At 42.3% G+C, this 57,671-nt stretch carries 43 protein-coding genes, 1 tRNA gene and 4 pseudogenes (1 of these 48 only partly in view); 28 read left to right on the forward strand and 20 right to left on the reverse strand.

All coding sequences use genetic code 11. The features are described 5' to 3' along the window. Window positions 1-129: 129 nt before the first annotated feature. From tnpB to dnaK, 10 genes and pseudogenes are all read right to left on the reverse strand, one after another. Window positions 130-348, reverse strand: a complete 219-nt coding sequence (gene tnpB, locus CZ367_RS10370; RefSeq protein WP_237581685.1) for an IS66 family insertion sequence element accessory protein TnpB — start codon at window positions 346-348, stop codon at window positions 130-132. A 274-nt stretch (window positions 349-622) separates the two neighbouring features. Beyond that, window positions 623-1,642 carry an IS3 family transposase gene (locus CZ367_RS10375; RefSeq protein ID WP_144005979.1) on the reverse strand — a complete coding sequence of 340 codons (1,020 nt, stop codon included), beginning with the start codon at window positions 1,640-1,642 and terminating at the stop codon, window positions 623-625. A gap of 5 nt (window positions 1,643-1,647) precedes the next feature. Then, window positions 1,648-2,025, reverse strand: a complete 378-nt coding sequence (locus tag CZ367_RS10380; RefSeq protein WP_077196803.1) for a transposase — start codon at window positions 2,023-2,025, stop codon at window positions 1,648-1,650. Window positions 2,026-2,046: 21 nt separating this feature from the next. Then, window positions 2,047-3,177, reverse strand: a pseudogene (locus CZ367_RS10385) (VapE domain-containing protein); the annotation flags it as partial. Between the two features lie 11 nt (window positions 3,178-3,188). After that, window positions 3,189-3,544 (reverse strand): annotated as a pseudogene (locus tag CZ367_RS10390) (helix-turn-helix domain-containing protein). Window positions 3,545-3,643: 99 nt separating this feature from the next. Beyond that, the gene (locus CZ367_RS10395; protein WP_077196804.1) at window positions 3,644-4,390 is read right to left on the reverse strand and encodes a mobilization protein; all 747 of its coding nucleotides are present in this window, start codon (window positions 4,388-4,390) and stop codon (window positions 3,644-3,646) included. 14 nt (window positions 4,391-4,404) lie between these two features. After that, window positions 4,405-4,893, reverse strand: a complete 489-nt coding sequence (locus CZ367_RS10400; RefSeq protein ID WP_084793509.1) for a site-specific integrase — start codon at window positions 4,891-4,893, stop codon at window positions 4,405-4,407. A gap of 167 nt (window positions 4,894-5,060) precedes the next feature. Further along, window positions 5,061-5,903: pseudogene (locus CZ367_RS10405) on the reverse strand (site-specific integrase); the annotation flags it as partial. A gap of 13 nt (window positions 5,904-5,916) precedes the next feature. After that, on the reverse strand, window positions 5,917-6,474 hold the full coding sequence (locus CZ367_RS10410; RefSeq protein ID WP_036855272.1) for a helix-turn-helix domain-containing protein: 558 nt from the start codon (window positions 6,472-6,474) through the stop codon (window positions 5,917-5,919). A gap of 207 nt (window positions 6,475-6,681) precedes the next feature. Next, a complete protein-coding gene (gene dnaK / locus CZ367_RS10415; protein ID WP_077196805.1) occupies window positions 6,682-8,595 on the reverse strand; it encodes a molecular chaperone DnaK in 1,914 nt (637 codons plus the stop codon). A gap of 394 nt (window positions 8,596-8,989) precedes the next feature. On the opposite strand from dnaK, the gene CZ367_RS10420 reads away from it, so the two are divergent. Beyond that, window positions 8,990-9,415 (forward strand): HU family DNA-binding protein, encoded by a 426-nt coding sequence (locus CZ367_RS10420; protein WP_077196806.1) that lies wholly within the window; start codon window positions 8,990-8,992, stop codon window positions 9,413-9,415. Between the two features lie 386 nt (window positions 9,416-9,801). On the opposite strand, the gene CZ367_RS10425 is transcribed toward CZ367_RS10420, so the two are convergent. The 3 genes from CZ367_RS10425 to rsfS form a co-directional block, all read right to left on the reverse strand. Then, the gene (locus tag CZ367_RS10425; protein ID WP_077196807.1) at window positions 9,802-10,665 is read right to left on the reverse strand and encodes a phosphatidate cytidylyltransferase; all 864 of its coding nucleotides are present in this window, start codon (window positions 10,663-10,665) and stop codon (window positions 9,802-9,804) included. Window positions 10,666-10,678: 13 nt separating this feature from the next. After that, a complete protein-coding gene (gene ftsH, locus CZ367_RS10430; RefSeq protein WP_077196808.1) occupies window positions 10,679-12,760 on the reverse strand; it encodes an ATP-dependent zinc metalloprotease FtsH in 2,082 nt (693 codons plus the stop codon). A gap of 71 nt (window positions 12,761-12,831) precedes the next feature. Further along, entirely contained in the window at window positions 12,832-13,191 is a 360-nt protein-coding gene (gene rsfS / locus CZ367_RS10435; RefSeq protein ID WP_077196809.1) for a ribosome silencing factor, read from the reverse strand. 195 nt (window positions 13,192-13,386) lie between these two features. Between rsfS and CZ367_RS10440 the strand changes: the two genes are divergently transcribed. The 5 genes from CZ367_RS10440 (at window position 13,387) to CZ367_RS10460 (ending at window position 18,809) form a co-directional block, all read left to right on the forward strand. Beyond that, window positions 13,387-13,457: transfer RNA gene (locus tag CZ367_RS10440), tRNA-Gln, on the forward strand. Between the two features lie 570 nt (window positions 13,458-14,027). After that, a complete protein-coding gene (locus tag CZ367_RS10445) occupies window positions 14,028-15,053 on the forward strand; it encodes an IS110 family RNA-guided transposase (RefSeq protein ID WP_077196551.1) in 1,026 nt (341 codons plus the stop codon). A gap of 138 nt (window positions 15,054-15,191) precedes the next feature. Beyond that, window positions 15,192-16,013: a GLPGLI family protein gene (locus CZ367_RS10450; protein ID WP_077196810.1), complete on the forward strand. Its 822-nt coding sequence runs from the start codon at window positions 15,192-15,194 to the stop codon at window positions 16,011-16,013. Next, entirely contained in the window at window positions 16,010-18,550 is a 2,541-nt protein-coding gene (locus CZ367_RS10455) for a hypothetical protein (RefSeq protein ID WP_077196811.1), read from the forward strand. The genes CZ367_RS10450 and CZ367_RS10455 overlap by 4 nt, the downstream gene beginning before the upstream one ends. Window positions 18,551-18,617: 67 nt before the next feature. Next, window positions 18,618-18,809, forward strand: coding sequence for a hypothetical protein (locus CZ367_RS10460; RefSeq protein ID WP_077196812.1), 192 nt, complete (start codon window positions 18,618-18,620; stop codon window positions 18,807-18,809). Between the two features lie 1,022 nt (window positions 18,810-19,831). Here CZ367_RS10460 and cysS read toward each other — a convergent pair. The 6 genes and pseudogenes from cysS to efp form a co-directional block, all read right to left on the reverse strand. Next, entirely contained in the window at window positions 19,832-21,319 is a 1,488-nt protein-coding gene (gene cysS, locus CZ367_RS10465) for a cysteine--tRNA ligase (RefSeq protein WP_077196813.1), read from the reverse strand. A 375-nt stretch (window positions 21,320-21,694) separates the two neighbouring features. Then, a pseudogene (locus CZ367_RS10470) lies at window positions 21,695-24,115 on the reverse strand (TonB-dependent receptor). Window positions 24,116-24,875: 760 nt separating this feature from the next. Then, window positions 24,876-25,013 (reverse strand): hypothetical protein, encoded by a 138-nt coding sequence (locus CZ367_RS15945; RefSeq protein ID WP_202613125.1) that lies wholly within the window; start codon window positions 25,011-25,013, stop codon window positions 24,876-24,878. Beyond that, the gene (radC, locus tag CZ367_RS10475; RefSeq protein ID WP_077196814.1) at window positions 25,006-25,719 is read right to left on the reverse strand and encodes a RadC family protein; all 714 of its coding nucleotides are present in this window, start codon (window positions 25,717-25,719) and stop codon (window positions 25,006-25,008) included. Before radC ends, CZ367_RS15945 begins: the two co-directional genes overlap by 8 nt. A 5-nt stretch (window positions 25,720-25,724) precedes the next feature. Next, entirely contained in the window at window positions 25,725-26,777 is a 1,053-nt protein-coding gene (locus tag CZ367_RS10480) for a glycosyltransferase family 2 protein (protein ID WP_077196815.1), read from the reverse strand. Window positions 26,778-26,886: 109 nt separating this feature from the next. Beyond that, complete coding sequence (gene efp / locus CZ367_RS10485) at window positions 26,887-27,453, reverse strand: elongation factor P (RefSeq protein WP_077196816.1); 567 nt, start codon at window positions 27,451-27,453, stop codon at window positions 26,887-26,889. Window positions 27,454-27,672: 219 nt separating this feature from the next. On the opposite strand from efp, the gene rpmH reads away from it, so the two are divergent. The 4 genes from rpmH (at window position 27,673) to CZ367_RS10505 (ending at window position 30,905) form a co-directional block, all read left to right on the forward strand. Then, a complete protein-coding gene (gene rpmH, locus CZ367_RS10490) occupies window positions 27,673-27,828 on the forward strand; it encodes a 50S ribosomal protein L34 (RefSeq protein WP_004354441.1) in 156 nt (51 codons plus the stop codon). A gap of 126 nt (window positions 27,829-27,954) precedes the next feature. Continuing rightward, the gene (locus tag CZ367_RS10495; protein ID WP_077196817.1) at window positions 27,955-28,731 is read left to right on the forward strand and encodes a PASTA domain-containing protein; all 777 of its coding nucleotides are present in this window, start codon (window positions 27,955-27,957) and stop codon (window positions 28,729-28,731) included. Window positions 28,732-28,734: 3 nt separating this feature from the next. Continuing rightward, the gene (locus CZ367_RS10500) at window positions 28,735-29,823 is read left to right on the forward strand and encodes an RluA family pseudouridine synthase (protein WP_077196818.1); all 1,089 of its coding nucleotides are present in this window, start codon (window positions 28,735-28,737) and stop codon (window positions 29,821-29,823) included. 86 nt (window positions 29,824-29,909) lie between these two features. After that, entirely contained in the window at window positions 29,910-30,905 is a 996-nt protein-coding gene (locus tag CZ367_RS10505; protein ID WP_077196819.1) for a D-alanine--D-alanine ligase, read from the forward strand. A 294-nt stretch (window positions 30,906-31,199) separates the two neighbouring features. Here CZ367_RS10505 and CZ367_RS10510 read toward each other — a convergent pair whose 3' ends face one another. Next, window positions 31,200-32,153 carry an NAD-dependent epimerase/dehydratase family protein gene (locus CZ367_RS10510; RefSeq protein ID WP_077196820.1) on the reverse strand — a complete coding sequence of 318 codons (954 nt, stop codon included), beginning with the start codon at window positions 32,151-32,153 and terminating at the stop codon, window positions 31,200-31,202. Window positions 32,154-32,337: 184 nt separating this feature from the next. On the opposite strand from CZ367_RS10510, the gene kbl reads away from it, so the two are divergent. The 18 genes from kbl to CZ367_RS10605 form a co-directional block, all read left to right on the forward strand. Beyond that, window positions 32,338-33,525, forward strand: a complete 1,188-nt coding sequence (gene kbl / locus CZ367_RS10515) for a glycine C-acetyltransferase (protein ID WP_077196821.1) — start codon at window positions 32,338-32,340, stop codon at window positions 33,523-33,525. Window positions 33,526-33,866: 341 nt separating this feature from the next. Continuing rightward, on the forward strand, window positions 33,867-34,202 hold the full coding sequence (rbfA, locus tag CZ367_RS10525; RefSeq protein ID WP_077196823.1) for a 30S ribosome-binding factor RbfA: 336 nt from the start codon (window positions 33,867-33,869) through the stop codon (window positions 34,200-34,202). A 127-nt stretch (window positions 34,203-34,329) separates the two neighbouring features. Continuing rightward, window positions 34,330-35,559: an FtsX-like permease family protein gene (locus CZ367_RS10530; RefSeq protein ID WP_077197431.1), complete on the forward strand. Its 1,230-nt coding sequence runs from the start codon at window positions 34,330-34,332 to the stop codon at window positions 35,557-35,559. Between the two features lie 1,009 nt (window positions 35,560-36,568). Continuing rightward, window positions 36,569-37,348 carry a DeoR/GlpR family DNA-binding transcription regulator gene (locus CZ367_RS10535; protein WP_077196824.1) on the forward strand — a complete coding sequence of 260 codons (780 nt, stop codon included), beginning with the start codon at window positions 36,569-36,571 and terminating at the stop codon, window positions 37,346-37,348. A 54-nt stretch (window positions 37,349-37,402) separates the two neighbouring features. Next, window positions 37,403-38,557 carry an acyltransferase gene (locus CZ367_RS10540; RefSeq protein ID WP_077196825.1) on the forward strand — a complete coding sequence of 385 codons (1,155 nt, stop codon included), beginning with the start codon at window positions 37,403-37,405 and terminating at the stop codon, window positions 38,555-38,557. Continuing rightward, the gene (locus CZ367_RS10545; protein ID WP_077196826.1) at window positions 38,550-39,221 is read left to right on the forward strand and encodes a NigD1/NigD2 family lipoprotein; all 672 of its coding nucleotides are present in this window, start codon (window positions 38,550-38,552) and stop codon (window positions 39,219-39,221) included. The genes CZ367_RS10540 and CZ367_RS10545 overlap by 8 nt, the downstream gene beginning before the upstream one ends. Window positions 39,222-39,786: 565 nt before the next feature. Next, the gene (locus tag CZ367_RS10550) at window positions 39,787-40,896 is read left to right on the forward strand and encodes a leucine-rich repeat domain-containing protein (RefSeq protein ID WP_077196827.1); all 1,110 of its coding nucleotides are present in this window, start codon (window positions 39,787-39,789) and stop codon (window positions 40,894-40,896) included. 246 nt (window positions 40,897-41,142) lie between these two features. Beyond that, window positions 41,143-43,851: a TonB-dependent receptor gene (locus tag CZ367_RS10555; RefSeq protein WP_077196828.1), complete on the forward strand. Its 2,709-nt coding sequence runs from the start codon at window positions 41,143-41,145 to the stop codon at window positions 43,849-43,851. 40 nt (window positions 43,852-43,891) lie between these two features. Then, window positions 43,892-44,269, forward strand: coding sequence for a hypothetical protein (locus CZ367_RS10560; RefSeq protein ID WP_077196829.1), 378 nt, complete (start codon window positions 43,892-43,894; stop codon window positions 44,267-44,269). Between the two features lies 1 nt (window position 44,270). Beyond that, window positions 44,271-45,845 (forward strand): DUF6850 family outer membrane beta-barrel protein, encoded by a 1,575-nt coding sequence (locus CZ367_RS10565; protein WP_237581687.1) that lies wholly within the window; start codon window positions 44,271-44,273, stop codon window positions 45,843-45,845. A 126-nt stretch (window positions 45,846-45,971) separates the two neighbouring features. Next, window positions 45,972-47,237, forward strand: a complete 1,266-nt coding sequence (locus CZ367_RS10570; protein ID WP_077196830.1) for a DUF4876 domain-containing protein — start codon at window positions 45,972-45,974, stop codon at window positions 47,235-47,237. A 59-nt stretch (window positions 47,238-47,296) separates the two neighbouring features. Then, window positions 47,297-50,110 (forward strand): M16 family metallopeptidase, encoded by a 2,814-nt coding sequence (locus CZ367_RS10575; protein ID WP_077196831.1) that lies wholly within the window; start codon window positions 47,297-47,299, stop codon window positions 50,108-50,110. 226 nt (window positions 50,111-50,336) lie between these two features. After that, on the forward strand, window positions 50,337-50,786 hold the full coding sequence (locus CZ367_RS10580) for an HU family DNA-binding protein (protein ID WP_060941300.1): 450 nt from the start codon (window positions 50,337-50,339) through the stop codon (window positions 50,784-50,786). A gap of 326 nt (window positions 50,787-51,112) precedes the next feature. Next, on the forward strand, window positions 51,113-51,658 hold the full coding sequence (locus CZ367_RS10585; RefSeq protein ID WP_077196832.1) for a T9SS type A sorting domain-containing protein: 546 nt from the start codon (window positions 51,113-51,115) through the stop codon (window positions 51,656-51,658). Window positions 51,659-51,814: 156 nt separating this feature from the next. Next, on the forward strand, window positions 51,815-53,059 hold the full coding sequence (locus CZ367_RS10590) for a leucine-rich repeat domain-containing protein (protein ID WP_077196833.1): 1,245 nt from the start codon (window positions 51,815-51,817) through the stop codon (window positions 53,057-53,059). 84 nt (window positions 53,060-53,143) lie between these two features. After that, entirely contained in the window at window positions 53,144-54,052 is a 909-nt protein-coding gene (locus CZ367_RS10595; protein ID WP_144005980.1) for a leucine-rich repeat domain-containing protein, read from the forward strand. A gap of 84 nt (window positions 54,053-54,136) precedes the next feature. Next, window positions 54,137-55,744 carry a hypothetical protein gene (locus CZ367_RS10600; protein WP_077196835.1) on the forward strand — a complete coding sequence of 536 codons (1,608 nt, stop codon included), beginning with the start codon at window positions 54,137-54,139 and terminating at the stop codon, window positions 55,742-55,744. A 72-nt stretch (window positions 55,745-55,816) separates the two neighbouring features. After that, window positions 55,817-57,671 carry the 5' portion of a hypothetical protein gene (locus CZ367_RS10605; protein WP_144005981.1) on the forward strand. It continues 932 nt past the right edge of the window, so only the first 1,855 of its 2,787 coding nucleotides appear in the window; its start codon is at window positions 55,817-55,819; its stop codon lies off the right edge, out of view.

Genomic DNA, 57,671 nt, shown 5'->3' on the forward strand with positions numbered 1-57,671 from the left:
GATTATAGTTGACTATTGATCCTTATCACTGATATTTGTTGACAGAGTCATTCTTATAACTGCCCAGGGTTGACTGGAGGGCGTAGCCCGGAAGTCAACCCTGGGCATGGCTGCAAAGGTAAACCATTCTCAGGGATTATACAAAAACTTTGATTCTCTTTTNCCACAGCGTTCCCAGTGCAGCAATTTAATTCGGTTACGGGCTCGATTGTAGAAAACGTAGACAACACCATCAGAAGGATTGAAGTCATTGCGGCGTACCAATTGGGACAGGCGAAGAATACCCTGACGCATATCCACAGGAGTGCAACAAACCCGAAAAACATTTGTTTCGTTGAGTACAAACATAAGTTTTTCGGGCAAAGGTAGTAAAGTAAGAATGTTACACAAAGGCGGCTAATATTGGATGCTTACAAAGGATTGGGAACAATCTTGCGTATATGATAGACATACATTGGATTGCCGCCTATCCTTTTGGATTTCCGCAAGAAACTGTAGTTTCCTGATTTTGGTTGACTACTTGCTTGTCTTAAGTCTTGATAAAGTTGACTCAGTTAAACATTAAAACTGATTATAGTTGACTATTGATCCTTATCACTGATATTTGTTGACAGAGTCATTCTTATAACTGCCCAGGGTTGACTGGAGGGCGTAGCCCGGAAGTCAACCCTGGGCATGGCTGCAAAGGTAAACCATTCTCAGGGATTATACAAAAACTTTGATTCTCTTTTATATGAATCTCCCTAAAACTTGTCCATCTCTTAGTAATTTCACCCACACATAAAGCAGCTTCTTTGGGTGTCATCATATCGATACTCATGTGTGGACGTTCTTCGTTGTAGAACCGTACCGCAGATGAGACAGCCTGGGTAACTTCATCGATATTACGGAATGTCATTCCCCTGAGTAGTTCATTCTTCATCGTGTTGTTGATTCTCTCTGCCTGAGCATTGTCCTTGGGGTCTCCGCCCTCGGTCATGCTTATCCGGATCCCGTGCTCCTTCAGGATTGCCACGTACTTGGCGCTAGCATACTGGCATCCTCTGTCGGAGTGATGGATGAGGTTTACGTCTTCTTTGGAAACATCTGCAATCCTGCAAAGTGCCATCTCAAGAGCCTTGATGGGATATACCGCATCAAGCGTCTCACCGACACACCAGCCGACTATCTCCTCGCTATAGGCATCAAGGATTAATGACAGATAGCAGAAGCTGTAATGCTCTGCGTCTGTCCATATTGTCATATACGTGATGTCACTTACCCAGAGACGATCAGGTGCCAGAGGTATATATTCCTTTATTAGATTGGGGAACACGGAGAGACCATGGGTAGAGTCTGTCGTGCGTGGTTTACGCATCTTTAGGCGGACCTTCAAGCCATACTTGTCGACAATGTCAGCAAACCGGTCACGTCCGAGCGGATGATTGCCTTCAAAGCTTTTGCGATACATATACCACAGCTTGCTTCCGCCTATACCCGGATCCTTCTTACGGATTTCTTTGATGTAGGACACGGCAAACTCCTCACTTGCAATCCTCTCAAGAAGACGGTTCTCGTCATACTTGTAATAAGCCTGCTTCGTGAAGCCAAACAGCTTGCAGAGACTCTCTATCTGATAACAGCGAGAGTCTTCTGCATGCAGGTTCTTTACTGTTTGGCGCCAGCTTTTTTTCGGATGGAAATGTTGAACTGCTTCTCTGCAACGTTAATCAACTCGTTGAAAGTATCAGCACGAAGTGATTCGTGAGTCAGTTCCTTCTTCAAACGTGCAATCTCTGCCTGCAAGTCTTTGATCTCTGTATTCTCGGCATCTGCAATAGGAGTTCCAGAATGGATGAATGTTCGACGTTTCATAATGACTTTGACTTGGTTTTCACTTGCAAAGTTACGAATCCATCTTGAAATTGTTGTCTCTCCAACAGGAATGATTCGAGAAATTTTTGTGCGCCCCAAACCCTCTTGGGTATAAAGACGAATTACTTCATCGTAATACTTGTTACGTTTCTCACAATTGTACTTCCACATAATTGTTGATTTTGCGAGTCAACTTTTTCTAGGGAAAGACAAACCAGCCTTTTTCAAGGCTTCTCCCATTCTCCTTTCACTTAGGTTAAGCGTCGTATATCCACGCAAATAGTTTAAGATTTCAGAAGTGGTCATATAACTCTCTTCAGTTGCTGCTGGCTTTTCCATGCCTTTAAGAAGCATTTCATACTCAACAGTCTGCACTTGAAACCCTTCGCTCTCTTGATGTAGTTCGGCTATTTCCTCTTCATTGAACCAATAATGATAATCAACTCTCCACAATTCAACTGCTTCGGAGTACACCTTGTTGATATTAACCTCTTTAGCAGCATCAATATCAATGTGCTCAACCTCAAAAGGTAGAAAGCGACGACTGCCTGTCGGATCCGTCAGAAAATCATTACCATTAACAGATGCCATAAAGCTTGCTAAGTGAGGATACTCTTCTATGTAAGTGTCGTATGGTCTACGATATTTTACTCTTGGTGTCGTTATCAGATTCTTCAATTCATTTTCATCTCTCTTATTGAGTGCCTTTAGCTGGTCGTCAATATTGATAAAAAGATATTCTGCGATCAGTGTTTGTACATCTTTTCCTTGTGGGTCAATCTTTCCTGTGAAAAGATAACTCTTCAGTTCTTCTGGACAGAGTAAATCAAGGAAAGTTGTTTTGAATTTTCCTTGTTCACCTGTAAGAACTAAACATGTATGATTACGACACTGTAAATCATCCATAGCATTGGCTACGACAGCAACAAGCCATTTTACAAAATAATGCTGCCATTTATCAGGATTTCTCACCACAACACAATTTGCCAACCTTATGATTTCAGATTCATCTTCACCTTTAGGCTTTGGAAGATTCAACAAATACTCACGAATCGGGTTAACTTTATTGCAAAAATCGCTCTCCAATATTGCTCGAATATTATCTGCTGGAGTATATATTCCCAAAGTCCCATCTACCAGCCGACGCATAGAATTAATATCATACTTAGTAAGAGGACGAAATGAAGTATTAGAATCTTGTTCTCGAAACTCTGTTCTACTTTTAACTGTATTAAAACGAAAAGCATAATGCTCTTTCAAGAATTGCTCTATGCGTTCATTCTTAGATTGCTTGGCTCTCCCTTCAGCTCTTTCCTTTTCCATAATACATATATTTATAAAAGGGAAGAATCAGAATGTTTCTCAGAGATAAAAGTTTTTGCCTCCTCGTTGATTTCGGCAACAGTCTTTTTCTTACCTCCTTCAATCCATGCCAATAACTCATCTTCAAAAAATAGAGATGCTTACCATTCTTATAACAAGGTAGTAAGCGTTTTCGTACTAAGGTGTAAACTGTTGGCTTGGCTTTCCCTATTAGTTTACACGCATCATCTATTCCAATAGGAATACGTTTGGGAGGGACAATAGGTTTTTGTCCTTTATATACTAAATTCTTGATTTCAGCAACTTCGCTGACTAAGTGAGCAACTGCCTTTGGCAAGTTCTCAAAAGTGATTTCATTTTGTACCATAATACTTGTTATTGATTTTTACGGTGCAAATGAAAAAAGTGTTTCCTCTGTGTCCTAAGACACTGAAGAAACACTATAAAAACACAATAGGTTTGTGTGTTATTCTGTTATTTGTCGGTCTGAAAGGCTTTGTACAATAGGTATAGTGCCTTTCTTCTCATCATCACGGAGATGGCTTTTTATGCTTCCAACTTCCACATCTTTGAATGTAATGGCAAAAACCTGTTTGAGGAACTGCGATATTTCATCTTGTTTGCCAACTCTAAAATGGTTCCATATATTCCAACCAAAATGAAACAGGTCTAAGGCAACTAAACCTTTTATATTAATTGGTTCAACGTGCGATAAGGGAAGCTTAGCGGAGTACAACTCTATATATTCACAAAGCTTGAGCAAATCTTTATCTGAAACATAAGGTGCGAATTGCTGTTGAGTATATTTAATAGCTATAGCACGTTTATCTTGTACTTTCTGGTCCATTAACTTTTGTTGCTGTTGCCGAATTGAGTCAAAGTCCATTGATTGTTGCTGCTGCGCGGAAGATGGACTGCCAACGCCGTCTACTACTTGTCCAGCCCCAGCGTCGGACGCATTATCATTTGTTTTCTCTTCTTGTTTCTTTGGAAAGAAAAACTTGACTAATGCTGTAAATAGTCCCTCTGCCAAAATAGACAATATAGAATAAATGATGATGCCTATGGCAACAACACTCCAAAAGACTATTTGTGCAGTAAATTCATCAACCCCTAAACGTAAGGCAACCACTCTTGCAAACAACGCAATGATGACACAAACAACAAGAACGGACAGATATACTACAATATGTTCAAAATATTTGGTATTCATATTATGTTGTCGAATTAAGTTTTATCATTTTCAATATCTATTTGAATAGCATTGGCTGCTTTATTTTTCTTTTCATCGACAACCTTTGCATATACTTGAGTTGTTTTGACATTTGTATGCCCAAGCATCTTGCTTACAGTATAAATGTCTGTTCCGTTTGCAAGTTGAAGGGTAGCAAATGTGTGCCTAAAGCAATGAAAGCTGAGGTGTTTCTGAATACCAGCTTTTTCAATCCATGCCCTTAATGGACGAGAAATCCAAGAAGGATTTGGTAACCCTTCAAAAACAAGTTGTTCTGGTTGTCTTGGCTCTCCGCAAAGCTTAAACGCCTGTTCCGAGATAGGCATATACTCTACCCCTTTTGTCTTTTTCTGAGTAAAGAGAAGTTTAGCTTGGTTTCCTTCTATGACTATTTCATCCCATTTTAGTTTTTGAATTATTGCTGTCCGGTAAAACTTTTTGGTGGCTATCTGTGTTAGTAAAAATAGACTTAAACTTATTATTTCTTAGAATTATCGGTTATTATAGGTCTTTTCTTGTCAAAATAAGTGCATTTTATAATGCTTACAGTTTGAAACTGAAAACCAAGCCCCTGGATGAGTAAAACGGCTGCAATACCGATGGATAAAGAGATACAGAGCTTTCAGTTTATTTTTACCGGACAGCAATATTTTTGAATATCGCAATGTCTTAGTCCTGTCAGAGCTGAGAATAGTGCTGCACGTTTAAGTACATCACGTTCACAAGGGGTATTAGCTAACTTATTCAGTTCATCAAGAGTTAAGTATTCCCTTCGGGATTCTTGTTCCTGTATGCCTTTGATTTTTGCAGATAAATCTATAGTCAAATATCCGTCTATGAATGCTTGTTTGAGTGCAGCCTTAAAAATAGAAAAATACGTGGAAGCTGTGTTTCGTGATATTGTCCCTTTTTTACTTCCACCGCAAGGAGCGGATAACAAGAAAAACTTGAAATCTTCTGCCAATCTATTATCTATCTGTGAAAAGAGTAGCGTGTCTCCAGCAAACATTTTCAACAAAACATGTACTCGTTCCCAGTTTGTTTGAATTGAAAGGGAACTATTACGGTGTCGCTTGTCTGCCACTTTATCAAAGTATTTGATGAAATTCTGTTGCAATCGTTCTTTCTGTTCTGCTTGTGCTATTTCTGTGTCACTATACAAACTTGCATTATCATATTCACGCTGCCTTAGTTTTCTAACACTATCTGCATAAATACAGGCCTCTTGATCTATCTCACTTTTGCACAAGATAATTCCATTCAAATCTCGTTTAGGTTTGAATGTTTGGGTTGCTTCTGTTGTACGAGCAGTTCTACTTTTATCCCAAATAGGAGTTGTAATAGTTCGGTTTAGATACTCTCGAACTCTCTGTGGAGAATCTTTGCCAGCTACCCTCACAGGATAGCTTTCTATATACAGGTACCATTCTTTTCGATAGGCACTCTTTCGCAATCGTACTGTTGCCTTTGTATTATCAAGTTCTTTTCTCATCGTATGTCGTGGGTTAGTGTTTATACAAATTGTCTATCTCTGATTTCGGGGCATAGACGTAATTACCAATCTGCCTTGTTGGAATAGAATATTTGCGAATATGCAGATATACAGTACTATCATGGATGCCAAACTTCTTGGCTATTTCCCCAATCGTATAGCAATCTTCAGGCTCAAGCCGATAAGTCTTAACTTCCGATTTTTTCTCTTTCCTTCTTTCATCGTAAGGACGTAGATTAAAGCGTTCTTGTAAATCAGATTTGCAAATACGTATCATCCTTAGTCCGAGGTTATAATAACGAACTTGTTTATTCCTGATTAAGCGATAAAGGGAATCTCGTCCAATATCAAATAATGCAGTTGCATCAGCTATTGAGAGATAAGGCTGGTCCTTTGGAACTCTCGCTGCCTTTTCTCTTTTCAATGCATCCAACTGTTCTTCCTTTTTCCTTTGCTTATATGCTGCTTGAGAACAGTTCTTAGAGCAGTATTTGGAGGTTAGCGTCTTTGCAATAAAAGATTTACCACAAATTTCGCATTTCCGCTCTATTTGAAATTTTGCACTAGCCATACTATTTGTATCTATTTGATTATCAATTTATCTTTTAAATTAAGTCGCAATTTATCTCCCATTAAGTCGCGGCACAAATATGGTACAAATATAAGCACAAAAACGATTAAAAACGATAATATTTAATTATTATTAAGAAATAAAAATCCCAGCAACTTATTATGTTACTGGGATTTACTTATTTTTGATTAGCGTTTATTAGCACTTTTACTTCACTTCCTCAAAGTCGGCATCTTGGATTGTGTCGTCTTGTTTTGGTTGTTCTTGCTGACCGTCTTGTGCGCCATTGAAGCCTTGGTCTGCGCCTGGTTGTGCGCCTGCACCTTGATACATTTGCTGGCTTGCAGCTTGCATTACGGTGTTGAGGTTGTTGATAGCTGTGTCGATTGCAGCTACATCGGCAGCCTTGTGAGCGTCTTTGAGTTGCTGGAGAGCTGACTCAATGCCTGGTTTTTGGTCGGCTGGTATCTTGTCGCCATTGTCCTTTAGGAAGTTTTCGGTGGTGAAAATCATTGAGTCGGCTTGGTTGAGCTTGTCTATCTTTTCACGTTCTGCCTTGTCGGCTGCTGCGTTTTGTTCAGCTTCGGCCTTCATACGGTTGATTTCGTCGTCGCTCAAACCGCTTGATGCTTCGATACGAATGCTTTGTTCCTTGCCCGTAGCCTTATCTTTTGCAGATACACTGAGGATACCGTTTGCGTCAATATCGAATGTTACTTCGATTTGTGGCACACCACGGCGAGCTGGTGCAATGCCTGTAAGGTTGAACTGACCGATGCTCTTGTTTTGTGCTGCCATTGGGCGTTCACCCTGAAGAACGTGGATTGTTACCTCTGTCTGGTTGTCGGCAGCGGTTGAGAATACCTCGCTCTTCTTGCAAGGAATGGTAGAGTTGGCATCAATAAGTTTGGTCATCACGCCACCCATAGTTTCGATACCGAGGGTCAATGGAGTAACGTCGAGCAATACGATGTCGCCCACACCACTTTCCTTATTAAGAATAGCACCTTGGATAGCTGCACCAACGGCTACCACTTCGTCAGGGTTTACGCCCTTTGAAGGTTCTTTACCGAAGTAGTTCTTTACCAATGTTTGTACGGCAGGGATACGGCTTGAACCACCTACAAGGATAACTTCGTCAATATCAGATGTCTGCAACTTTGCATCACGAATAGCGTTTTGGCAAGGTACAAGACAAGCCTGAATTAAGCTGTGTGCCAACTGTTCAAACTGTGCACGTGTCAAAGTCTTCACCAAGTGCTTTGGTACACCACCTTCAGCTGTGATGTAAGGAAGGTTGATTTCGGTAGATGTTGTGCTTGAAAGCTCAATCTTTGCCTTCTCTGCTGCTTCCTTCAAACGCTGCATTGCCATAGCGTCTTTGGTGAGGTCGATACCTTCGGCAGCCTTAAAGTCGTTAGCCAACCAGTCGATAATCACTTGGTCGAAATCGTCACCACCGAGGTGAGTATCACCATTGGTAGACAATACTTCGAACACCCCGCCACCAAATTCAAGAATAGAAATATCGAATGTACCACCACCGAGATCGAACACGGCAATCTTCATATCCTTGTTTGCTTTGTCTACACCATATGCGAGGGCAGCTGCAGTAGGTTCGTTTACGATACGTTGAACGTTCAAACCAGCAATTTGACCAGCTTCTTTTGTAGCCTGACGTTGTGAGTCAGAGAAGTATGCAGGTACGGTGATAACAGCGTCAGTTACCTCTTGACCAAGGTAGTCTTCAGCAGTTTTCTTCATCTTCTGCAACACCATTGCAGAGATTTCCTGTGGAGTATATTTGCGGTCGTCAATCTGTACACGTGGATAGCCACCCTCGTTTACAACGTTGAAAGGCACACGGTCGTTTTCCTTACTACATTGTGCGTAGGTTTCACCCATAAAACGCTTGATTGAGTAAACGGTCTTTTGTGGGTTGGTGATAGCCTGACGCTTTGCAGGGTCGCCAATCTTACGTTCTCCACCTTCTACAAATCCTACAACAGAAGGTGTTGTGCGCTTACCTTCGCTATTTGCTATTACAACAGGCTCGTTGCCTTCAAACACTGAAACACAAGAGTTTGTTGTTCCTAAGTCGATACCAATAATCTTTCCCATAGTTGTTTTATATTTTATTTTTTGTTGTTATCTATTTTGTTTTTGCAGCCCCTAATCGTATTGCTGCTTCGCTTTTTATATTGCAAACGATATGCCAAGCGTGCCAAGGGCTTATATTTGTGCCATCTTGTCAGTATCTGTACTTTCTTACCCTTATATTTTGTCATAATGAACGTTTATTTGCCTATCATTCTACAGTTTTAGTTTATTTGTCTGTCTATAGAACCATTGTGTTTTGTTGGTTTTATTTCTTAGGATTGGTTGATAAAAAGGGTATATTGGCAAAATAGATTAATTTCTCATCCAAATTAAGCTATTGAGAATTTGTGTATTAGCTTATAAAAACGTATATTTGCAAACGAAATTTATTATTTACATATTAACATCAGTAAATATGGCAATCAGTATCAGACTACAACAAAGCAAATTTAAAGAAGAAAACCGAGGAGGAAAATGGCACGCACGTGTTGTGAGTGCAGGAACAACTACTACTGAAGACCTTGCAGACGCTATTCAAGAAAACACAACCTTTACACGTGGCGAAGTTACAGGTATCATTATGTCGCTTGTTGACGAAATTAGCTACAGTCTAAGCCAAGGCAATACGGTTGTACTGAATGGTTTGGGGCGTTTTCATCTTACAGTAGAAAGCGAACCTGTGGAAAACAAAGAAGACTTTGATATAAAGAAGAATATCAAGGGCATCAAGTGTAAGTTTCTTCCAGCGAGTCGTCGCGACCCTAAAACTCGTAAGAGCACACAAGACTTTGCATCGGGTGTGCAAGTAGTGTGGGCAGACCCTGAAGATGAGGAGGATTAATAGCCATCCATCATTAGGCTGGACAGACTTACATACTTGTTTTAACCTAAATCGGTTATTAGCCCGCAAAGGCTTTTTAAAGTGTTTAAATGTTATGCTTTTCTTCGTCTTTGCACCTTATTTTGGCTCTTTTCGTTTGTTTTTTCAGTTGTTTAGCTCGCTAAACGTCTTCAAAAACAACCCAAAATAGCTCAAAATAAGCTCGCAAATCTCGAAGAAGTCTAACGACCGATTTGGGTTTAACGACAGATTTAGCTTTAATCTACACACCGCACGCTATGTATATATAATAAGGTAAGCATAGCACGAGAAGAAAACAAACAACGAGGGCTGACACTTCTTAGCAAGATGTCAGCCCTCGTTGTATATTGTTTTCTATGTTCTGTTTATATCATTGCGAGTGCGTAAAGATACACCACAGCGGCAGGAATAGCCATCAATGAGGAGTCGAAACGATCGAGCATTCCGCCGTGACCTGGCAATATATTTCCACTATCTTTTACACCCAAGGTGCGTTTGAAAAGACTTTCTACCAAGTCGCCCAACGTGCCAAACACCGACACGACGATACCTAAGCCAATCCATTCCACGATGCTCATTGTGTTGCCTTGTGCAGGATTGTCGACGAAGTAACCAATGGCTGCTGCCACAAGGATAACAAAGACGCCTCCACCTATGCTGCCTTCCCAAGTCTTTGCAGGGCTAATGCGAGGAAAGAGTTTATGCTTTCCGAGGAGCGAACCAGCACAATAAGCTCCTGTGTCGTTTGTCCATAGGAAGATAAAGATGCTCAATGGCAATAGCAAGTCGATGGTTTTATTTCCGTGTGCATCGTATTGGAAAGCCAAAATATTCATCATTGAGAGTGGTAGAGCGATGTACATCTGTCCAAACATTGTGTATGCCCAATTCATAATTGGGTTTTCGTTCTTGAGATACAGCTCTGCTATGATGAGATAAATAATGGTAAGAATGTAAGGAACGAATACGCTAAAGCCTTCTACAAAGCCTAAGCGCAGTCCTGCCAATGCTACAAAGAAGTAGACACCTGCAACGGTAGAGATAAATCGATTGACACTTACGCCCTCTATTTCCGAAACCAAGCCTGTGTATTCCCATATTGTTAAGCCTGTAATTACGGCAAATAGCACCACCATATAGTGCGGAGCAAGGAAACCTGCCACCATTACAGCCACAAACAATGCACCAGTGATGGCACGTGTAACGAGGTTTTTCTGTTTCTCTGTCATTGCTTTTTCTCTTTTATGCTTTATCGTTGTCCACTGATTTTGTACTTACGCTTGCTTCATCGCCTACTTCTGCAGCCTTAATAGCTGCTTCGTGTTCGGCTTGTGCTTGGCGCACACTCTCTGGCATATCCTCAAGTTTGAGTTGCTTCTTTTCAGCTTCATCAGCCGCATCCATCAACTCTTGTGTGCGACTCACCCACGGACGTTTGCCAAAGATTTCCTCTACATCTTCAGCCATTATCACTTCACGTTCAATAAGCAATTGTGCCAATCGTGCGTGTCCCTCCTTGTGTTGGGTTAAGATTTCTTTTGCACGAGCATACTGTCCGTTTACCATCTTCAGCACCTCTTCGTCTATCACTTGTGCAGTGGTTTCAGAATAAGGCTTTTGGAACTCTTGTTCGTTGCTGTAATAACAGATATTTGGCAATTTGTCGCTCATACCAGCGTATGCTATCATTCCGAATGCACTCTTTGTTGCACGTTCAAGGTCGTTCATAGCACCTGTAGAGATAAAACCTGTTACCAATTCTTCAGCTGCACGACCACCAAGGAGCGAACACATTTCGTCCAACATCTGTTCTTTGGTCGTGATAGGGCGTTCTTCGGGCAAGTACCACGCTGCACCTAATGCTTGTCCACGTGGCACAATGCTCACCTTTATCAATGGATTGGCGTGTTCGCAGAACCAACTGATAGTGGCATGACCTGCCTCGTGTAAGGCTATGGTGCGCTTTTCGGCAGCTGTGAGTATCTTTGTTTTCTTCTCTAAGCCACCAATAATACGGTCTACCGCATCAAGGAAATCCTGTTTGCCCACTACTTGTTTGTTGTGGCGAGCTGCAATAAGAGCCGCTTCGTTACATACGTTTGCAATGTCAGCACCTGAAAAGCCAGGAGTTTGTCGTGCAAGGAGGTCTATATCCAAGTTGTTGTCCAATTTTAATGGGCGGAGATGCACATTGAATATCGCTTTACGTTCAGGTAAATCAGGCAAATCGACGTGTATTTGACGGTCGAAACGTCCTGCACGCAGCAATGCCTTGTCCAACATATCCACACGGTTGGTGGCTGCAAGCACTATCACACCGCTATTTGTACCAAAACCGTCCATCTCTGTGAGCAAGGCGTTCAATGTGTTTTCGCGCTCGTCATTTCCACCCATAGACGGATTCTTTGAACGTGCACGACCTACAGCGTCAATCTCGTCAATGAAGATGATACAAGGCGACTTTTCCTTAGCTTGGTGGAACACGTCACGAACACGACTTGCACCCACACCTACGAACATCTCTACAAAGTCGGAACCACTCATTGAGAAGAATGGCACACCAGCTTCGCCAGCTACAGCCTTAGCCAATAGCGTCTTACCCGTTCCAGGAGGACCTACAAGCAATGCACCCTTGGGAATTTTACCACCCAAGTCGGTGTAACGTTGTGGACTCTTCAAGAACTCCACAATTTCCTCTACCTCTTGCTTTGCGCCCTCTTGTCCTGCTACATCTTTGAAGGTTACGCCCAATTCGCCAGCCTTTTCGTAAAGTTTAGCTTTCGATTTGCCAACGCTGAACACACCACCAGCGCCAGAGCTACCTCCACCGCTCATACGGCGCATAATGAGTACCCATACACCGATGAGGAAAATCCAAGGTCCAAAACTAATGAGCAAATCCATCATTCCGTGCTCATTCTTGTTCTCATAGCTGTAGCTTGAAATCTTTTTGTGTTGTATAGCTGCGTTTAGGAATGTTTCCAAATTGTCTATCGAGCCAACCTCAACAGTGATATATGGACTCTTTCCCACTTGGTCGGCCCCTTTCTTAAACACCTCACGTATGTGTTCAGGGTTGACATACATTCTAAGAATACTTTCTTTTTTATTCACTACCACGCGTGTGGCATAACCCTTATTGACATAGGTTTTAAAGGTTGTGTAATCTTTCTGCATACCTTCGCCACCTGCAAGCAAGTTTTCTGCTCCGCCTGTAGTGAAAAATACTAATGCCATTACAATAGCCATCACGTAGAGCCAAGTCATATTAAACTTGGGCATCTTAGGCATATTGGGCTTGTTGTTGGAATTTTGATTGTCCATTTACGCTTGTTTTTTTGTTAAAGGCGACCATTGCGCCATCCGAAAAGCTATACTCTCGCCGCCGAAAAGGATTAGTCTAAGTCGGGCAACTCGGTAAGTTGGGCATCTTCCCAAAGGTGTTCGAGGTCGTAAAACTCACGAGTTTCGGGTGTGAAGATATGCACCAATATGTCTGAATAATCTATTGCTACCCACTGATTATTTCCCAATCCAGCGCAATTGACAGGCTTTTCGCCATTGTGTTCACGTACGTAGTCGCTCACCGACTCTGCTATTGCTTCCACCTGCTGTGGTGAATTGCCGTGACAAATTACAAAGTTTTGGCAAATCGTGCCGTCAATCTCTGAAAGGTCTGCAATAACTATGCCATGCCCTTTCTTGTCTTGAATTCCTGTAACGATGGAATCCACTAATTTCTTTGTTTCGTTCATTAAAATCTTTATATTATAAGGTGCAAAGATACTCAATAAAGGATAGATGCACAAAATATTCTACCAAAAAATCTGCCGAAATGGCAGAACAGAACGACAAAGAAAGACTTTTTAAGAAAAAAACTTCTCTTTTTTTTGTTCGTTTCAATGAAAGATAGTAACTTTGCACTGCAATTCAAAGGAATTGTGGCTTATTGGGATATGGTGTAATGGTAACACTACAGATTCTGGTCCTGTCATTCTTGGTTCGAGTCCGAGTATCCCAACATCGTTTTAAAAGGCTAAGCAGAGGTTCTGTTTAGCCTTTTTTATATCCCAAACTTTCGTCTTTCTGGGTTGTGAGCCAAAACTTTTCAGAGTCGCAAGTTTAACCCAAATCGGTCGTTAGACTTCTTCGAGATTTGCGATCTTATTTTGAGCTATTTTTGGTTGTTCTTGAAGACGTTTAGCGAGCTAAACAACTGAAAAAACAAACGAAAAGAGCCAAAATAAGGTGCAAAGACGAAGAAAAGCATAACAGCTAAACGCTTTAAAAAGCCTTTGCGGGCTAACGACCTCTAAGTTTGCAGAAGAATGCGACGCAGTCGCATAAACATTAAATAATCAAGGTAAAACTATGATTGCTAAAGACAGTTTCGTACCTTTGTTGTAAAAAGGTAGAATCGGTCTGTCGAAGAGGTAAACCAGCTAACGACCCAGCTAAAAGCTATAAATCGTTTCGGACCTCATCGACATAGTTGCAAAGACCAGATAGAAAGTTATCGACACGAAGCCTATTTAGAGTTCCAGTCCATACAACTATCGACCAATTCTACTTAATAAAATTGTACAAATATATGAAGAATTTATTTATCGGAGTTGATTTTTCGAAAGAAAAAGTTGATGTGGCTATCATTTTTGCAGACGGTCTGACAGAAACGGCCCCAAGAGTGTTCAACGAGTTCAAGACAACAGTGTCTGGCTACAAGCAACTGGTCAAGTGGGTGGAGAAGAATTCCTACGGCATCGATCCTTCCCTGTGGCTCTTCTGCGGTGAAAATACTGGCGACTACAGCAAAGGACTATGCAACTTCCTCTACGGCAAAGGCTACGACATGTGGCTTGAGAACGCCAAGAGCATCAAGGACGCATCAGGTCTCAGACGATTGAAGTCTGACCGCGCCGACGCCTCGATGATTGCAGAATACGCTATGAGAAATCACGACAAAGCCGTTATGTACGAGCCACTTAGCGAGTCACTTGCACAACTACGAGAGCTGTTTCTGTATCGTCAAATGGTGGTACGCCATAGATGCAGCTTTCAGGTGCGTAGAGGCGAGAAGAAGCTCACTATGGAGAAATCGCCTATCAAGACGATGATCTCGCAGAGCGGAAGGCATATCCTGTCAGAACTCAACAAGGAAGTAGAGAAGATAGACAAGCGAATCGCCGAGCTCATTAAGTCGGACGAAGAGCTCACCGAGGTGTTCACAATCGTGACCTCGGTGCCTGGCATAGGAACGCAGAACGCTGTCTGTCTGATGGTGTATACAGACAACTTCCGTCGTTTCAACTACGACTCGCGCAAGATTGCCTGCTATTACGGCTTAGCCCCATTCGGAAAAGACTCTGGCACCAGTGTGCATTCTGATCCGCATGTACATTATATGGCGAACCGCCAGATAAAGGCCATGCTGACACAAGCTGCACTGGCTGCCGTCAAATTCAATCCCGTTATGGCGAGGTACTATATGCGCCTCGTGGAACGCGGAAAGAAGAAGCAAGTTGCATTGAACAATGTCAAGAACAAACTTGTGCATTTGGTCACTGCAATGGTTAGAAACCGCCAAACATTCACCCCTGATTATAAAATCTCAGCATAAATTGAAAATAATGGTCAAAACATTTGGATTTTAACATAGAAAGCGATTTGGGCTTAAATCTGGAATTTGTGGGGTTGGAATAAATTATGTATTTTTGCAGTCATATAGTACACAATTACGTTATACAATAAAACACCTATGAAATATAGATACAAAATAATACTCATATTTTTAGCTGCCGTGTTTAAACTAAGCTCTATTTGTGGACAAACAGACACGGCTACGCTAAAAATTAGTTATAAAGCAGCATTTAAGTCGTGTGTAGAACGTCCGCAGCTGTTCGATGATATGATATTATTGGTTGGAAAGCACAGCAGCAGTTTCTATTCTGCCACTAACATAACACAACAGCAGACATTAGACAGTGTGGTACAAACCACGGGCGGAAATCTTTCTCAGGTTCTAACAGCAAGTTCCAAGATGAGAGCAAGTTCTAAATTAGGACAACACTATGTGGTATTGAAGAACTATCCCATAGCAAACAAACTTACTTATACCACAGAACTTGTGGGGAATACAGCCTTTAAGTATGAGGAGGCTATGCCAACGTTAGAATGGGAACTTTTAGATGGCGACAGCATCATTGCCGAATATAGTTGCAACAAGGCAAGAACGGCTTTTCGTGGCAGAGTATGGACAGTATGGTATACGCCCGACCTTACCATAAGTGAAGGACCTTGGAAACTATGTGGATTACCAGGACTGATACTGAAAGCAGTTTCTGACAATGCCGAATATACTTTTGAATGCACAGGCATACAAAAAGGACATGGAGAAAAGATTGCTATTGCTAAGAAAAACTTTATAAATACAAATGCAGCCGACTTACAGAAACTCGAAGTTCTTACTGCTACCGACCCACAGGAAGCTATCATCAGACTCAAAGGTGTGCGTGGCAGCGGTAACATAAAGAAAAGAAAGTTGACTCCTTTGTTGATAGAAGATTTGAGCAAGAAATGAAGCAAGCATTTCTTATATGGTTAATTCTCTTGTCTGCCATTACGGCAAAAGGTCAAATACTTACAGGGCAGATTGTATCTACACAAAACACATCTGTTGAGCGTGCTGCCGTGTTTTTGAAAAACGAGAAACAAACCATAGCTTACACTTTTTCAAGCCCTAATGGTAGCTTTTCCATTGATGCCAAAGGAAAAGAGTTTCGCATAATAGAGGTAAGAAAGATGGGCTACGAAACAATATCTTTGTTCATATCTGATTTCAAGAATGGGCAACATATTGTATTGCAAGAGAAAACAAACGAACTGAAAGAGGTGGTAGTGAAGTCGCAGAAGGTACGCCAAGAAGGCGATACGCTTAACTACCTTGTCAATTCTTTTAAAACTAAGCAAGACAGAACCATAGCCGATGTATTAAAAAAAATGCCAGGAATAGCCATTAACGAAGATGGATCCATAGAATATCAAGGCAAGAAAATCAATAAGTTCTATATTGAGGGAATGGATTTACTTGGCGGAAAATATACACAAGCATCAGAAAACATTGATGTGGACAAAGTAAAGAAAATACAAGTCTTCGAGCGTCATCAACCAATCAAAGCATTGAAAAACACCAGTTTCAGTGAGCAAGCTGCACTGAATATCGTTTTGGGAGATGGCGCAAAGAACGTATGGACACATACCATAGACCTTGCTGTTGGTATGGCAATGGACAGGAAGTCTGACTTCCTCTATAACAATAGGCTTTTTTCTATGTTCTTCTCGCGAAAAGTGCAAAGTATCAGCATGTATAAAAGCAACAACACAGGTAAGAATATTGGACAGGAAGTGTCGCCAATGGCTGCCTATTTAGACGACTCTGCTCCCACAGACGGCGGAATTCTCGCCAATATTTCATTGCCAGCACCCGATATAGAGACTGATAGAAGCCGATTTAACCAAACACACCTGTTTGCTACAAATTGGCTTTTCAAGACAAAAGGCAACAACGACTTGCGACTACAGTTGGATGCAATGGTAGACAAGACTATACAAAGGCGAACAACTTCAACCATCTATACAATGGCAGGTAGCAAGGCAATTATGGAAGACGTGTCGGCACAAAGCCATCACAACGCACTCAATGCAGAGGTGCTGTACAAGCAAAATACGGATAAGCAATACCTTACCAATGATTTGCGAGGATATATGGACTTTGACCAAAGCGATGGTACATCGCTATTGAATGGTAGAAATACTCGCCAATATGTAAAGCCACGTCAACGCTATCTCACCGACAAACTTTCCTTCATCCGAAACCTTAACGGTAAACATTCTATTTCAGCGAATGCCTATCTCTCATTAAATTATACACCAGATTTGCTGTTGCTATCAAATGAAACTACCGAACGATTGGAAAAACATAGCATGTTGGGCGGATTTAATACTTATTGGGGACATAAAGTGGGCAAAATTCATCTGAACTACGATTTAGGAACAGATGCAAAATTACAACGAATGAACATCGAATATGATAGCATAAGTGCGAAACGAAGATATAGGGAATGGAGGAGTTTCGTTCGTCCTACATTCAGTTACAAGTCGAACAATATTCATCTCACAGCCAGTACACCGCTTTACTGGACAGAGCGATATTACGAAAGTCAGCATAAAAGCACGCTTACCATAGAACCACATTTATATATATCTGCTATGCCTACACCATCGTTAACGCTTATGGGTATCTATAACTATGCATGGCGACCTAATGAGTTTTCCTCAACGATAGACATTCCTTTGTTTACAGACTATATAACGATGCGACAAGGTTACGGGAAATTAGACTATACGCTGTCGCATTTTTTTAGAACCTCTGTAGAATATAAAGACGTGTTGAAAGGCTTCTTTGTCAATATAGGCTATAGCTTTACCAATATGCGAAACCAACGTATGTATTCGCAACGTGTTATAAACAACTCTTATCAGACGTTTGCAACAGATTTTACAGCAAATAGTACCACACATGGTATAGATGGACGAATGAGTGAAAGTTGGAACATTGCACATTTGACAACTATCCTTGGCTGTTCCTACAATTGGAGCAACTATAAGATGCTTATTGGAAATAGTTTTGTACCTTTCCAAACGCAATCTGCTAATATCTCTCTTTCCTTTTCGTTGCAACCTATTGAGTGGTTCTCCATAGAGGAGAAGAGTGTTTATCGTTATATAAGGCAACTATCAAAGGGTAATACAGCATTCAATATTGAACCCTTGCGTTCTTTCAGTCATCAGTTGAAGTGCTTTCTTATGCCTGGTAAATTCCAAATAGAGTGGAACAATGAGTTGTACCATAGCAACGACCATTCAGTCTCGTTCACATACTTTGCCGACATATCCGTATATTATCGTCGTAAACGTTACGAAATAGGACTTGTCTGCAATAATCTTCTGGGCAAGAATAAATACATCCGACAGCAAATAACCGACACTCAACAGATATATACAGCTACACAATTAAGGAGTAGAGATATTTTGCTGAAAATAATGCTATCATTGTAAAGATAAACAGGGCATCCAGTTATTATAAATAATTTAAAATCAAAAAGAAATAAAAAAAATATTTTCGTTGGCACTAGCTCTTAGTTTAGGAGTAGTTGCACCACAAACAGTTGCTGCTAAAAGTAGCTCCAAGATTGAAGTAACAGAAATCAAGCACCATGATGGTTATGATGAGGTTACCTTTAATGACGGAAGCTATGGCTTTTTATTTGAAGATGGTACATATACCATTTATATAAAGAAAGAAGGTGTTAAATGATCTTAGCAGTATTTCTTGATATTTGTAAACAATGGAATATCGAGAATTTATGCGTTACATTTAAGGTATGCCAAGAGTTTATTATGGCATACCTTAAATGTCTATGTACAATAGGGTAACTATATTTTAGTTTATCTTAAATTTATCATTAAATCTGACACGTCGTAGTCTTATCTGTAAAGTTCTGGCTGGTAGTATTTATAATATCCTTTTCTAATGATGGGAATTAGAAAAGTCATTGAAAACAGCGTCTTAGATCTTAATGGGTAGATAGGGGCTTATAAATTTCCTCCAACATCCTCTCCAAATCTGAAGACTTATAGAGTAGTATGACTAAGTACTACAAAAATATATTGTAAATCAATTACTTAACTTAAAATAGAATGTAGTAAGAAAAAAGATGAAAAAGTTTGGAGGGTAAAAACTTCAGAAAAGAGTTTTTCTTTCAACTACCATTCAAATATCATTCAAACAAACTATTGTCATTCAAACAAAAATTATTTAATCAACTCAATTAAAACATATCACAATGAAAGAAGAAGATTTACCGATATTCAAGCATTACGCAACAGCTTCTTACTTTATACTGCACGAATACGAAAAAGGAGTTAAAGCCTTGTTATATTAGGTTTTAACTCCTTTTTGATTATAGTTTTGAGCGATTGCCCAAATGGTGTTAACGAAACGATTTTTTAATGCAGGGGCTCGATTCATCGAGTTCCAAACACTCAATCTTCATTGTGAGGAACTCGATAAATCGAGCCCCTACGCCTTGCTAAACGTAGCTGTGTCTTAGGTGAAGTATCTGCAAAAGCCTTGAAATCTTTGTTTTGATTTTTTGTGGATTTTACCTATCCTACTTCCAAGTTACACCATCGAACTTTTTGGATTTATCTATCCAAATTCCCAATTACACCATCGAACGCTGTGGATTTTACCTATCCTACTTCCAAGTTACACCATCGAACTTTTTGGATTTATCTATCCAAATTCCCAAGTTACACCATCGAACGTTGTGGATTTTATCTATCCAACTTCCAAGTTACACCATCTTTGGTGTCTTTCACTTGGAAACCAGCTTCAGCCAATGCGTCACGAATTTGGTCGCTTACCGCCCAATCCTTGTTAGCCTTAGCCTTTGCGCGGAGGTCTAACACCATATCCACCACCTTGCCGTATGCTTCTTCACGTGCGTCATTGTTTGCGCCACGCTCGTTCATCAATCCGAGAATATCGAATGCAAAGAGATTCATCACTTCTGAAAGTTCTTTCAAGTCTTCAGCATTGATTTGTGCCTTATGGTCGATGAGCAAATTAACGATGTGGCAAGCCTCGAACAAAGACGAAATAACCCCTGGTGTCATCAAATCGTCGTTCATTGCGTCGTAACACTTCTGTCGCAATTCGCTTACAAACTTCTTTGTATTAGCGTCAGTTTCAGTTCCAACCTGAATACGGTTTAAGTCTTCTATACCGTTCATCATCTTTTCGTAACCCTTCTGTGCAGCCTGCAAAGCCTCGTTAGAGAAGTCTACCGTGCCACGATAGTGAGCTGAAAGAATGAAGAAACGAATGGTCATAGGGCTATAAGCCTGTGTCAGCGTGTCGTGCTTACCTGTAAAGAACTGATCCAATGTAATGAAATTGCCCAACGATTTACCCATCTTTTGTCCATTGATGGTAATCATATTGTTGTGCATCCAGTATTTCACCATATCATCGCCCTGTGAAGCAACCGCCTGTGCAATCTCACACTCGTGATGAGGGAACACCAAGTCCATACCACCTCCGTGAATATCGAAGTGCGCACCGAGATATTTCTTACCCATTGCTGTACATTCGCAGTGCCACCCAGGGAAACCATCACTCCAAGGTGATGGCCAACGCATAATGTGTTCAGGTTGTGCCTTCTTCCATAGTGCGAAGTCTACTTGGTTTTTCTTTTCGCCCACACCGCTCAACTCGCGAGTGTTGTTAATCATATCCTCGATGTTGCGACCCGAAAGCACACCATAGCGATGGTCTTTGTTGTATTTCACCACGTCAAAGTATATACTTCCGTTGCTTTCGTATGCATAGCCATTTGCCATTATCTGCTTCACCAACTCTTCTTGTTCAATGATGTGTCCTGTAGCGTGAGGCTCTATAGAAGGTGGCAATACATTGAGCATACGCATTGCATCGTGATAACGATTGGTATAGTGCTGTGCTATCTCCATTGGCTCAAGCTGTTCCAATCGTGCCTTCTTTTCTATCTTGTCATCACCTTCGTCAGCATCGTGTTCCAAGTGACCTACGTCTGTAATATTGCGCACATAACGCACCTTGTAACCTATATGTTGAAGATAACGGAAAAGAATGTCGAACGTAATAGAAGGGCGAGCGTGTCCCAAGTGTGGGTCGCCATAAACGGTAGGACCACAAACATACATACCCACATTAGGGGCGTTGAGTGGTTGAAAACGTTCCTTCTGTCTGTGCAACGTGTTGTATATTACTAAATTCTGCATAGTCAATGATATTTAAAATATGTAGGTGCAAAAGTACAAAATAAAATTTAGCTATACAAAGAAAAGGTGTATCGAACATTGCCGATACACCCTTTTTGTGTTTAGGCTGGTTCTATAAATTACCACCGCATATAGTCATTAAATTTTTATGACATACGTTTTGTTATCTTTTGGCTTCTTTTTGGTTCAAAATGTAAGTTCGTTCAGTCGTGTAGCTCGCTACACTCCTTTACTCTCTTGCATTTTGACCTCAAAAATAAGCTCAAAATCTAACAAAGCTAATTTATAGAACCAGCCTTTATAGCCTACGATAGCGAGGTCTATAAATTATTATGATGAGAGAAAAGTTAGCTGCTAACTCGCTACGAATAGCAATTACAGCGTAATGCTTACACCGCCATACCATGTAGCACCATAAACAGGAGCATACATAAAGGCTGCATCGTCGCCGTGCTTTTCGTCTTGCAGGTAGCTGAAGATGTTCTTACCACCAGCATAGATGTTGAATGAGCCAAAGCGTTTAGCTACACGAACATTCCAAAGTGTGAAAGCGTCAGTCTTCTTAATCTTAGAGTTTGCTTCTTCTTCAGAAACATAGTCGATGTACATCTTGCCTTGCAACGAACTTGTTACCGAGAAAGTCCAAGTATTAGGAGTATATTCAAGGGTCAAGTCGCCTGTCATACCTGGGAAACGAGAAATAAACTTGCTGTCTTTTGCGTACTTAGTTTCCTTCCAGTCGTCACGAATGTTCTTAAACTTGCCTTGGTTGATGGTCCAGTTCAATCCTGCCTTGAAGTCACGGAATGGATTCCACTTAGCTCCCAACTCGATACCTTGAACGTAAGCATCGTCAACGTTTTCCCATTGGTAAGTGTAACCAAACTTTTTCACTTCATCGGTTGCGTTAGCAAACTGAATTTTGTCCTTTAAGTCGGTGCGGAAGATGTTTGCGCTCAATTGGAAGTTCTTGCCATAGTAGTCGGCAGAGATGTTGTAGCTGATAGAGCGTTCGCCCTTGAGGCTTGACGACTTCCATACACGTGGTGAACCAGAGCAGAGGTGAAGGTCTTCAGAGAAACCATAAGGAGCACGGAAACCTGTACCAATGTTAGCACGAAGTACGAGTGATGGGTTTACAGAGTACTTGATAGCAAGACGGGGGTTGAACGAAGTCTTGTCGAACTTGGTCTTTGGGAAAGCCACGTCAGATACCTTCTGACTTGTAGCATACTCTTCGCCAGAGTGGTGGCTGTCAATACGAATACCGGGAACAACGGTCAAGTTAGGAAGTACGTTCCATTCGTCTTGAATAAAGAAGCCAAGTTCGTTAGCGTGCTTCTTACCAATAGATGTGTAAGGAATACCATAGTAAGGGTTGCCCTTTTCTTCTTCAGCAGAGATGATGTAAAGACCTGTTTCGCGCAGACGTGTGAAATAGCCTTGAACACCTGTCAACAAAGTGTGGTTGCCGAGGATAGAAGTGAAAGTGAGCGAAGGGGTAAATGTGTTCTCCTTAGCCAAGTATGGGCGCATCAACTCTACATCAGGACTTAACCCTTCAGGGTTTTTCGCATCAGTAGTAGCTTCCTTATAGTTTGAGAGGAAAGTATCGTTGGTAGCGTTACGCTTGTGATGAACGTAAGCCATAGCAAGATTGAATTCAGAGTGTGCACCTAAAGGCAATGTGTAGGCAAGGTCGGTAGAGAGACGATTGGTGCGAATATTCTCTGTACCTGAAGAATAAGGGTTAAGATACAAGTCGTTGGTCATTGTACCACCATAGCGGAGTTCGTCTAAAGCCTTGGTACGAATAACAAGTTTGTCGTTCTTTGCAAATGGACTGTAAATGTAAGCACTCAAACCTACATTGCTCATCAAGCTGTACACACGGTCAGAAATGCCGTCCTTCTTCTTCACCTCGTCACGAGTCAATCCATCTTTTGTAGCATCAATAGCGTCTTCTTCGGTGCGTTGTGCTGTGACGAGCAAACCTATGTTCTTGTAACGCATAGAACCTGAACCCTTGTAACTCTTATGACCGAAGTTACCAAACTGAACATCAGCAGTTACCAATGGTTCGAAGGTAGGTTCTTTAGAAATGATGTTGATAGCACCAGCTACAGCACTACTACCATAGAGAGCCGAGCCTGCACCCTTTACCACTTCAAGGCGGTCAATGTCGTTTGTACCCATCTGCTGCAAGCCGTAAACACCTGCAAGACCAGAATAGATAGGTTCGCCATCTACCAACACTTGTGTGTGTTCAGCACCCAAGCCCTGCATACGTACCATAGAGAAATTGCAGAACTGGCACTGCTGTTCTACACGAATACCGGGCACGCCTTCCAAAGCCTCAAAGAGGTTTTGCGCATTCTTGCGCTTGATAGCCTGTGAGGTGAGCACTTCAGTACGGATAGGCACATTCTTTACAAAGTGCTCTGTGCGTGTACCTGTTACTACCACTTGGCTAAGCTCCAAGGCGTCCTTATCCAATTGGAAGTAAGCACTTGTGCCTTTGCCTTTCTCCATTACCACTTCAAGTTCTTGTTCTTGATAGCCATCAAGTGTAGCTACTACAATTTGTTTACCTAATGGTAAGTCGGGTATCTTAAAGTGACCCGACGCATCACATTTGGTTTTCAGTGTTGTACCTTTAATGCTAATGGTAGCATAAGGGAGGTGTTAGCCTGTTTCTTTGGCTTTTACATGGCCAAAGAGCATTGCATCTGTGCCTTGTGCGAATGACACAACAGCACATAAAATGCTAATAAAAAGAATTGATATACGTTTCATTATGTTTATATTTAGTGTTGTGCAAAATTACTAACCTACGTATAGTTGGACAACACCTAAAATTGAGTAAATATTAAAGCATTTTAACGGTATAAATCTTTTAAAAAGTAGGAATATACTTAAATGTAATGATACTTTAAGGGGAGGTAAGAGCATTTTATGAACATAAACTTGTTTTTGTAAACTTATAGTTTGCATAAGGTTGTGTGTTCTGTGTATAAATATAGGGTGGAGCTTTCGTTTTTTACTGACGCCCCCCTTGTATACCTATTATATAAGGTGTTCGGTTTGTCACTTTGCTTTTTCCAATCTTCCTCTTTTGTAAGTGAGAATGTTAAATTCAACGCTCATATTTCTCGCATTTCTGTTCGAACGGAACGTGATGCAGAAAGTTGGGCTTAATGGGTGTGCATTTGTAAATGATTGATTTATTGATTATTATAAATATATTATGATAAGTGTGCAAAACGAAAGCCCTTTTATTGGGTAAATATAGGACTATTGAGGGTAAGAATAGAATAAAAAAGCGACAAATAATTGACATTTCGTTTGCTAAAGTTCAATGTTGGGCGTGTCAAAGTTCAACTATGGGGAGGTAAAACATATATGTTTGGCATTGTCATACTTAAACTTTGGGAATAGAAAAGTGGTGGATATGACATTTAGAACATAAAATAAGAATTTAAAACCAATGCTATTTTGTGAATTGAAATGTTAAAACGATACTTCCAAGCATTTGCGTCTTTGCGTCTTCCGTTTTTTAAGGAGTTAGAGCCAAATGTTTTGTGGCTGTGGTTTTGTCCGACCTGTCTGACCTGTCTGACCTGTCTGACCTGTCCGCCCCGTCTGACCCGTCTGACCCGTCCGACCTGTCCGACTTGTCCGACCAATTATCCAAAACTACCCCCACAAGCATTTAATCTGCCTTCCTCACGATACGAATAGTAATTACCATCAGTAATGATTACGTGGTCGAGGAAGTGGAGACGCATAAAGTCGCACGCCTGTTTTATGTTTCGTGTTATGATGTCGTCTGCAGGACTTGGAGTAGGGTTGTTACTAGGGTGATTGTGACAAATGGCAATCACGGTAGCGTTTTTAAGAATAGCTTCTTTCATCACCACACGCACATCTATGGCAGTTTCGGTAAGTCCGCCTTGCGATATGCGTTTGGCCTCTATGAGTTTAAAGTTGTGGTTCATCAGCAGTGCCCACGCCTCTTCCATATCTTGGTCTTGCAGCTTGGGGTGCATATAGTTGTAGATTGCTGTAGCCGACCCAAGGTCTTTGCGTTCGGCAACCATTGTGGCTTGGCGACGTTTGCCCAATTCGCAGGCAGCAAGAATAGTTACTGCCTTTGCCTCGCCTATGCCTATATAACGTGTTAGCTCGGAGATGGAGAGTTTGCCGAGGGTATTCAGATTGTTGTCGCAGTCGGACAGCACGTGCTTCATCAAGTCCACCGCACTCATTCGGGTAGACCCAGAGCCAATAAGAATGGCTAAAAGTTCAGCATTAGAGAGTGCCTCTGCCCCTTGGCGGAGTAGCTTCTCGCGCGGACGGTCTTCCTCTGCCCATTGATTGATGTTGAGCTTTGTTTCCATCACCGTTATTTATAGAAATTCTTTTCGTAGGCTGCAAACTCGCTTTTGCCCCTTACACAACGTTTCCACCACGCCTCTATGAAGCCAAATCCATAGCCCATAAGTTGCACAAAGGCGGCACGCACGCTAAGCAAGCCTATGTTGAGGCTCTTGTTTCGGATAGAACTATCTACTACGATAAGTAGGGCGTACAAGGCGATAGGACTAAGGGCGCATACGCAAAGGAGAAATCCAACAATAGAAGCAAATAGGAAAAGAGAGGGTGAAAACATAAGAACAACGCCTACAAGGAATAGCACCATAAGCGAAAGAACGCCTACGGTGAACACCATAGGGAGCAGGTGGACAAGTTTAAGGCTTTCGGGATACTTCTTATAAAGATTGATGCGGGCAATACCAGAATTGTACACCTGTCGCCAAAACTTTCGGAAGTCAGTGCGGCGTTTGTGCCATACCCACGCTTCGGGGAAGAGTCGGCAACGTTTGTCAGCTTTGAATATACGGATAGAGAAGTCTATATCTTCGCCAAAACGCATCTTGGAAAAGCCGCCTAACTCCATATATACATCACGGCGAATACCCATATTGAACGAACGAGGGTAGAATTTGTCCAACTTTTTCTTACCACCACGAATACCGCCTGTGGTGAAGAACGAAGTCATAGAATAAGAGATGGCTTTCTGCGTATCGGTAAACGAAGGGTGTGCAGCATCAGGACCACCGAAGGCATCTGCTGGTTCGCGGTTCAACTCTGCGGTTACAGCCGCCAAATAGCCTTTGGGCAGCACCACATCGGAGTCTAAGATGAGGAGATACTCGCCTTTTGCACGTTCAGCACCATAGTTTCGGCTTTGTCCCGGTCCTGAGTTGGGCTTGTTGTAATAGTGTATGTCGAGCTTGTTGCTGTACTTTTGGCATACATCTTGACAAGGCACACTCGACCCATCTTCTACTATTACTACCTCAAAGTCGGTCTCCTCTTGTGTAAGCAAACTTTCTAAGAGTTCGTCTACCTCGTCTGGGCGATTGTAAACAGGAACAATGATGCTGTATTTCATATAGGTTAGAGAATTAAAAAGAAAAAAGGTGGAGAACGAAATGATGGTCTTGCAAGCCTTATAGGTTCACTTTCCAATCGTTTCGTTTTCCACCTTAAAGAGTTATGTATTATCCGTTTACACGACCAAGGTAACTACCGTCGCGAGTGTCAATTTGAATGGTTTCACCCTCGTTGATGAACAAAGGAACACGTACCACTGCACCTGTTTCAAGTGTTGCAGGCTTTGTAGCATTGGTAGCAGTGTTGCCCTTTACGCCAGGTTCGCTGTGTGTGATGGTCAATGTAGTCTTAACAGGCATTTCAGCTGAAAGGATTGTGCCATCTGAAGTGTCGGTAACAACTTCTACAACGTCGCTTTCTTTCATATATTCTGCACCTGTAATCTGATGCAAAGGAATAGGAATCTGCTCGAAAGTCTCTTGGTTCATAAAGATGTAACCAGTTGAGTCCTGATACAAGTATTGGTAAGGACGACGCTCAACACGTACGTCTTCCAACTTGAAACCTACTTGGAATGTACGTTCGAGCACACGACCATCGGCAACATTCTTAAGCTTTGTAATCATAACTGTATTGCCCTTACCTGGCTTTCTGTGCTGAAAATCGATACAAGTCCAAATCTTACCATCAAGACGGATACAAGTTCCGATTTTGATTTCCTGTGAATTAATCATAATTTCTTAATATGTAAATTGTTATTTATTGTTTTAATACAAAAGCATTACTGCGCTGCAAAGTTACACAAATTATAGAAAAAACATAAATTATTTGCCTAAAAATCAATGTTTTCTTGGTTATTTCAAAAAGATTAAGTAATTTTGCAGCCCGTAACGTTGGACTAACATCTGGCGGTAGCTCTATATGCATAATAACAAATAAAATAGGATAGAACAATGAAAAGAACATTTCAGCCTCACAACCGCCGTCGTGTAAACAAGCACGGCTTCCGCGAAAGAATGGCAACAAAGGACGGCCGCCGCGTATTGGCAGCACGTCGCGCTAAAGGTCGCAAGAAGTTAACAGTATCTGACGAGCACCACGGAAAGTAATTCCGCTGCACGGAAGAGAATTGAAACTAAAACGGAAAGAAGTAAGGAACAATCTTTGCTTCTTTCCGTTTTTTTGTTTACCTTTGCCACATTATTATATAATATAAACAGATACGAAGGTTTTAGATGTTAAAAGGTTCGCTACAAAAAATATTCAGTACTTATCTCTGGGGCAACGTTTTAGCGATAACGATTATCGTTATACTGCTCTCCTTGGGCGTAAGAGACGGAATTGATTATTACACACATAAGGGAGAATCGATTGTGGTGCCGAATGTTATTCACAAGCAGTTGGATGATGCCAAAGATATAATGGACAAGGTGGGACTAACCATTGAAGTTACCGACACGGGATATGTAAAGAACCTACCCCCTGATTGTATTTTGGAACAGACACCTGTAGGCGGAAAACGTGTGAAATCGACACGTGTGATATATGTTACCATCAATGCAGCAAGTGCGCCAACGTTGGAATTGCCCGACTTGGTAGACAATAGTTCGCTGCGTGAGGCTCGTGCGCTATTGCTCTCAATGGGCTTTAAGGTGGGCGAACCTGAATATATCCCTGGCGAAAAGGACTGGATATATGGCATTAAGGTGAACGGAAAGCAGGTACAGGCTGGCGATCATATTCCAAACGATGCTTTGGTGATAATCCAAGTAGGAGATGGCACACGCGATGCGGCGGACACAACGAGCTTGCACCCAGTGGTAGAGTATGATGAGGTGGAAGTGGAAGAACCTGAATATGAGTACGAATACGAATGGGTGGAAGTGCCTGTGGACGAAAATGGTAACGAAATAAAAGAAGGAAATGGTGGTAAACCGCACATTGTTCCGTCAGTACCAACGCCAAAGGCAACAGAACCAAATGAAAATAACGGCTCTAAACCCACAAATTAAGATATGATAGAAGAAGAGGATTTCCTTCCTGAAGAGCTGATGGACGACGATTTGTTGGCTGACGCTTCGAATGATAACGGGGGCGGACTATACGAACATTTCCGTGTAGTGGTAGATAAGGGACAGGATGCAGTGAGAATAGACAAGTTTCTGTTCGAACGTATGCAGCACTCCAGTAGAAACCGCATACAGAAAGCAGCGGACGCAGGCTTTATTCACGTGAATAATGTGCCTGTGAAAAGCAATTATAAGGTGCGCCCAGAGGACGTTATCACGCTGATGCTCGATCGACCTAAGCACGACAATACGATAGAGGCGGAGGATATTCCGCTCGATGTGGTGTACGAGGACGATGTACTAATGGTGATTAATAAGCCCGCAGGGCTGGTGGTTCACCCTGGTGCTGGCAATTTCCACGGTACGCTAATTAATGCCATAGCGTGGCATCTGAAAGACTTAGAAAGTTTCGACCCTAACGACCCTGAAGTGGGCTTGGTGCATAGAATTGATAAAGACACAAGTGGTTTGTTGCTCATTGCGAAGACGCCAGAAGCCAAGACGCATCTTGGCAAACAGTTCTTCAACAAGACCACTCATCGAAGTTATAACGCTTTGGTGTGGGGCAACTTCACCGAAGAGGAAGGTCGCATAGAAGGCAACATTGGTCGTGATCCTAAAGATAGATTGCGTATGACGGTGTTTCCGACCGATTCGGGAATTGGAAAAAGTGCCGTAACGCATTTTAAAGTGTTGGAACGCTTTGGCTATACTACGCTCATTGAGTGTGTGTTAGAGACAGGTCGCACCCATCAGATACGTGCCCACTTGAAGCATATAGGGCATCCGCTCTTTGGCGATGAACGATATGGAGGAACTGAAATATTGCGTGGACAGCGCACAAGTAGTTATAAAGCATATATTCAAAACTGCTTGAAGCTCTGCAATCGTCAAGCCTTACACGCCCGAACACTCGGTTTTGTACATCCCAAGACGGGCGAACAGATGGACTTTACAAGTGAGTTGCCCGATGATTTAGGACAGGTGATACAGAAATGGCGCACCTATATCAATGGCAAAGATGAATTAGAATAAGGCTTAAAAACCAAAATAATAAACCAAAAGGGCTGTTGAGCATCGAAGAAACATTGCTTGCAGCACATAGATAAAAGAAGAAAAAGATGAAAAATAGCAAGCGCACAATTGCCATTGTTTGTGGTGGCGACTCTTCAGAACACGACGTTTCTCTCCGCTCGGCACAGGGATTGTATTCTTTCTTTGATAAAGAGAAGTACAATGTGTACATCGTTGATGTGAAAGGAACGGATTGGAAGGTTAATCTTGATAATGGAAATACAACCCCTGTGAACAGAAGTGACTTCTCATTTGTTGAGGGTGAAGAGACTGTATTCTTCGACTATGCATATATTACCATTCACGGACGCCCAGGCGAAAATGGTATTATGCAAGGCTATTTTGAACTCATCAACCTTCCATACTCTACTTGTGATGTGCTTACATCGGCACTTACGTTCGATAAGTTTGTATTGAACAGATACTTAAAGTCGTACGGAATAAACGTGCCAGAGAGTATTCTGTTGCGCATAGGAGACGAGTATGACGAACGTGAGATAGAAGAAAAGATGGGTATGCCTTGCTTCATAAAGCCTGCAACCGATGGCAGTAGCTTTGGCGTATCGAAGGTAAAGAATGCTGACCAAATAGCTCCAGCACTTAGAAAAGCATTTATGGAGAGCCCTGAGGTAATGGTGGAAGGTTTCCTTGATGGTACAGAAATAACCCAAGGTATCTATAAAACAAAGGAAAAGTCTGTACCTTTCCCAATTACAGAAGTGGTTACAAGCAACGAGTTCTTCGATTACAACGCTAAATACAATGGTGAAGTAGACGAGATAACCCCTGCCCGTATTAGCTCAGAGTTGGCTGAAAAGGTAACAGCCATCACTTCACGCATCTACGACATATTGCACGCAAACGGCATTATTCGTATCGACTACATCATAACCAAGGACGCAGAAAGCAACGATGTTATCCATATGCTTGAAGTGAATACAACCCCTGGAATGACAGCCACAAGCTTTATTCCACAGCAGGTGCGTGCTGCAGGATTGGATATTAAAGATGTATTGAGCGATATTGTAGAAAATCAGTTCTAAAAGGGTTGTTATTAACTTTCACGAGGCTAAGTCTTATCTCTGCGAAGTTAAGTTTTTCTCTTGTCAGAAAAGTCCGAATGGTCAGACAAGTCCAACCTGTCCGACACATCCCCCCCCCTCCGACAACCCTACATCTTTCACCAAAAGGAAATCAATCCTTACCAAATAAAAAGAGGAAACACCTATGATTGGCGTTTCCTCTTTTGTTTTGTACCATTATAAAATATATACGAAGCAACTTTTATGTTATGCGTATATTTTCAAACGGTGTATGTTTCTTATGCAGCTATATGCTTAGAGAAGCTTCTTACTCAATTGTTCCAACATATCAACTGTCATACTCTGGAGGTCGTACTTAGGCTTCCAATTCCACTCGTTGCGAGCACAAGAGTCGTCAAGACGGTCTGGCCAGCTGTCAGCGATGCCCTGCTTCAATGGGTCAACATCGTAAACCATTTCGAAATTAGGCTTGTGCTTCTTGATTTCAGCAAAGATTTGTTCTGGCTCAAAGCTCATAGCAGCCACATTGAAACCATTGTGGTGGATAAGCTTAGTTGGGTCAGCTTCCATCAATGAGATAGCAGCGTGCAATGCGTCAGGCATATACATCATATCCATATAGGTGCCTTTGTTGATTGGACAAACAAACTTTTCGCCCTTAACAGCTGAGTAATAGATGTCTACAGCATAGTCTGTTGTGCCACCACCTGGAGGTGTTACGTATGAGATGATACCTGGGAAACGTACCGAACGTGTGTCTACACCATACTTCTTCTGATAGTAATCAGAGAGCAACTCTGTAGTTACCTTTGATACACCATAGATTGTTCCAGGGCGTTGCACAGTGTCCTGTGGTGTCATATCACGAGGAGTGCCAGGACCGAACGACCCGATAGAACTTGGAGTGAACACTGCGCAATTGTTCTCACGAGCAATTTCGAGGATGTTCCACAAACCATCAATTCCAATCTTCCAAGCCAAACGTGGCTTACCTTCAGCAACTACTGACAGCAAAGCAGCGAGGTTGTAGATAGTGTCGATGTTGTACTTCTTTACAACAGCATCAATCATTTCAGGGTTGGTAACATCGCACTCTGCTGAAGGACCTCCTTCGAGCAATTCGCCTGTAGGTTCTGCACCCTTAATAAAACCTGCAACAACGTTGTTGCCACCATAAATACTGCGTAATTCTCTTACAAGCTCTGAACCGATTTGACCAGTAGAGCCAATTACCAAAACATTTTTCATATTATTATCTTAATAGATTTTGTATTCTAAAGCACAAAGTTAAATACTTTTTGGCTTAATTTAGGAATTAAAAGTATTAATGTTGTATAAAATTATTGGTTACGACAAAAAAAGTAAGGCTACGACTTCTTTTTCTCAAAAAATATGAGTTCCTTTGTACTTGAAAAATTTAAAATCTATTGTTATGTATGGTAAAATGAAAGAGCATCTCTGCAAGACAATTGCAGAAATCAAAGATGCAGGTCTCTACAAAGAAGAACGCCTAATCGAAGGACCACAGGAAGCTGCTATTACTGTGAAAGGCAAGGAAGTGTTGAACTTCTGTGCAAACAACTACCTTGGTCTCTCTAATCACCCAAGACTGATTGAAGGCTCAAAGAAGATGATGGACGAACGTGGCTTTGGTATGTCGTCAGTACGTTTCATCTGCGGTACACAAGACATTCACAAAGAACTTGAAGCTGCCATCTCTGAGTATTTCAAGACAGAAGACACTATCCTTTACGCTGCTTGTTTCGATGCAAACGGTGGTGTGTTCGAGCCATTGCTCACCAACGAGGATGCTATCATCTCTGACTCATTGAACCACGCTTCAATCATTGACGGTGTACGTCTTTGCAAGGCTAAGCGTTATCGTTACGCTAACGCAAATATGGAAGAACTTGAGAAGTGCTTACAGGAAGCTCAAGAACAGCGTTTCCGCATCATCGTTACCGATGGTGTATTCTCAATGGATGGTAACGTTGCTCCTATCGACAAGATTTGCGACCTCGCTGAAAAGTACGATGCACTCGTAATGGTAGACGAAAGCCACTCTGCAGGTGTCGTTGGTGCTACTGGTCACGGTGTAAGCGAACTCTGCAACACTTACGATCGTGTAGACATCTATACAGGTACATTGGGTAAAGCATTTGGTGGTGCACTTGGAGGTTTCACTACAGGTCGTAAGGAAATCATCGAATTGCTCCGTCAGCGCAGCCGTCCATATCTCTTCTCTAACTCTTTGGCACCAAGCATCATTGGCGCAACACTCGAAGTGTTCAAGATGTTGAAGGAAAGCAACGAGTTGCACGACAAGTTGGTTGAAAACGTTAACTACTTCCGCGATAAGATGATGGCAGCAGGCTTTGACATTAAGCCAACTCAGAGTGCTATCTGTGCAGTAATGCTTTACGATGCTAAGCTTTCACAAGTTTACGCTGCTAAGATGTTGGAAGAAGGCATCTACGTTACAGGTTTCTACTATCCAGTAGTACCAAAGGGCGAAGCTCGTATCCGTGTTCAGCTTTCTGCTGGTCACAACCGCGAACATCTCGACAAGTGTATCAATGCTTTCATTAAGGTTGGTAAAGAACTTGGCGTATTGAAGTAATTCGCACGAATATACAACATTTATATAATAAGGTGAACACCTTTTGTAGCTAACTGCTGCAAGGGTGCTCACCTTTTCTTTTTTATCCTAATTTAACCCTCCTTGGCACATCTTCTCCTCCTTCCTTTGTCCAATAAATACGGGTGATAATTTGGGTATGTGCAATAATTGCAATATCTTTGCATAAGATATAGCTGCACTCGGCAATTTGTAAACAAGTTTACATTGCGCTCGCTTGCAATATCTTTGCATAAGATATAGCTGCACTCGGCAATTTGTAAACAAGTTTACATTGCGCTCGCTTGCAATATCTTTGCAAAACGTTTTATACATCTATAATAATGCAAGAAACAAGACAAAACCGCATAGCCCGACTTCTTCAGAAGGAGTTAGCAAGTATTTTTCAAAGCCAAACACGTGCTATGCACGGCGTATTGGTAAGTGTAACACGCGCAAAAGTAAGTCCAGACCTTGGCATTTGTACTTCGTATCTTAGTATTTTCCCATCTGATAAGGCAGACGAGATACTTCAAAATATCAATGCTAACGAGAAAAGTATTCGGTACGAATTGGGGCAAAGGGTGCACAACCAATTGCGCATCATTCCCGAATTGCGTTTCTTTATTGACGACTCGTTAGATTATATTGAGCGCATTGACGAATTATTAAAGAAGTAAGGAGCTATTGTCAGACCAGTCGGACAAGTCAGACCAGTCGGACAAGTCGGACAAGTCGGACAAGTCAGACCAGTCAGACCAGTCAGACAAAAATCGCAAAAAACTCCTAACATTCCTCCCCTCGCCTATGAACTTTCCTTTCTACATAGCTCGTCGTTACCTCTTTTCAAAGAAGAGTACACACGCTATCAACATTATTAGCCTCATCTCTGTAATAGGTGTGGCAGTGGCTACAATGGCGTTAGTGGTGGTGCTAAGCGGATTTAACGGGTTTGCCGACCTTGTAGCAAACCTCTTTACCAACTTCGATGCGCAAATAAAGGTAGAAACCATAAAAGGAAAAGCCATACCCGAAGACGACCCTATCATTACCCGTATAAAAGCTTTACCCGAAATAAAAGTAGCTACAGCCTGTGTTACCGACCAAGCATTGGCTACCTATCAGGGCAAACAAATGATGGTAATGGTAAAAGGAGTAGACGATAGTTTCGACTCGCTTACACACATCAGCGACATTCTCTATGGCGATGGCGATTTTAAACTGCACACTGCCAACCTCGACTATGGCGTAATAGGCATAGGCGTAGCGCAACAGCTCAACACCTCTATTCAGTGGAACGACTATCTGCACATCTATGCACCACAGCGTGAAGGTCAATACGATGCGTCCAACCCCACCAATGCCTTTGTGGCAGACTCGCTGCTCTCGCCCAACTGTGTATTCCAAGTGAAGCAAGGCAAGTATGACAACAACTATATCATTACCTCAATAGCCTTTGCCCGCCGTTTGTTCAATCGACAAGGAGAAATAACCTCATTAGAACTCCGACTGAAAGCTGGCAAAGACATCGATAAGGTGAAAGAACAAATCAACCGCATAGGCGAAGGCAAAATCGTAGCCAAAGACCGCTACGAACAGCAAGCCGACACCTTCAACATTATGCGCATTGAGAAGCTCTTTGCCTACGTTTTTCTTACCTTTATATTAATGGTGGCGTGTTTCAACATTATCGGTTCGCTCTCAATGTTGATGATCGACAAGAAACACGACACACAAACCCTCCGCAACCTTGGTGCTACCGATAAGCAAATCATACAAGTATTCCTCTTCGAAGGGCGAATGATTTCTGCTGCAGGGGCTATCATTGGCATTGCCTTGGGCTTGCTGCTATGTTGGCTACAGCAAACTTACGGACTTGTACGATTGGGCAACCAAGCAGGCAACTTTATTATCAATGCCTACCCCATTAGCGTTCACGCTACAGACATCATCGGCATCTTCGTCACAGTTATCATTGTGGGCTGGCTCTCTGTGTGGTATCCTGTGCGTTATATGAGCAAAAGAATAGAGAAATAAGAGTTTTGATCATTTGCGGTGGTTATGAGTGCGATTTATTCGAATATATCGATTGCATCGATGATATCAAATCAATCGCCCCCTACACCTTTTTCCTCTCTTCTCATTTTAACCCAAATCGGTCGTTAGAATGAGAATGTATTTTGCGATTATGTTGAGATTTATTTTGCATATATCAAAGGAGCATAGCGGGCTATGTGACTGCAGATATAGGTAAAATAAAGCCAAAATAAGACAAAAGACATCTCATAAGTTTCAAAAATAATAAAGTAAGCACCTAAACTGGTCTAACGACCGATTTGGTTTTAACATTTTAATCACGCAAATAAATGTGTTTTAAACATAACATTTTATAGTTTAAAACTCCTTTCTTCGTGTTCGTGATTGCCAAAGTTAAACTTTGAGCCACCCAAACATATATGTTTTACCCTCCCAAAGTTTAACTTTAGCACGCCCAAAGGACAACTTTCACCCGCTTAAAAACCAATAAAGAAGGCTTATTCTGTTCTTTTTGTCTTTATTTAAGCTCTGTACTTACGGCAAAAAGCCTTTGCATTTTTGCACATTTATCGTGCATTCTTTATAAGTTGTTGTTGGTCAACAACTTGCTTTTGCACACGAAATAAGCCGCATTTTCTGTATCTTTCTTCTATCGAACGTAAATACGCAAAATATGGCCTACCTATTTAACACTTTTAGTTTCAAAATAAGAGAAACAGAAAAGATAAGTGGATAAACAAGCGACCCTGTAATGCAGCCATACAAGCGGAATATGATAAAAAAACAAATCATCCCCCTCTCTTATCGTACCCACTTGCACCTACAACAAAGAGCTGTAACCCGAGTAAGTGTGTTAAAGTATATATAAATACAGCTAAAATTCAGAAAAAATGATTTAACTTTGTTGCAACAAGTCATAAACAACGACTTGTTCAGCCCAAAATGTTTTATTGATATAGCGATAAACATTGGGTGCTATATAAGCTTTATCACAGACAATTTAAAAACTATGACAAAGGAAGAAAGGCACAACGCCATATTAGAACAACTCCTAAAAAAGGCACCAATATTGGTTTCAGAGTTGGCAGAAACACTTGACGTATCGCTGGTTACAATCCGAAAGGACTTAACCGAGTTGGAAAATATGGGCAAGCTTTACCGCAGCCACGGAAAAGCTATAGCTATCAACCCTTTCACCATCAATCGCACTGTAAACGAGAAAGAAAAGCTTGCACCCGAAGAGAAACACGCCATAGGGCACGAAGCAGCAAAGCTAATCGAAGCAAACGACTTTATCATCATAGGTTCAGGCACCACTGTTCAGGCATTTGCACGCGCCATTCACCCCACCGAGTCGCTAACAGTAGTAACTGCATCGCTCCAAACGGCTCTTGTATTGAGTCAAGACAAGAATATAGAGGTGATGCAGCTTGGCGGCACTGTGCGCACAAGCAGTCAGTCGGTAGTGGGCGACTATAGCGAAATGCTCCTCAACGATTGTACAGCAAGCAAGGTTTTCCTTGGCGTTGACGGTATAGACCTCGATTACGGATTTACCACAACCGACCTTCGCGAAGCACATCTCAACAAAAAGATGATGCAAGCAGCACAGAAAACCATCGTTATAACCGATTCGTCGAAATTTGGCAAACGAGGTTTCGCAAAGATAGGCAACATAGAAGACATCGACATCGTTATTACCGATACACACGTTTCGGATATTGACGTGAAGCGATTGGAAGAGATGGGCATACGTGTGATAAAAGCACAATATCGCACAATGTTATAACCCATACTCCATAAATAGTCCTTATAAATACAGACAAATAAAATATTATAGGATATGAAAACACCATCTGAGTTTGACGACATTCGTCCTTTTGAAGGAAGTGAACTACCCGAAGTCTACGACAGACTATTGGCAAACGAGCAATTCCAAAAAGTTTTAGGGTTCTTATACCCCGACGTGCCTTTCGAGGTTGTAGCACAACGAATGCGCCAATGCAAGACCAATATGGAATTTCAATTGGCTTTTTGCTACACGTTCCTAAACAAACTATTGGCTAAAGCCAGCAAGGGGTGTGATATGGACTCATCAAGCATTGACAACACTCGATGCTACACCTTTATGAGCAACCACCGTGACATTGTATTAGATGCGGCTTTGCTCGACAAACTGCTTATTGACGCCAAGTTTACCACCACTTGCGAAATAGCCATAGGCGACAACCTGTTGTCATTGCCTTGGGTGTTGGACATTGTGCGATTGAACAAGAGCTTCATCGTAAAGCGTGGACTCTTAGCCCGTGAGCGAATGGAGTCGAGCATCAAACTATCTAAGTATATGCACTACGCCATTAGCGAGAAGCAAGAAAGCCTATGGATAGCACAACGAGAAGGACGTGCCAAAAACTCGGACGACAAAACACAGAAAGCTATCCTTAAAATGTTGGCACTTGGAGGTGAAGGAACAACACTCGAAAAGTTGCAACAGTTGCACATCGTACCATTGACCATATCATACGAATACGACCCTTGCGACTATCTTAAAGCGGCGGAATTTCAAGCAAAACGCGACAATCCTGATTGGAAAAAAGGACCTATGGACGATGTTATGAGTATGCAAACAGGCATTATGGGCTACAAAGGGCATATACACTATCACGCTGCGCCTTGCTTAGATAGCTATATAGAGCTTTTGAAACAAAGAAAAGAACCTACATCTAAGCTCTTAGACGAGTTGTGTTTGCATATCGACAGAGAAATACATCGCAACTACCGACTTTACCCCGTGAACTATATTGCCTTAGACGAACTCAATGGCACACCAGCACACAGCGATAAGTACACCCCAGAGGATAAGGCTATGTTTAAAAAGTATATAGATGGGCAGATCGCAAAGATAGAATTGCCAAACAAAGACGAAGAATATTTGCGAAAAAACATACTCGAAATGTATGCCAACCCTACTATCAACTACTTAAAAGCAAATGCGTAAACTACTCATTGCCCTTATAGGAACGATTACACTTACAGCCTGCACAAACGAAGCCTATCAGACGGGCGACTCAGCTTTGTCCTATTTGACTACCGAGTTTGTGGAAGCACATACCAATGGCGATGCGATCATCACCTATGGCATTACCGATAAGGGCGACAGCATACCTTTCAGCAAACCCATAAAGCCGAGTTGGGCTAAACAGCCCGACTCGCTTTACCGCTGTTTGCTATTCTATAAAAATCAAGATATAGCCAAGCAGGTAATCATACTATCACGCCTTTCGGTGTTGCGTATAGGCTTGCCACACGACGAAGATGCTGTACACGCCACAGACCCCTTAGGCTTTGAAAGTGGGTGGGTAAGCGAAAACAAGAAATACCTAAATCTGTGTGTTGCCATAAAAACAAGTAAGCCCAACGAAGATGGTACCCGACATCAACTATCGGTGGTGTGCAATGACGTAAAACAATTTTCAGGGGGAACAAAAACCTACTACTTGGAGCTGAAACACAATCGCAATAACATCAGCGAATATTACACACAGAAGGTGTACTTGAGCATTCCTATTCACTACATAGAAGCGGGAAGCACTATAAAAATGAATATCAATACATATCAAGGTGTAATAGAAAAAGAATTTAGATTGAGCGTGGCGAAATAGTGCCAGGCTCTGAGATAGTCTGTAAGTTAGCCAAGAGCCTTGGCTACAGCTGAGTATTGATTAAGAATTGAGACTAAGATGGTATTCTGATGCTGTCTTTAATGATTACATTTAGCCCTGGGTCTCAGGCTAAGCTGCCTCTTGTGCGTGAGCATAGGAGGAAGTCTTGCTATAAGAGCTATACACACCGACAGCCCTCCCTTCGATACTTGAAGAGGGGGCTGTTGTGTACAGAGGAAAAGGTGATGTGTGTGCGTTAAATGTAAGTTCGTTCAGTCGTGTAGCTCGCTACACTCCTTCACGCTCTTGCATTTTGACCTCAAACATAAGATCAAAATCTAACAAAGCTAATTTATAGAACCAGCCTAAATGGTTTTTCGGATTATATAATTACAATGGATAGTCATAATACCTTATTTTAGGTATTGTGCAAATTACCCTATTTTAGGTATTGTGCAAATTAAGGGGTGTCTGTATATTTGCACCAATATTTTCTTAAACTCTTATTGGGTCTAATTGTCAATCAAGTTTAAGATATTGAAGTAAATAACTTAATTAAAAAAGTATGAAAAAATTTTACTTATTGTTAATCATTTGTAGTATGTTCTTTGCATCTGCAAGAGCAGAAATAGGAGAAGGAGTTATAAAAATCAAGACCAACAAACCCATAGGTAAGAATATCAAAATGGAGATTCTCATCTATGGTGGCTTGGATGCAGAAGGCGAAGTTCGGGATGAAGATCCTACTGAGGGGAAAAACATTTCATTTGAAGGTGCTACCGTAACATGGTCAAACGGAATGAAAATTATACTGAAGATAAATTCTCCAGAAATAACTATTCATGGTAAAGTGGATTATTTAACTATCGTAAATCAAGAATTGGTTGAAATTGACGTGAGCAAAGCCGATGAGCTACATGAACTGAGAATCAATGAGAATCCTATCCAAAGCCTTGATATTAACCAAGCACCAAAACTAAAAGTACTTTGGGCAAGTTACTGTAAAGATCTTAGTGATGTAAAAATGGATAAAGCCGATAAAATCACAAGTATATCATTGCAGGGTACTAAGATTTCTTCTATTGATTTGAGTGACAAACCTTTAATCACAAATTTGAATCTTGGTGAAAATCCTCTCTTAAAATCTATTGATGTAACAAGGCTTCCACTTCTTGAAGAATTGTGGATAAACGCCAATGGTATAAACAGTCTTGACGTTTCAAAGAATCCTAAACTCAATCACTTAGAATGTAGCAGAAACAAACTTACAGAACTGAATGTTACCAACAACACCAAATTGGAAGCTTTCTTCTGCTGGGGTAATCAAATCAAGGGTGAAGCAATGGACAAACTAATTGCCTCATTGGTACAAGAAAGCGGTGATACAAAGCGTGAGTTCTGTGTTTACAACAAGTTGTATGCTGACGAAGGTAATGTTCTTACCAAAGAACAAGCAGCAGCGGTAAAGGCGCGCGGATGGATTCCAAAGCAGGCGATAGGCTCTATGGAATTCTTTATGTGGGAAGAATACAAGGGTGTTCCAGCAGGTATTGAGAACCTGACTATTCAGAAAGAAGATAAGGGTGCATGGTACGATCTCAACGGACGTAGAATAGAAAAGCCATCTGCTAAGGGTATTTATATCCACAATGGTAAGAAAATACTTGTCAAATAATTCAAAATATTAAACTGTTTCGACTCCGAAGTGCCATTGCTTACCTATTCATAAAAGATAACAATGGACTTTGGAGTCTTAATGTTTTTTTGAAAAGCTATGGAAAGAAACTTTTCAAGATAACTTTTTAAAATTATAATAGGTGTTCAGAATGAAAGTGAAAGAAGAAGAATATATATATAATTATGAACACCGACTTAAAACTAAGCTGTAAGGCGTCATAAAAGAACTGTGGAAAGAATTATAATGACATTTTTTGCATGCCTGTTCGTCGTTCAGATGCAGGCACAAATGCAATGCAAGGTACTTGAAAAAGGAACACGAACTCCTATAATCGGAGCAACAGTTATGGTTGTTGGAACAAAGAAAATCATTGCTGTTACTGATCAGAATGGATGTTTTGTATTGTCCGATGGTTTCAATAAAACCATAAAGATAAGCTATCTCGGTTATAAGCCTTTACAAATTATACCGAAGAAAGCAGGTGTTTATTATCTTTCACCCAACATAAACAGCCTTCAAGAGGTTGTAGTAACTGCACAGGAAGGACACGGACTTTCGAGTGCTTCCACCATCAGTAAGCAAGCTATGGAACATTTGCAACCATCAAGTTTTGCAGACTTATTGGAGCTTTTGCCAGGTGGTAGAGCACACGCCCCACACTTAAATGTCCCCAACACCATAAATCTGAGAGAAGTACCGATAGGCAACGACCAATATAACACAACATCATTAGGCACACGCTTTGTGATAGACGGAGCACCAGTGAGCGTAAATGGTAATATGCAGTATCTATCAGGAGCAATAGACCGCACATCGGGTAAAAGAAATTTTGTAAATGCCGGTGTCGATATGCGCACACTCTCTACCGATGACATTCAAGAAGTAACAATCATACGCGGTATTCCGTCTGTGCAATATGGAGATTTAACGAGTGGATTGGTGAAGGTGAAACGTCGCAAAGGTGGAAACGATATATCAGCAAGATTTAAGGCAGATATGGATACCAAGCTATTTTATCTTTCCAAAGCCTTTGAATGGCAGGAAAAGAAGCTTTCGCTCAATCTGAGTGCCGACTATTTGAACAATAAAGCCGAGCCAAGAAACCTGCTCGAAACCTATCAGCGCATTACTATTTCAGCACGTCTAAACAAACGATGGCACACAAAGCCTCTGAACTTCAACAGTTCGTTCAATCTTGACTATGGCGGCTCTTTCGATAATGACAAAAAAGACCCACAGTTTAATCATGGTGGAATAGACAAATATAAGTCCAAATATAATCGCTATGCTGCAAGCTGGGCATTCGACATGAACAGCAATAGCGACCGTTCTTTCTTTAAGAGCGCAGAACTGTCAGCATCATTCTCCTACGAAAAGAATTTGCTGGAGCGCACACGACTTGTCCAACTGGATGGTGATACTCCCGCAGCCATGACGATGACAGAAGGAGAAAGCGATGCCGTACTGATAACTCCTTATAAATATACTGCTACACATACAGTAGATGGCAAGCCCATAAGTCTCTTTCTGAAAGCAAACGCAACTTTCAGCGCACCCATAAAAGGGCTTTCAAACACATTGCTTACAGGTATAGACTATCAGATGGATCGTAATTTAGGAGAAGGACAAATCTACGACCGACTACACCCTGTCTATACAGGTGCATCGTTTCGCCCACGCAGATATGCCGACATACCCGCTTCACAAATGTTGGCAGCTTATGCCGAAGAACGGTTAAGTATGGGAATTGGTAGTAATAAGCTCGATATTGAAGCGGGAGTAAGAGCAGAAACGATGCCTGGAATTGACAAGCGTTTCGCTATCTACAGAAAAGTCAATATAGACCCTCGTATAAATGCAGGCTGGACTTTTCCATCATTCAAGGTTGGAAAAGACAGAATGACTATCAACCTGACGGGAGGTATAGGTTGGCACAGCATGTTTCCAACCATCGACCTACTCTACCCAGAGCCTGCTTATATGGATATTGTCGAGTTGAACTATTATCACGAAAAGCCGGAATACAGAAGAATGTATCTCCAAACCTACGTTATCGACCCAACAAATCCAGACTTAAAAGCAGCCCGCAACCTAAAGTGGGAGGTGAAAGGAGATATAGACTGGGCAGGAAACCGCCTCACCATGACCTATTTCGTTGAAGATATGAAGTCAGGATTTCGCTCAATGAGTGTTTATGCACCTTATCAATACAAAGAATACGACCCATCAGGAATAGATCCTGATGCGCTTACCGACCGTCCCGATGTTCACATGCTGCCTTATAAAATAAAGAATGTGATGAGATATTATGATCATTCATCAAACGGAAGTCGCACATATAAAAGAGGATTGGAATGGATACTCTCTACTGTCAGATTTCCTGTTATCAACACACGACTTACTGTCAGCGGTGCATGGTTTCTTACAGAATATCACAACTCGCTCCCTATAATGTATAAACCAACAAAGATGATAGGTGGAGAACCTATGGAAATAGTAGGAATTTATAAGGACGACGAAGGCTTTATCAGAGAAATGGTAAATACAAATTTCACTTTCGACACCGCTATTCCGAAGTTGAAATTGGGTTTTTCGCTGTCTGCACAATGTATTTGGCTAACAGCTGAACAATCCATGTATAAAGAAAACATTCCATTAAAATATATGGACGTGAACGGAAAAATTCACCCATTTACCGAAGCAGACACGCATGACTTATATTTACAGCATCTTGTCAGAACTTATACCGACGGAATGTTTCTTCGACAAACTGTTCCTTTCAGTATGGATTTGAATTTCAAGGCTACCAAGAAACTATTCAACGACAAACTCATGGTGGCACTATTTGTAAACAAGATGTGGGATGCACATCCTGATTACGAACGAAACAACTTTGTTATACGCCGATATGTTACACCATATTTCGGATTGGAAATGAATGTAAAACTTTAATTTACGATGCTGTTATTTCACTCGTACAAGATAAAATAAAATGAAACAATTATCATATATATTTATTGTCTTCCTATTTCTGTTTGGTGCAGGAAGTTGCCAGCAGAAAAATGACGATTATTACACACAAGCGTTCATTACACTTCAAGTGCCAGACACCATCACACCGCTGAAAATTCAAGGAACTGTTATTCTGAAGAATTTATCAAATGGGCGCAAATATGCAACATCAGATTTTAAAAGCAACACGGTAAGTATTGAGCTGCTTAGAGGCACCTATATGCTTGATGCCGAAGGCACCCTACTCTGCCGTATGCCTGACGGAAAAGAAGAAGTGAAATATTACAGAACATCGAAAAACTATATTGAAATTGTAGAACATCCCGTAAAGATTGATACGGAAATAATCTTTATGTAAAATGAATAAATCTTATCTATTCAAAACAAAGAAGACTGACATTACCCAAGAAGTGGCTTTACGGAAGACAAAGCGCAGATGGGCGGTTTTGCTGCTGTGTCTGCTGTTGCTAACTCCAACCTTTGCGCAAACAAAGGACACTACCGCAATAGCCGAACATCAGAACAAATGGAACGAAGTGTTGAAAGAATCAAGAAACAATCCCGCATTCATGCAGGATGCCTTCAATACCTCCATCACACGGATGGGAATTAACTTTGAACACAGAGATGCTAACCGACATTTCCAACTGGAAACAGGCAACGGACATAGCTTAGTAAATGCTCGGGTAGCATCTTATTTGCGATTAGATAAACACAACACAGTATGGGGCGGTGCTTCTTACCAAATAGGAAAGAAACGTAACATCCGCTTCAATTCAACTTCCGACTACGAGCTTCTCTATCCCTATGTAATGGCGGATACCATTGGAGGAAACATGGAAAACGAGCAGTATGCCTTCAACGGTGGTTATGCAGTGAAACTGAATCAATGGACTTTTGGTGCCAAATTAGATTTCAGAGCAGAACACGAATATCGCACGATTGATCCAAGACCGCGTGGTATATCGACCGACATAACGCTACGTTTAGGACTTGCCTATGATTTGCAACGCTATCGGTTGGGCGTAGGAATAGGAGGACACACCTATAAACAAACCAATAATGTTGATTTCTATAATCCACTCGGAGTGATTCCAGAATTTCACATGACAGGACTCGGTACCGACTATGTACGCTTTGCAGGTGCTGTACGCTCTGCCTACTATAAAGGAACGGGATATATTGTAGATTTTCAATTAACTCCTTTGCAGGAAAGCGGATGTTATGCCTCTATCGAAGAAAACTACATGCCTTATCAGAACATACTCACCGAGCTCAATGCCCTTCCTATCAGTCAGCTCAATGTCTATCAGACAAACGCACAGATTGGTTGGAAGCACTCGGGGCATTTGAACTGGACGGCATATTCGGGAGTAAACTACGAGAATCGGAAAGGCAACGAACATATTGCAGGAAGTTCGTCGAGTACGGAATATAAATCACTTATCACCCTGTCCATGTTCTCAAACCGAAAGACAGACCTTCATATCGGAGGAGGTCTGAACATGGGAACAAAGCATTGCATTACTCTTGACGCACGGTTTGGATTTATAGACGAAAAGTCGGAATATGTGGATTTGAAGCGAGAAATGGCTTTTACGAAAAGCTACGGAAAGCTAAGCGGACAATGGCTGTGGCGAAGCAATACGCATTGGCTCTTTGAATGGAATGGAAATGCAGCCTACTATCATAACAACTCAAAAAGAATCATTATGCCGTATGCATGCATGGACAAGCAGATAACACAGCTGGTGAACGAGACATACACTGCAAAAACAGAACATTTATGGCAACTCGCCACACAAATTCAAATCTGCCATACCCCTGAGAAGTGGAAAGGTGTAGGCTTGTTCTTAAACTTCGGAAGCGAATATAGTCATACACCGACAATTCATCAGATAGAAATCAACAGTTCGGCAGGAATCGTATTCTGAGCGCAATAATCATCAGAAAAAATGAATAATAACAAATTATCCCAAATCGGTCGTTAGACTTCTTCGAGATTTGCGAGCTTATTTTGAGCGATTTGGGATTATTATTAACATAACAATACAAAAAAAATGAAAAGAAACAAAACAAAGAAATATTTATTCAAGATTGCTACAACTATTCTTGTACTATGCACAATATTGGTATCGTGCAACGAATACAATGAAGTCGACCACGAAATGATGCCTATCAGACATAAGCTCACCCTTAACATGCCGTTCAACATAAAAAATGCCACACTTACACAAAGCGAGGCAACACTCACAAATATCCAAAGTGGGAAACAATACACAATAGACAATTTCAAAGCAACAGAGGAAGGATACGCTGCAGAAACATTCATTCCAGAAGGCACTTACAACATAAAGGTAAAAGGTGCCATCTCCTATATGCTTAACAAACAAGAAATAAAAGCTAACGTAAAAGCAAAGCGTGAGAATGTCATCATTAAGAAAAATAACACAAGCGAAGAAAGCAGCCAAATCAACATAGCGCTCAATGTGTATTCTGCACAGGAGGGCTTTCTTATTTCGGAAATATTCTTCACGGGTACGACAACGCCCGACGGATTTATGTACACGGACGACCAATACATCAAAATCGGTAACAACAGCGACACAATCATGTATGCAGATGGGATAGCCTTCATCGAGTCGTTCTTCACCAGCGATGACAAACACGACTATCAACCCAACATCATGAACGAGGCAATGACCATTGTAACGATATACGTTGTACCGGGAACGGGAAAGGAACATCCTGTAAAACCGGGCGAAGAATTGGTTATAGCACTCACAGCCATTGACCATCGCCCCATCAATCCTAATTCATTCGACCTTAGCAAGGCTGATTTTGAGATCTACGACAAATCATCACATCCCGAAGGCGATCAAGATAATCCCAAAATTCCTAATCTTATCAACTGGTATGCCAACTTTGAAGGGACATTTGTCATGCACACAAGAGGCGTAAAAAGCTACGCTCTGGCACGACCGATGGTTGATATGAAAACCTACATGACAAAATACCGCTACAAATTTGGCTATATATTCAAGCAAGGCGACATTGTTGTTCCAATGAACGAATACGAATATTTTATGCCGAACGCATGGATTATTGATGCTGTAAACCTTGCAGTCCCCACCGTTCACGAGTGGAATCTGGTGTCGCCTGTACTCGATAAGGGGTTCACCTACTGCGGATACGTTGATTTTGACGAAAACCGATACAACAAATCTGTCATCCGAAAAAAAGAAGGAAAGAAATGGATAGATACCAACAATTCCACTGACGATTTTGAGCCCAACGCTGTTCCCTCTTATCTCAGAAAAAAATGAAAAAGAACAACGTGTCATCGTGTATTAAAAAAATATTTATAATATAAAAAAAAGTAATTATGCGAAAACTGATCATTATCATCTTAGCCTGCATAGCCTGCAACATCAGCGCACAGGAAAAAGTGATAGAAATGGACAAGACCATCCGCAAAGGAATACTGCCGAACGGAATGACCTATTACATCCGACACAACCACCAAACAAAGGGAGTAGCAGAATTTTACATTGCCCAGAAAGTTGGTTCCATACTCGAAGAGCCGAGACAGCGCGGACTGGCTCACTTCCTCGAACACATGGCATTCAATGGCACACGCCACTTTCCCGGCGACTCCATTCAGCCCGGTATCGTCAAGTGGTGCGAGAGCGTCGGCATCAAGTTCGGTACCAACCTCAACGCCTACACCAGTGTGGACCAGACCGTTTACAACATATCCGCAGCACCCGTAGGAAGAGAGGGAGTGATAGATTCCTGCCTGCTCATACTCCACGACTGGAGCCACGACCTGCTCCTCACCGACCGTGAGATTGACAAGGAACGTGGGGTCATTGAGGAAGAATGGCGTGCAAGGCGCACGGGAATGGCAATGCAGCGACTTGCCGAGCAGTCCATGCCCGTCATCTATGCCGGTACGAAATACGCCGACTGTATGCCCATCGGCAACATGGACATCGTTAGAAACTTCCCCTATAAAGACCTGCGCAACTACTACCACCGCTGGTACCGCCCCGACTTGCAGGCAATCATCGTCGTCGGCGACATTGACGAAGACCAAATCGAAGCGAAAATCAAAGCACTCTTCAGCCCCATTCCCATGCCGAAGAATCCTGCCCGACGCATCTATTATCCCGTAGGCGACAACCGACGAATGATACTCTACACCGCAACCGACAAGGAACAGCCTACAGTGAACTTCACCCTCTATATGAAACGCGACATCACCCCGAAGGAACAGCGAAACACGCTCCACAGCTATGCCGATGACTACAAGACAAGTATCCTCCGCATGGCTATCAACGACCGCTTGGAAGAGCTGACCAGAGCCGCCGATGCACCTTTCATATCGGCATCCGTGCGCGACGGCAACTTCTTCATGTCAGCCACGAAAGATGTTTTTGAACTATCGGGCGTGTTCAAGGAGGGAAAAGTAGCCGAAGGCATCAGAATGCTTGTAGGCGAGGTGGAACGTGCGCGTGCCAACGGCATCACCGAGCAGGAACTCAAACGGGGGAAAGCCGAAATGCTCTCTTATGCCGAAAGCGGCTACAACGACCGCACCAACCGCCGCAACGGCGACTTTGTGGAGGCATGTGTGGAAAACTTCCTCGAAGCAGCCCCCATCATCGCTCCCGAAAAGGAACTCGAAATCGTCCGACAGCTTGATGCCACCGTTACACTTGCCGATATCAATGCGCTGGCAAAGGAAATCATCACCAACAAAAATCAGGTGGTAACGCTATTCGGTCCGGAAAAGGACAACTTCACGATGCCCTCGAAGACAACCATCGAAAAAACAATATTGAAAGCACAGGCAGAACGTTATGCGCCTTATGTGGAGAAAGATTTGTCCGACAGGCTCATCGACACGCTCCCAACGCCGGGCAGCATCGTCTCCGAACGCAGTTACAAATACGGCTACACCGAGCTGACGCTCTCCAACGGAATGCGCGTCTATGTGCGACCGACCGACTTCGAGACCGACGAGGTGAACCTCAAACTCTTCAGCATGGGCGGAAAGAACCTCTATCCCGACGAGGATATGCCCAACCTGACCTACCTCATGTCGGGAGCAACCATCGGCGGCGTGGGGCAGTACGACGACCTCACTTTGGAAAAGATGCTGGCAGGAAAGACCGCATCCGTCAGTCCCTTCATAGACGACGAGACAGAAGGAATGACAGGAAGCTCCAACGTAAAGGATACCCAGACGCTCCTCGAGCTGATACACCTCTATTTCACACAACCGAGAAAAGACCCCGAAGCATTCCGCAATCTCATGGAGCAGCAGGACGAGTTTCTCACCAACGCCCACGTCAATCCGATGATTGCCTACAACGATACCCTGCACAAAGTGGCATACGCTACCGACCGATTAGAGTCCATGAACAAAAAACTCCTGAAAAAGGTCAGCTACGACCGCATCATGCAAATCTATAAGGAACGATTTGCCAACGCCGCCGACTTCAAGCTCATACTGACGGGCAACATCGACCTCGACCGACTCCGCCCCTTGCTATGCCAATACATGGCAACCCTCCCTGCCAACGACACCTTCGAACAAGTGGGAACAAAAGGCGCAAACCTCATCGACGGAGAAAAAGTACACATCTTCACCAAAGAGCAAACCACACCGTCAGCCACCACCACCATCGTCATCAAAGGCAAGATGGCATACAACAACCGAAACGACCTGCTCATGGACGCTATCGGGCAGCTCCTGCGCATCGTCTATACCGACAAGGTGCGCGAGGAAAAAGGCGGCACCTATGGCGTGCAGGCATCAGGAAGCCTGCAGCACCACCCCTACGACGAAGCCATGCTGCGCATCGCCTTCCAGACCGACCCGCAGAAATACCGGGAACTCATTCCCATCATCTACGAGCAACTCCACAAAATGGCAGACGAAGGACCCACACAGGAAGACCTCGACAAGGTGAAAGCCTACGAGCTGAAAGTGTACAATCAGGTGCTGCGCATGAACAACTACTGGGAATACGTCGTTTACAACGACCTCTTCAACGGAATAGACGTAGACACCGACTTCCGCTCCATCGTCGAAAGCATGACCTGCGAAGAAATACGCAACACCCTTCGGCAACTGCTCAATCAGAAAAACTGCATCGAAGTAACGATGACACAAAAAACACCTACTTAAAGAAAAAAAAGCACCCCACGAACAGCCTCTAAAAAGCTCGCCAGCTTTCACTAAAAAGTTCGCCAGCTTTTCGTCGATAGCTCGCGAGCTTTTTGCCGCCTGTTCCATAGCATTTTTCAAAAAGCAACCATCACCCTTGCCACAAGCAGCTGAAACAACAAACTTGGTGGGCTTAACGGTTTCCGACCCACACAAGACAAACAACAGGAAACCACCCCTTAAAATTATGGCAAACAAACCACTTCAATTTGTCCTCACGGAACGAAAACTCAACATCGGAAAACAAGCAGGAAAAACCGTCGTAGTAGCCCAACCCACAGGGCGGCACCGCGTAGATTTCCGAAACTTCTGCGCACGCGTGTCAAAATCAACCACATTCAGCCCACAGGAAGTAGCAGCAGTACTCGACCTTGCAGCAGAAACAGCACGCGACATCGTTGCCAACGGCGACATCGTAGATTTCGGCGAACTCGGCACACTCAAACCGTCATTCAAGAGCAAGTCCGTAGAAGTAGGAAAAACATTCCGCGCCCAAGAACACATCGAAAAACCAGTGGTAAAACTCACCCCATCACGCAAGTACTTCACCCTGACCGATGTAACCTACGAGCAAGTGGAAAAGAAACCAAAGAAGAAAGAAGAAGGCGGCAACGGCGGAAATGAAAGCAATCCATAAAACCACCTGAACAACCCTTAAACCCAAATCGGTTCATTAAAAGATGGCAGGAAGCAAAAGTATAAACAAGATATTACCAAATTTGTGGACTGACGACCGTTTTGGGTTAAAGAAAGGTCGCCTTGGCAAACATCCGTCAAGGCGACCATTTTCTTGCAACAAACCACCCACTTCCGACAAAGAAATTCACCTATTTTGGGTATTGCGGAACTAAAAAAAAGTCGCTTTCTTTGCAAAAAATTAATATCACTCGTCTAAAAGAACAATTACTTGGGAACGGAAAAACAAAATCATAAAAAAACATTCCGTCATAAAAAGAAGCATATATGAAACATAAAATCCTCAACATCCTGTTAGGCGTCGCAGCCCTGCTGCCCGCAAAGACGTATGCCACACCACCGACTGGCAGCCCATTGCAAGCCGACCACTCGCCCGAGCGTTCAGCCGAACCAGTAAAATACCTGTACCTCTGCCTGACCGACGGCAGCGAGGTCGTATTCCCATTGGCAGACAATCCCGTGATGGAACTCGCCGACGAGGAACTCATCGTGGAAAGCACCGCCGACAGATTATCGACAAGCCTCCACAACGTCAGCCGTTTCTATTTTCTTGAAAACAAGACTTCCACCGGCATTCAAAACAACCGAACAGACAGAGCCGTACAGGCAAAACCAAGCCTGCAAAACGGACATATCCTCCTACACGGACTTCCCGCAGGAACACCTGTGCGACTCTATGCCACTGATGGACGCTGCGTTGCAGAAAAAACGATACCTAATTCAGGGGATATGGACATCGACCTGACCACCTGTCCGAAAGGTATCTACATCCTCCACCTGCCGTCAGGACAGTTGAAAGTGATGAACCGGTAACAACAAAAGGGACAGACCCTCCGCCTTGCCCATCGATACTCAAAAAGAAGAAACCGTGTCCATAACAAAGCGACACATTTATATAATAACCGCGCCGCAACTTACAGATGCGGCAAAAACTATAACTTTATGATTAAAAATTTACTTTTAGCGACCATGCTGTCTATATTTACGGCAGGTCAAGTGAGTGCTCAAAGTGGACAACAGTCCATCAGTTTAACAACAGATATTCCCATTGGAGATACGTTGAGAGTTGTAATAGAACATGTTGGAAGAGTATCTGCAACAGGCGTAGATCCTCTTTATTATGCTCCAAATGACACAACTTTTAAGTTTATCCTGACGAGTTCTTCTGTTACAATTTCTGCCAATCAAATCAAATGGTTCCATTGCGACAACCAGATGATTAGAACATTAGATGTAAGCAGAGCAGGCAGTTTGCAGCATTTGGAATGTGGAAACAATCTGATTTCTTCATTAAATGTTTCCTCTAATACTGCACTTAACACCTTGAACTGCTCAGGCAATACCCAGTTGCGGGGTACGCTGGATTTGTCTGCAAACACCAACCTTGTGGAGTTGGGCTGCACGCAAGTTCCTATCACAACACTGGTATTGCCTTCCTATGGAAGCAATCTGGAAACATTATGGCTTTCGTCTTGTCATAATCTGACGGGATTGGATGTGTCAAACATCAGAAGTCTCAAGACATTAGGGTGCAACTATATGAGTAGTCTCGCCTCATTGATGCTCAGCAATAACACCAATTTGGAATATCTCTATTGTTCAAACTCTTCTGTAACATCCATTAATACATCCAATCTCCCAAACTTGCGCGAACTTTGGTGTAATGATAATCCGGGCTTGAATACACTGAATGTTACCAATATGGCAAATCTGACAGATTTGTATTGCTCAAACTGCAATCTTTCGCAGCTCAGCGTGGCAAACTGTACGAGTTTGGAACGCTTGTTCTGTCAGCATAATCAGATTAGAACAACTGCTCTGACTAATCTGATAAATTCTCTGCCTTATCATCAGCCTACGCCTGAGAATTTGGAACTATATGAATTCTGCTACTATGACAACCATGCTGGTCAAGAAAGGAATGAATATCCGACTAATGCACAGATAAGCAGTTGCTACAACAGAGGATGGACTCCGAAATATGTTGTTTTTGATACAGGCATTCAATATCCTGTGTGGACTCCATACCCACAACCAAACCGCTCTTTTAATGCTATGAAACCGCAGCGAGGTCAGACAACGGAAATACGTTCCATCGCAGATATTGATAACAATGACCATGCCCTTTGGTATGATATGCAGGGACGTTGTGTAAGTAAACCTACCCACAGCGGTCTGTATATCCATAAAGGAAAGAAAATCTTTATCAAATAAATTTCAAATTAATAATTAGTAAACTCTATAACAAATATGGCTCTGTCAAACATTGGTTTGGCAGAACCATTAAAATAAAAAACAATGAAAAAGTACTTACTTCTATTTTTATTCGCCATTTGTGTGTTTACTCAAGTAATGGCGCAAGAGCATACCCTCAATGCAACGCTGGGAAAAGGAAAGAGCGTCGAGATATCCCAAGCAGACATAGACAAATATTTTGGAGATTGGTTTCAGCCAGTAGGGGTTATGTGGAAAAAAACAGAAACAGGTTTTATACTAACACAGTCGGGGGCATGGGTGAAAATTTATGCTCCAAATATTACGGGATTTCCTGATATAAGAGGTTTTTTGACTATAGATGCTGAAAAGGAATGTCCAAATATGGCTATGTTTACCTTGACGGAAGACTCTGAAATAACTAAGATAAAGTTGCCTACACATACGAATCTAAAGGATGTAACGCTGAACAATCTTCCTAATCTCAAAGAAATCAACTTCTCTGAATGTGAAGGAATAGAAAACCTTGTTGCAAGGAAGTTGCCGATAGATGAACTAAATATTGGAAAGAGTACGCTCCTCAAGACACTTGATTGCTCTAACTGCGAATTAGAAACCCTCGTCATTCCAGAAAAGAGTGCAGTAAACAAAATCAACTGTAGTGGCAACAGTCTTTCGGAAGAGGAAGTGGACAAACTCATTGCCGCACTCCCTGCAACAGGTGGCGAACTTTGCATCTATGATGAGGCAGCGGAGAACAACAATGAATGTACTGCCAAACAGGTAGCCGATGCAAAGGCAAAGAACTGGAAAGTAGTGGACGCCACAGGCAAGGACTACGCAGGCAGCGGAGCAGTGCCAAACAGCTTGAATTCCATAAAGGAAGACAGCAACGACAACGCTCCTTACTACGACCTTCAGGGTCGCCGCATGCAGAAACCAACCCGCAGCGGTCTGTATATCCATAAAGGAAAGAAAATCTTTATCAAATAAATTTCAAATTAATAATTAGTAAACTCTATAACAAATATGGCTCTGTCAAACATTGGTTTGGCAGAACCATTAAAATAAAAAACAATGAAAAAGTACTTACTTCTATTCTTATTCGCCATTTGTGCATTTGCTCAAATAATTGCGCAAGAACATACCATATATGCAACGATGGGGAACGTCAAGAATGTAGAGATTCTCAAGACAGATGTTCTTAAATATTTTGGAAACAATTTCCAAACAGTAGGCTTTCAGAAGCAAGAAACAAATACGAGTTTCATACTAACCCCAACAGAAAACAGTGTAAGACTTTGCGGTGAGAATATTACAGGTTTCCCAGATATAAGAGGCTTTCGGACTATAGATGCTAAAAATGAATGTCCCAATATGGTAGTATTTACTTTGACAGAAGACCGCGAGGTAAGGAAGTTAAAGTTGCCTACACATACTAACCTAAAGGATGTAACACTGTATAATCTTCGTAATCTCGAAGAAATCAACTTCTCAGAATGTGAGGGAATAGAAAACCTTGTTGTAAAGAAGTTGCGGATTGATGATCTGAATCTTACAAAGAGTAAGCTCCTCAAGACGCTTGACTGTTCAAACTGTGAGTTAGAAACGCTTACACTTCCAGAGAACACGATGGTGAACAAAATCAATTGCATCGGAAACAATCTCTCAGAAGGAGAAATAGACAAGCTTATTGCCGCACTCCCTACAACAGGTGGCGAACTTTGTATTGAATGTATAGCCAATCAGGTAGCTGATGCAAAGGAAAAAAACTGGAGAGTGGTGGATGCAGCAGGCAACGACTATGCAGGCATTGGACCTATGTACGATATAATAAATGTAACAATGAATAAAGGAGTAGAAACTTCTATAACAGGGGCGCAGAACAGAGAATATTTTGCTGCTTCTATATATCTTAAAGGTTGCTCCTACCAGAAATTTACCGATGGTGAAAGAAAAGATAGCATTCATATGAAAAGTTTAGGAAGACCTATAAAATTCTGTGCAAAAAAGATCACAGGCTTTCCCAATATAAAGAATTTTACGACCATCGAAGCACGTAAACGAACTCCAAATATGGCTATGTTTACTTTGACCGACGACCCTATGACGAAAAAGATAGAATTACCTACTCATACTGTGTTAAAGGATGTAACGCTAAGCAATCTTCCTAACCTTGTGGAGATCGATTTTTCTGAATGTGAGGGCATCGAAAACCTTGTTGCAAGGAAGTTGCCGATAGATGAACTGAATATTGGAAAGAGTACGCTCCTCAAAACACTTGATTGCTCTAACTGCGAATTAGAAACCCTCGTCATTCCAGAAAAGAGTGCAGTAAACAAAATCAACTGTAGTGGCAACAGTCTTTCGGAAGAGGAAGTGGACAAACTCATTGCCGCACTCCCTGCAACAGGTGGCGAACTTTGCATCTATGATGAGACAGCGGAGAACAACAACGAATGTACTGCCAAACAGGTAGCCGATGCAAAGGCAAAGAACTGGAAAGTAGTGGACGCCACAGGCAAGGACTACGCAGGCAGCGGAGCAGTGCCAAACAGCTTGAATTCCATAAAGGAAGACAGCAACGACAACGCTCCTTACTACGACCTTCAGGGTCGCCGCATGCAGAAACCAACCCGCAGCGGTCTGTATATCCACAAGGGCAAGAAAGTAATTATCAAATAAGTTTTTAATAGTATTGTAATAAATCGGTTCTGCCAACCCAATGTTTGGCAGAACTATTAATATGGAAACGTAATGAAAAAAATCTATATCCTATTTTCCTTACTGCTACTTTTGGCAGCACTGCCGCTCCATGCGGTAGTGGGAAAGGGAAGCATCAGCTTTACCTCAAAGAAAGCTGTCAATAAGAGAATCAAAGTTACGGTAGAGACAGGCTCTGCTGCCGAAACGAAGATAGACGAGACCTTTACCGTAAGCGGAGCAAAGGTAAAAAGTGCCAAAGGCGGAACACTCGAACTGATAGTAGAGAAGCCCGAAGCCATCATTACCCTCAACGGCGACTTCACGCTCTTCAAGTGCGAGAAGGCAAACCTTGCCACCCTCGAACTCAAGAATGCCCAAAAACTACGGAAACTCCTTTGCAAGCGCAACACACTCACAGAGTTGGATGTTACCTATTTAGAGGAACTGGAAGAGTTGGATTGCAGCTACAATCAAATCGCCACGATGGATTTGGAAGCGTGTGAGAAACTCACAACTGCCAACTTCTCCAGCAACCGTATCAATAACCTCTATCTGCCGGAAAGCGAAACCCTGACATTCATTGACTGCTCCGTCAATCAGAGCATCAACGAACTCGACGTGAGCAAGTGCAAAGGACTCAAGACGTTCAAATGCTACTCCTGCGGACTCAATGAAACGAAGGTGGACAAACTTGTAGAGCAACTCCCAACCCATGCGTCGGGCGCAAAAATCTATGTGCGCTTCGGCAGCAACGGCAAGTACTCCTTCACCAAACGACACATCAAACGGCTTGGCGAAAAAGGGTGGACTGTCTTAGACACCAACAACCAACTGTGCGAGGGATTAGAAGACTGGGGCATCTTCCGCTTTGAGACGTCGGGCGAACAGAAGACCTATTTTTGTTCAAACCCAGCTCCCGGAGTGGGCAGCAATCTCTTTTTCAGCGAGGGCATTATTTATGACCCACTTTTCAGCTATGGCAACATGGCCAAGATTACTTGCACAAAGGCTGGAGTATACACCGTGAAATGTAAGCATCCCCAAATATGGTTCGACGGAAATCAGGAGAAACTTATAATGTTCGATCTCTCCGAACAGCCTTATCTCAAGAACTTCACGGCAAGTCACTCGGGTGCCCTCTCCGTCATACTGTCGGAAAATGTAGAGATTGTCCGCGTATCGCAGAGCGGTTGGTTGACAAAGGTGGTCGTTCCGCAGAATAGCCAGCTCAAGAGCCTGAACCTTGCTGACGACAACAGTCTGACTACACTCGACCTTTCCAACTGCACACAGCTCGAACAGCTTAAAGTGCAGTGCTGCCAGCTGAAACAGCTCAACCTGACGGGCTGCACGCAACTCAAAAAGATACTATGCTACGGCAACCGTCTGAAGAAAGCGGCTTTCGACCAAATCATCGCAGCCCTTGCCGACCATTCGGCAGAGAGTGGTGGGGAGTACTGCATCGTTCTCCATTCCGACAGGACAAAGGAATGGAACTACTGCACCCGCGAACAGGTGAACGCACTGAAGGCAAAGGGTTGGAAGGTGCTAGAACTTCGTGAGGAGTTGGAACGCAAGTATAATGGAGTAGACGGAGAAGACCCCCACATTGGCAAGGAAGTGGGCGACGGACGCTTCGGAACGGACCGCCTGACCATTCGCTTCAGCAGAAAGCACGGTGCGATTTACTGCAAGAATATCAGCGTTGACGAACAGTCACAGACCCTGCAGCAGTTGAAAGACAATGCAAATATGTGGTTGTTAGGTGCTGCCGACATTACATCCTATAGGAAAGGATATTACTTCCTAGCCGACGACGACAGCGTTACCATGTGCGGAAAGATTACCGACATTGCTGACCTCGGCTTCGTTCTTGAAGGCAGTGCCGACATCGATGCTTCAAAGG

This window comes from Prevotella ihumii, from assembly GCF_900155655.1.
Lineage (GTDB): Bacteria > Bacteroidota > Bacteroidia > Bacteroidales > Bacteroidaceae > Prevotella > Prevotella ihumii.

Bases quoted from the DNA above. Each gene is read 5' to 3' on its own strand.
- CZ367_RS10535 (WP_077196824.1), top strand. From the start codon at position 36,569: ATGACAAAGGAAGAAAGGCACAACGCCATATTAGAACAACTCCTAAAA.
- CZ367_RS10580 (WP_060941300.1), top strand. From the start codon at position 50,337: ATGGCAAACAAACCACTTCAATTTGTCCTCACGGAACGAAAACTCAAC.
- CZ367_RS10455 (WP_077196811.1), top strand. From the start codon at position 16,010: ATGAAGCAAGCATTTCTTATATGGTTAATTCTCTTGTCTGCCATTACG.
- CZ367_RS10575 (WP_077196831.1), top strand. From the start codon at position 47,297: ATGCGAAAACTGATCATTATCATCTTAGCCTGCATAGCCTGCAACATC.
- CZ367_RS10480 (WP_077196815.1), bottom strand. From the start codon at position 26,777: ATGAAATACAGCATCATTGTTCCTGTTTACAATCGCCCAGACGAGGTA.
- CZ367_RS10410 (WP_036855272.1), bottom strand. From the start codon at position 6,474: ATGGCTAGTGCAAAATTTCAAATAGAGCGGAAATGCGAAATTTGTGGT.
- CZ367_RS10595 (WP_144005980.1), top strand. From the start codon at position 53,144: ATGAAAAAGTACTTACTTCTATTTTTATTCGCCATTTGTGTGTTTACT.
- kbl (WP_077196821.1), top strand. From the start codon at position 32,338: ATGTATGGTAAAATGAAAGAGCATCTCTGCAAGACAATTGCAGAAATC.
- CZ367_RS10505 (WP_077196819.1), top strand. From the start codon at position 29,910: ATGAAAAATAGCAAGCGCACAATTGCCATTGTTTGTGGTGGCGACTCT.
- CZ367_RS10445 (WP_077196551.1), top strand. From the start codon at position 14,028: ATGAAGAATTTATTTATCGGAGTTGATTTTTCGAAAGAAAAAGTTGAT.
- CZ367_RS10600 (WP_077196835.1), top strand. From the start codon at position 54,137: ATGAAAAAGTACTTACTTCTATTCTTATTCGCCATTTGTGCATTTGCT.
- dnaK (WP_077196805.1), bottom strand. From the start codon at position 8,595: ATGGGAAAGATTATTGGTATCGACTTAGGAACAACAAACTCTTGTGTT.
- CZ367_RS10500 (WP_077196818.1), top strand. From the start codon at position 28,735: ATGATAGAAGAAGAGGATTTCCTTCCTGAAGAGCTGATGGACGACGAT.
- CZ367_RS10590 (WP_077196833.1), top strand. From the start codon at position 51,815: ATGCTGTCTATATTTACGGCAGGTCAAGTGAGTGCTCAAAGTGGACAA.
- cysS (WP_077196813.1), bottom strand. From the start codon at position 21,319: ATGCAGAATTTAGTAATATACAACACGTTGCACAGACAGAAGGAACGT.
- CZ367_RS10420 (WP_077196806.1), top strand. From the start codon at position 8,990: ATGGCAATCAGTATCAGACTACAACAAAGCAAATTTAAAGAAGAAAAC.
- CZ367_RS10565 (WP_237581687.1), top strand. From the start codon at position 44,271: ATGAATAAATCTTATCTATTCAAAACAAAGAAGACTGACATTACCCAA.
- CZ367_RS10555 (WP_077196828.1), top strand. From the start codon at position 41,143: ATGACATTTTTTGCATGCCTGTTCGTCGTTCAGATGCAGGCACAAATG.
- CZ367_RS10585 (WP_077196832.1), top strand. From the start codon at position 51,113: ATGAAACATAAAATCCTCAACATCCTGTTAGGCGTCGCAGCCCTGCTG.
- CZ367_RS10425 (WP_077196807.1), bottom strand. From the start codon at position 10,665: ATGACAGAGAAACAGAAAAACCTCGTTACACGTGCCATCACTGGTGCA.
- radC (WP_077196814.1), bottom strand. From the start codon at position 25,719: ATGGAAACAAAGCTCAACATCAATCAATGGGCAGAGGAAGACCGTCCG.
- rpmH (WP_004354441.1), top strand. From the start codon at position 27,673: ATGAAAAGAACATTTCAGCCTCACAACCGCCGTCGTGTAAACAAGCAC.
- CZ367_RS10530 (WP_077197431.1), top strand. From the start codon at position 34,330: ATGAACTTTCCTTTCTACATAGCTCGTCGTTACCTCTTTTCAAAGAAG.
- CZ367_RS10540 (WP_077196825.1), top strand. From the start codon at position 37,403: ATGAAAACACCATCTGAGTTTGACGACATTCGTCCTTTTGAAGGAAGT.
- CZ367_RS10545 (WP_077196826.1), top strand. From the start codon at position 38,550: ATGCGTAAACTACTCATTGCCCTTATAGGAACGATTACACTTACAGCC.
- ftsH (WP_077196808.1), bottom strand. From the start codon at position 12,760: ATGGACAATCAAAATTCCAACAACAAGCCCAATATGCCTAAGATGCCC.
- CZ367_RS10380 (WP_077196803.1), bottom strand. From the start codon at position 2,025: ATGTGGAAGTACAATTGTGAGAAACGTAACAAGTATTACGATGAAGTA.
- CZ367_RS10560 (WP_077196829.1), top strand. From the start codon at position 43,892: ATGAAACAATTATCATATATATTTATTGTCTTCCTATTTCTGTTTGGT.
- rbfA (WP_077196823.1), top strand. From the start codon at position 33,867: ATGCAAGAAACAAGACAAAACCGCATAGCCCGACTTCTTCAGAAGGAG.
- CZ367_RS10570 (WP_077196830.1), top strand. From the start codon at position 45,972: ATGAAAAGAAACAAAACAAAGAAATATTTATTCAAGATTGCTACAACT.
- CZ367_RS10495 (WP_077196817.1), top strand. From the start codon at position 27,955: ATGTTAAAAGGTTCGCTACAAAAAATATTCAGTACTTATCTCTGGGGC.
- CZ367_RS10450 (WP_077196810.1), top strand. From the start codon at position 15,192: ATGAAATATAGATACAAAATAATACTCATATTTTTAGCTGCCGTGTTT.
- rsfS (WP_077196809.1), bottom strand. From the start codon at position 13,191: ATGAACGAAACAAAGAAATTAGTGGATTCCATCGTTACAGGAATTCAA.
- CZ367_RS10510 (WP_077196820.1), bottom strand. From the start codon at position 32,153: ATGAAAAATGTTTTGGTAATTGGCTCTACTGGTCAAATCGGTTCAGAG.
- efp (WP_077196816.1), bottom strand. From the start codon at position 27,453: ATGATTAATTCACAGGAAATCAAAATCGGAACTTGTATCCGTCTTGAT.
- CZ367_RS10550 (WP_077196827.1), top strand. From the start codon at position 39,787: ATGAAAAAATTTTACTTATTGTTAATCATTTGTAGTATGTTCTTTGCA.
- CZ367_RS10395 (WP_077196804.1), bottom strand. From the start codon at position 4,390: ATGAATACCAAATATTTTGAACATATTGTAGTATATCTGTCCGTTCTT.